Annotated in this window: 68 protein-coding genes; 40 read left to right on the plus strand and 28 right to left on the minus strand. The window is 62.4% G+C overall.

The window, feature by feature from the left end; all coding sequences use genetic code 11:
- Positions 1-509 precede the first annotated feature (509 nt).
- The 3 genes from Q0974_RS00540 to Q0974_RS00550 form a co-directional block, all read right to left on the minus strand.
- The gene (locus Q0974_RS00540; protein WP_299321377.1) at positions 510-1,019 is read right to left on the minus strand and encodes a hypothetical protein; all 510 of its coding nucleotides are present in this window, start codon (positions 1,017-1,019) and stop codon (positions 510-512) included.
- Between the two features lie 67 nt (positions 1,020-1,086).
- Positions 1,087-1,593 carry a hypothetical protein gene (locus Q0974_RS00545; protein ID WP_299321379.1) on the minus strand — a complete coding sequence of 169 codons (507 nt, stop codon included), beginning with the start codon at positions 1,591-1,593 and terminating at the stop codon, positions 1,087-1,089.
- Positions 1,590-2,246 carry a hypothetical protein gene (locus Q0974_RS00550; protein ID WP_299321381.1) on the minus strand — a complete coding sequence of 219 codons (657 nt, stop codon included), beginning with the start codon at positions 2,244-2,246 and terminating at the stop codon, positions 1,590-1,592. Before Q0974_RS00550 ends, Q0974_RS00545 begins: the two co-directional genes overlap by 4 nt.
- Before the next feature lie 338 nt (positions 2,247-2,584).
- Between Q0974_RS00550 and Q0974_RS00555 the strand changes: the two genes are divergently transcribed.
- Positions 2,585-2,791 carry a cold-shock protein gene (locus Q0974_RS00555; protein WP_299321382.1) on the plus strand — a complete coding sequence of 69 codons (207 nt, stop codon included), beginning with the start codon at positions 2,585-2,587 and terminating at the stop codon, positions 2,789-2,791.
- A gap of 245 nt (positions 2,792-3,036) precedes the next feature.
- Here the strand turns inward: Q0974_RS00555 and Q0974_RS00560 are convergent, their stop codons facing one another.
- From Q0974_RS00560 to uvrB, 5 genes are all read right to left on the minus strand, one after another.
- Positions 3,037-4,497: an amidohydrolase family protein gene (locus Q0974_RS00560; RefSeq protein ID WP_299321384.1), complete on the minus strand. Its 1,461-nt coding sequence runs from the start codon at positions 4,495-4,497 to the stop codon at positions 3,037-3,039.
- 86 nt (positions 4,498-4,583) lie between these two features.
- A complete protein-coding gene (locus Q0974_RS00565; RefSeq protein WP_299321386.1) occupies positions 4,584-5,315 on the minus strand; it encodes a hypothetical protein in 732 nt (243 codons plus the stop codon).
- Between the two features lie 119 nt (positions 5,316-5,434).
- On the minus strand, positions 5,435-6,955 hold the full coding sequence (locus Q0974_RS00570; RefSeq protein WP_299321387.1) for a peptidase S10: 1,521 nt from the start codon (positions 6,953-6,955) through the stop codon (positions 5,435-5,437).
- Positions 6,956-7,076: 121 nt separating this feature from the next.
- On the minus strand, positions 7,077-8,102 hold the full coding sequence (locus Q0974_RS00575) for a hypothetical protein (protein ID WP_299321389.1): 1,026 nt from the start codon (positions 8,100-8,102) through the stop codon (positions 7,077-7,079).
- A 24-nt stretch (positions 8,103-8,126) separates the two neighbouring features.
- Positions 8,127-10,316, minus strand: a complete 2,190-nt coding sequence (gene uvrB, locus Q0974_RS00580) for an excinuclease ABC subunit UvrB (RefSeq protein ID WP_299321390.1) — start codon at positions 10,314-10,316, stop codon at positions 8,127-8,129.
- Positions 10,317-10,474: 158 nt separating this feature from the next.
- On the opposite strand from uvrB, the gene Q0974_RS00585 reads away from it, so the two are divergent.
- From Q0974_RS00585 to Q0974_RS00625, 9 genes are all read left to right on the plus strand, one after another.
- On the plus strand, positions 10,475-10,948 hold the full coding sequence (locus Q0974_RS00585) for a DUF3617 family protein (RefSeq protein WP_299321392.1): 474 nt from the start codon (positions 10,475-10,477) through the stop codon (positions 10,946-10,948).
- A gap of 90 nt (positions 10,949-11,038) precedes the next feature.
- Complete coding sequence (locus Q0974_RS00590; protein WP_299321393.1) at positions 11,039-11,533, plus strand: DUF3617 domain-containing protein; 495 nt, start codon at positions 11,039-11,041, stop codon at positions 11,531-11,533.
- A 138-nt stretch (positions 11,534-11,671) separates the two neighbouring features.
- Complete coding sequence (locus Q0974_RS00595) at positions 11,672-12,244, plus strand: DUF3617 domain-containing protein (RefSeq protein WP_299321395.1); 573 nt, start codon at positions 11,672-11,674, stop codon at positions 12,242-12,244.
- Between the two features lie 82 nt (positions 12,245-12,326).
- Positions 12,327-13,466, plus strand: coding sequence for a TIR domain-containing protein (locus Q0974_RS00600; protein ID WP_299321396.1), 1,140 nt, complete (start codon positions 12,327-12,329; stop codon positions 13,464-13,466).
- Between the two features lie 113 nt (positions 13,467-13,579).
- Entirely contained in the window at positions 13,580-13,960 is a 381-nt protein-coding gene (locus Q0974_RS00605; protein WP_299321397.1) for a VOC family protein, read from the plus strand.
- 224 nt (positions 13,961-14,184) lie between these two features.
- Positions 14,185-15,417 (plus strand): serine hydrolase, encoded by a 1,233-nt coding sequence (locus tag Q0974_RS00610; protein WP_299321398.1) that lies wholly within the window; start codon positions 14,185-14,187, stop codon positions 15,415-15,417.
- Positions 15,410-15,754 carry a TraR/DksA family transcriptional regulator gene (locus Q0974_RS00615; protein WP_299321399.1) on the plus strand — a complete coding sequence of 115 codons (345 nt, stop codon included), beginning with the start codon at positions 15,410-15,412 and terminating at the stop codon, positions 15,752-15,754. The genes Q0974_RS00610 and Q0974_RS00615 overlap by 8 nt, the downstream gene beginning before the upstream one ends.
- Complete coding sequence (locus tag Q0974_RS00620) at positions 15,733-16,764, plus strand: DUF3616 domain-containing protein (protein WP_299321400.1); 1,032 nt, start codon at positions 15,733-15,735, stop codon at positions 16,762-16,764. Before Q0974_RS00615 ends, Q0974_RS00620 begins: the two co-directional genes overlap by 22 nt.
- A gap of 60 nt (positions 16,765-16,824) precedes the next feature.
- Complete coding sequence (locus Q0974_RS00625; RefSeq protein ID WP_299321402.1) at positions 16,825-18,507, plus strand: NAD(P)/FAD-dependent oxidoreductase; 1,683 nt, start codon at positions 16,825-16,827, stop codon at positions 18,505-18,507.
- A 128-nt stretch (positions 18,508-18,635) separates the two neighbouring features.
- Here the strand turns inward: Q0974_RS00625 and Q0974_RS00630 are convergent, their stop codons facing one another.
- From Q0974_RS00630 to Q0974_RS00645, 4 genes are all read right to left on the minus strand, one after another.
- The gene (locus Q0974_RS00630) at positions 18,636-18,902 is read right to left on the minus strand and encodes a hypothetical protein (protein WP_299321403.1); all 267 of its coding nucleotides are present in this window, start codon (positions 18,900-18,902) and stop codon (positions 18,636-18,638) included.
- Between the two features lie 6 nt (positions 18,903-18,908).
- Entirely contained in the window at positions 18,909-19,361 is a 453-nt protein-coding gene (locus Q0974_RS00635) for a hypothetical protein (protein WP_299321405.1), read from the minus strand.
- Between the two features lie 76 nt (positions 19,362-19,437).
- Entirely contained in the window at positions 19,438-19,926 is a 489-nt protein-coding gene (locus Q0974_RS00640; protein ID WP_299321407.1) for a MarR family transcriptional regulator, read from the minus strand.
- The gene (locus tag Q0974_RS00645; protein WP_299321409.1) at positions 19,926-21,077 is read right to left on the minus strand and encodes a nitroreductase family protein; all 1,152 of its coding nucleotides are present in this window, start codon (positions 21,075-21,077) and stop codon (positions 19,926-19,928) included. The genes Q0974_RS00640 and Q0974_RS00645 overlap by 1 nt, the downstream gene beginning before the upstream one ends.
- A 516-nt stretch (positions 21,078-21,593) precedes the next feature.
- Between Q0974_RS00645 and Q0974_RS00650 the strand changes: the two genes are divergently transcribed.
- Positions 21,594-22,199: a hypothetical protein gene (locus Q0974_RS00650; RefSeq protein ID WP_299321412.1), complete on the plus strand. Its 606-nt coding sequence runs from the start codon at positions 21,594-21,596 to the stop codon at positions 22,197-22,199.
- 296 nt (positions 22,200-22,495) lie between these two features.
- Here Q0974_RS00650 and Q0974_RS00655 read toward each other — a convergent pair whose 3' ends face one another.
- Positions 22,496-23,083: a hypothetical protein gene (locus Q0974_RS00655; protein WP_299321414.1), complete on the minus strand. Its 588-nt coding sequence runs from the start codon at positions 23,081-23,083 to the stop codon at positions 22,496-22,498.
- Between Q0974_RS00655 and Q0974_RS00660 the strand changes: the two genes are divergently transcribed.
- Positions 23,082-23,204 (plus strand): hypothetical protein, encoded by a 123-nt coding sequence (locus Q0974_RS00660; RefSeq protein WP_299321416.1) that lies wholly within the window; start codon positions 23,082-23,084, stop codon positions 23,202-23,204. The genes Q0974_RS00655 and Q0974_RS00660 overlap by 2 nt on opposite strands.
- Here Q0974_RS00660 and Q0974_RS00665 read toward each other — a convergent pair.
- Complete coding sequence (locus tag Q0974_RS00665) at positions 23,198-23,515, minus strand: hypothetical protein (RefSeq protein WP_299321417.1); 318 nt, start codon at positions 23,513-23,515, stop codon at positions 23,198-23,200. The two genes, Q0974_RS00660 and Q0974_RS00665, sit on opposite strands and share 7 nt — an antisense overlap.
- 56 nt (positions 23,516-23,571) lie before the next feature.
- Positions 23,572-24,492, minus strand: a complete 921-nt coding sequence (locus Q0974_RS00670; protein WP_299321419.1) for an IS1595 family transposase — start codon at positions 24,490-24,492, stop codon at positions 23,572-23,574.
- Positions 24,493-24,982: 490 nt separating this feature from the next.
- On the opposite strand from Q0974_RS00670, the gene Q0974_RS00675 reads away from it, so the two are divergent.
- The 5 genes from Q0974_RS00675 (at position 24,983) to Q0974_RS00695 (ending at position 29,429) form a co-directional block, all read left to right on the plus strand.
- Positions 24,983-26,848 (plus strand): ribonucleoside-diphosphate reductase subunit alpha, encoded by a 1,866-nt coding sequence (locus Q0974_RS00675; RefSeq protein WP_299321513.1) that lies wholly within the window; start codon positions 24,983-24,985, stop codon positions 26,846-26,848.
- A complete protein-coding gene (locus Q0974_RS00680; RefSeq protein WP_299321421.1) occupies positions 26,839-27,204 on the plus strand; it encodes a hypothetical protein in 366 nt (121 codons plus the stop codon). Before Q0974_RS00675 ends, Q0974_RS00680 begins: the two co-directional genes overlap by 10 nt.
- Positions 27,197-27,508: a hypothetical protein gene (locus tag Q0974_RS00685; protein WP_299321422.1), complete on the plus strand. Its 312-nt coding sequence runs from the start codon at positions 27,197-27,199 to the stop codon at positions 27,506-27,508. The genes Q0974_RS00680 and Q0974_RS00685 overlap by 8 nt, the downstream gene beginning before the upstream one ends.
- A gap of 88 nt (positions 27,509-27,596) precedes the next feature.
- Entirely contained in the window at positions 27,597-28,646 is a 1,050-nt protein-coding gene (locus Q0974_RS00690) for a ribonucleotide-diphosphate reductase subunit beta (protein WP_299321424.1), read from the plus strand.
- Between the two features lie 3 nt (positions 28,647-28,649).
- On the plus strand, positions 28,650-29,429 hold the full coding sequence (locus tag Q0974_RS00695; protein ID WP_299321426.1) for a hypothetical protein: 780 nt from the start codon (positions 28,650-28,652) through the stop codon (positions 29,427-29,429).
- Between the two features lie 261 nt (positions 29,430-29,690).
- On the opposite strand, the gene Q0974_RS00700 is transcribed toward Q0974_RS00695, so the two are convergent.
- Both Q0974_RS00700 and Q0974_RS00705 read right to left on the minus strand, forming a co-directional pair.
- Complete coding sequence (locus Q0974_RS00700; RefSeq protein ID WP_299321427.1) at positions 29,691-30,176, minus strand: hypothetical protein; 486 nt, start codon at positions 30,174-30,176, stop codon at positions 29,691-29,693.
- A gap of 196 nt (positions 30,177-30,372) precedes the next feature.
- A complete protein-coding gene (locus Q0974_RS00705) occupies positions 30,373-30,552 on the minus strand; it encodes an SEC-C metal-binding domain-containing protein (protein WP_299321429.1) in 180 nt (59 codons plus the stop codon).
- Positions 30,553-30,685: 133 nt separating this feature from the next.
- On the opposite strand from Q0974_RS00705, the gene Q0974_RS00710 reads away from it, so the two are divergent.
- Positions 30,686-31,033 (plus strand): hypothetical protein, encoded by a 348-nt coding sequence (locus Q0974_RS00710; RefSeq protein ID WP_299321431.1) that lies wholly within the window; start codon positions 30,686-30,688, stop codon positions 31,031-31,033.
- 393 nt (positions 31,034-31,426) lie between these two features.
- Here the strand turns inward: Q0974_RS00710 and Q0974_RS00715 are convergent, their stop codons facing one another.
- From Q0974_RS00715 to Q0974_RS00720, 3 genes are all read right to left on the minus strand, one after another.
- Positions 31,427-31,972, minus strand: coding sequence for a hypothetical protein (locus Q0974_RS00715; RefSeq protein WP_299321434.1), 546 nt, complete (start codon positions 31,970-31,972; stop codon positions 31,427-31,429).
- Positions 31,973-32,006: 34 nt separating this feature from the next.
- On the minus strand, positions 32,007-32,255 hold the full coding sequence (locus Q0974_RS16260) for an SEC-C metal-binding domain-containing protein (protein ID WP_366943550.1): 249 nt from the start codon (positions 32,253-32,255) through the stop codon (positions 32,007-32,009).
- 97 nt (positions 32,256-32,352) lie between these two features.
- Positions 32,353-32,859 (minus strand): thermonuclease family protein, encoded by a 507-nt coding sequence (locus Q0974_RS00720; protein ID WP_299321435.1) that lies wholly within the window; start codon positions 32,857-32,859, stop codon positions 32,353-32,355.
- Positions 32,860-33,093: 234 nt separating this feature from the next.
- Between Q0974_RS00720 and Q0974_RS00725 the strand changes: the two genes are divergently transcribed.
- The 3 genes from Q0974_RS00725 (at position 33,094) to Q0974_RS00735 (ending at position 34,495) form a co-directional block, all read left to right on the plus strand.
- Positions 33,094-33,432 (plus strand): TraR/DksA C4-type zinc finger protein, encoded by a 339-nt coding sequence (locus Q0974_RS00725; RefSeq protein ID WP_299321437.1) that lies wholly within the window; start codon positions 33,094-33,096, stop codon positions 33,430-33,432.
- A 9-nt stretch (positions 33,433-33,441) separates the two neighbouring features.
- Positions 33,442-33,993 (plus strand): hypothetical protein, encoded by a 552-nt coding sequence (locus tag Q0974_RS00730; protein WP_299321439.1) that lies wholly within the window; start codon positions 33,442-33,444, stop codon positions 33,991-33,993.
- 229 nt (positions 33,994-34,222) lie between these two features.
- Positions 34,223-34,495, plus strand: coding sequence for a YjhX family toxin (locus Q0974_RS00735; RefSeq protein ID WP_299321441.1), 273 nt, complete (start codon positions 34,223-34,225; stop codon positions 34,493-34,495).
- 36 nt (positions 34,496-34,531) lie between these two features.
- Here the strand turns inward: Q0974_RS00735 and Q0974_RS00740 are convergent, their stop codons facing one another.
- The gene (locus Q0974_RS00740; protein WP_299321444.1) at positions 34,532-35,455 is read right to left on the minus strand and encodes a toll/interleukin-1 receptor domain-containing protein; all 924 of its coding nucleotides are present in this window, start codon (positions 35,453-35,455) and stop codon (positions 34,532-34,534) included.
- Between the two features lie 268 nt (positions 35,456-35,723).
- On the opposite strand from Q0974_RS00740, the gene Q0974_RS00745 reads away from it, so the two are divergent.
- The 4 genes from Q0974_RS00745 to Q0974_RS00760 all read left to right on the plus strand — a co-directional run bounded on the left by Q0974_RS00745 (position 35,724) and on the right by Q0974_RS00760 (position 37,778).
- Positions 35,724-36,056 carry a hypothetical protein gene (locus Q0974_RS00745; RefSeq protein WP_299321445.1) on the plus strand — a complete coding sequence of 111 codons (333 nt, stop codon included), beginning with the start codon at positions 35,724-35,726 and terminating at the stop codon, positions 36,054-36,056.
- A gap of 182 nt (positions 36,057-36,238) precedes the next feature.
- Positions 36,239-36,787, plus strand: a complete 549-nt coding sequence (locus Q0974_RS00750) for a hypothetical protein (protein WP_299321448.1) — start codon at positions 36,239-36,241, stop codon at positions 36,785-36,787.
- Between the two features lie 140 nt (positions 36,788-36,927).
- Positions 36,928-37,272 carry a glycine zipper 2TM domain-containing protein gene (locus Q0974_RS00755; protein WP_299321450.1) on the plus strand — a complete coding sequence of 115 codons (345 nt, stop codon included), beginning with the start codon at positions 36,928-36,930 and terminating at the stop codon, positions 37,270-37,272.
- A gap of 68 nt (positions 37,273-37,340) precedes the next feature.
- Positions 37,341-37,778: a hypothetical protein gene (locus Q0974_RS00760; protein WP_299321453.1), complete on the plus strand. Its 438-nt coding sequence runs from the start codon at positions 37,341-37,343 to the stop codon at positions 37,776-37,778.
- On the opposite strand, the gene Q0974_RS00765 is transcribed toward Q0974_RS00760, so the two are convergent.
- Positions 37,775-38,365 (minus strand): heme-binding protein, encoded by a 591-nt coding sequence (locus tag Q0974_RS00765; RefSeq protein WP_299321455.1) that lies wholly within the window; start codon positions 38,363-38,365, stop codon positions 37,775-37,777. The two genes, Q0974_RS00760 and Q0974_RS00765, sit on opposite strands and share 4 nt — an antisense overlap.
- A gap of 103 nt (positions 38,366-38,468) precedes the next feature.
- Here Q0974_RS00765 and Q0974_RS00770 point away from each other — a divergent pair, with 103 nt between their 5' ends.
- Positions 38,469-38,906 (plus strand): DUF1330 domain-containing protein, encoded by a 438-nt coding sequence (locus Q0974_RS00770; RefSeq protein WP_299321457.1) that lies wholly within the window; start codon positions 38,469-38,471, stop codon positions 38,904-38,906.
- 16 nt (positions 38,907-38,922) lie between these two features.
- Here the strand turns inward: Q0974_RS00770 and Q0974_RS00775 are convergent, their stop codons facing one another.
- On the minus strand, positions 38,923-39,144 hold the full coding sequence (locus tag Q0974_RS00775) for a hypothetical protein (RefSeq protein WP_299321459.1): 222 nt from the start codon (positions 39,142-39,144) through the stop codon (positions 38,923-38,925).
- A gap of 85 nt (positions 39,145-39,229) precedes the next feature.
- Between Q0974_RS00775 and Q0974_RS00780 the strand changes: the two genes are divergently transcribed.
- The 8 genes from Q0974_RS00780 (at position 39,230) to Q0974_RS00815 (ending at position 44,990) form a co-directional block, all read left to right on the plus strand.
- Positions 39,230-39,763, plus strand: a complete 534-nt coding sequence (locus Q0974_RS00780; protein WP_299321460.1) for a hypothetical protein — start codon at positions 39,230-39,232, stop codon at positions 39,761-39,763.
- A gap of 69 nt (positions 39,764-39,832) precedes the next feature.
- Positions 39,833-40,564 carry a hypothetical protein gene (locus tag Q0974_RS00785; protein WP_299321462.1) on the plus strand — a complete coding sequence of 244 codons (732 nt, stop codon included), beginning with the start codon at positions 39,833-39,835 and terminating at the stop codon, positions 40,562-40,564.
- Positions 40,565-40,695: 131 nt separating this feature from the next.
- The gene (locus Q0974_RS00790) at positions 40,696-41,454 is read left to right on the plus strand and encodes a hypothetical protein (protein ID WP_299321464.1); all 759 of its coding nucleotides are present in this window, start codon (positions 40,696-40,698) and stop codon (positions 41,452-41,454) included.
- Positions 41,455-41,732: 278 nt separating this feature from the next.
- Positions 41,733-42,110, plus strand: a complete 378-nt coding sequence (crcB, locus tag Q0974_RS00795) for a fluoride efflux transporter CrcB (RefSeq protein ID WP_299321467.1) — start codon at positions 41,733-41,735, stop codon at positions 42,108-42,110.
- A complete protein-coding gene (locus tag Q0974_RS00800; RefSeq protein ID WP_299321469.1) occupies positions 42,107-43,198 on the plus strand; it encodes an RluA family pseudouridine synthase in 1,092 nt (363 codons plus the stop codon). The genes crcB and Q0974_RS00800 overlap by 4 nt, the downstream gene beginning before the upstream one ends.
- A gap of 172 nt (positions 43,199-43,370) precedes the next feature.
- Positions 43,371-44,033, plus strand: coding sequence for an HAD-IA family hydrolase (locus Q0974_RS00805; protein WP_299321472.1), 663 nt, complete (start codon positions 43,371-43,373; stop codon positions 44,031-44,033).
- On the plus strand, positions 44,030-44,263 hold the full coding sequence (locus Q0974_RS00810) for a hypothetical protein (RefSeq protein WP_299321473.1): 234 nt from the start codon (positions 44,030-44,032) through the stop codon (positions 44,261-44,263). Before Q0974_RS00805 ends, Q0974_RS00810 begins: the two co-directional genes overlap by 4 nt.
- A gap of 25 nt (positions 44,264-44,288) precedes the next feature.
- Entirely contained in the window at positions 44,289-44,990 is a 702-nt protein-coding gene (locus tag Q0974_RS00815; RefSeq protein WP_299321475.1) for an ATP12 family chaperone protein, read from the plus strand.
- A 132-nt stretch (positions 44,991-45,122) separates the two neighbouring features.
- On the opposite strand, the gene Q0974_RS00820 is transcribed toward Q0974_RS00815, so the two are convergent.
- Entirely contained in the window at positions 45,123-46,376 is a 1,254-nt protein-coding gene (locus tag Q0974_RS00820; protein ID WP_299321476.1) for a multidrug effflux MFS transporter, read from the minus strand.
- A 94-nt stretch (positions 46,377-46,470) separates the two neighbouring features.
- Positions 46,471-46,827 carry a DUF559 domain-containing protein gene (locus Q0974_RS00825; protein WP_299321478.1) on the minus strand — a complete coding sequence of 119 codons (357 nt, stop codon included), beginning with the start codon at positions 46,825-46,827 and terminating at the stop codon, positions 46,471-46,473.
- Between the two features lie 138 nt (positions 46,828-46,965).
- Between Q0974_RS00825 and Q0974_RS00830 the strand changes: the two genes are divergently transcribed.
- From Q0974_RS00830 to Q0974_RS00850, 5 genes are all read left to right on the plus strand, one after another.
- Positions 46,966-47,421: a DUF2721 domain-containing protein gene (locus Q0974_RS00830; RefSeq protein ID WP_299321479.1), complete on the plus strand. Its 456-nt coding sequence runs from the start codon at positions 46,966-46,968 to the stop codon at positions 47,419-47,421.
- Entirely contained in the window at positions 47,418-47,837 is a 420-nt protein-coding gene (locus Q0974_RS00835) for a DUF4345 domain-containing protein (RefSeq protein WP_299321481.1), read from the plus strand. The genes Q0974_RS00830 and Q0974_RS00835 overlap by 4 nt, the downstream gene beginning before the upstream one ends.
- Positions 47,834-48,583: a sterol desaturase family protein gene (locus Q0974_RS00840; protein WP_299321482.1), complete on the plus strand. Its 750-nt coding sequence runs from the start codon at positions 47,834-47,836 to the stop codon at positions 48,581-48,583. The genes Q0974_RS00835 and Q0974_RS00840 overlap by 4 nt, the downstream gene beginning before the upstream one ends.
- A 263-nt stretch (positions 48,584-48,846) precedes the next feature.
- Positions 48,847-49,125: an ETC complex I subunit gene (locus Q0974_RS00845; protein WP_299321485.1), complete on the plus strand. Its 279-nt coding sequence runs from the start codon at positions 48,847-48,849 to the stop codon at positions 49,123-49,125.
- Positions 49,126-49,143: 18 nt separating this feature from the next.
- Complete coding sequence (locus Q0974_RS00850) at positions 49,144-49,659, plus strand: hypothetical protein (protein ID WP_299321487.1); 516 nt, start codon at positions 49,144-49,146, stop codon at positions 49,657-49,659.
- A 26-nt stretch (positions 49,660-49,685) separates the two neighbouring features.
- On the opposite strand, the gene Q0974_RS00855 is transcribed toward Q0974_RS00850, so the two are convergent.
- On the minus strand, positions 49,686-50,366 hold the full coding sequence (locus Q0974_RS00855) for an alpha/beta hydrolase (protein ID WP_299321489.1): 681 nt from the start codon (positions 50,364-50,366) through the stop codon (positions 49,686-49,688).
- A gap of 214 nt (positions 50,367-50,580) precedes the next feature.
- Between Q0974_RS00855 and Q0974_RS00860 the strand changes: the two genes are divergently transcribed.
- The gene (locus Q0974_RS00860; RefSeq protein ID WP_299321491.1) at positions 50,581-50,940 is read left to right on the plus strand and encodes a UrcA family protein; all 360 of its coding nucleotides are present in this window, start codon (positions 50,581-50,583) and stop codon (positions 50,938-50,940) included.
- Positions 50,941-50,967: 27 nt separating this feature from the next.
- Here Q0974_RS00860 and Q0974_RS00865 read toward each other — a convergent pair whose 3' ends face one another.
- Together Q0974_RS00865 and Q0974_RS00870 are read right to left on the minus strand one after the other, a co-directional pair.
- A complete protein-coding gene (locus tag Q0974_RS00865; protein ID WP_299321493.1) occupies positions 50,968-51,507 on the minus strand; it encodes an NUDIX hydrolase in 540 nt (179 codons plus the stop codon).
- A gap of 73 nt (positions 51,508-51,580) precedes the next feature.
- The gene (locus Q0974_RS00870; RefSeq protein WP_299321495.1) at positions 51,581-52,078 is read right to left on the minus strand and encodes a TPM domain-containing protein; all 498 of its coding nucleotides are present in this window, start codon (positions 52,076-52,078) and stop codon (positions 51,581-51,583) included.
- Between the last annotated feature and the right edge of the window lie 9 nt (positions 52,079-52,087).

Below are 52,087 nucleotides of genomic sequence, written 5' to 3' on the forward strand. Positions count from 1 at the left end.
TTTCCTAGCGGAAAATCGCCGTACCCGGATTTGTTTGTCAGAAACTTCCTGTCGGAAGTTCGCGGCACCGGCCCACCCCCCCTCCCGACCTCCCATTGAGTGTACCCTAGTTGGGAGGTCGGGAGGGGGAGTGGGCCGGTGCCGCGAACTTCCGACAGGAAGTTTCTGACAAACAAATCCGGGTACGGCGATTTTCCGCTAGGAAAATTCTGACAAATAAAATCTCAAAAATGAAAAAAGGCTGCCGGGCGTGTCTGCCCGGCAACCCTTTGACATGGTCAGCGGCCGGAGTGCCGGCCGGAGAATCTACGCGAGACTTTTAACCCCGCACCCTCCGAAACGACTGAACCGACCTCACTACTGAACCATGAGACATCGGATCACCTCCTTTCGCATTGTTGAACTCATGTACCGGAATGAATCATTGCGACTCGTGGATCAACCCTTGTTTTTGAATTTTTTTTGAGCGATTCTCTTTTGCCCGCTGCGACCACCGGTTCGCGGCTTTTTTATTGCGCCTCGTCCGCCGGCGCTTCGCCGCCCGCCGCCGTCGCGCATTGCGCGAAATAATCCTGCAGAACTGCGTCCGTCTCCACCATCAGCGGCTCGGCCCCGTCGGCTTCGATCGTCAGCGGCGCCGGAAACTCGATGATCGTCGCGCTGATCGGTCCCGTTATCGGCATGGGCGCAATCCGCACCGGGCCGTTTGCGCCACTGCGGACCTCGACCGGATCGACGCCGTGCATGAAGTCGCCGGCTCGCATCAGCATGGCCGGGCGCGCGCCTTCGGCGAAGCCGCCTTCCATTTCAAGAACGATTTCGGCGGCTTCGGGATCGCAGCGGAAGGTGGCGAGAAGATTGCCGTCTTCATCGGCATAGCTCGCCTGATCGGCATTGGCGGCCCATGCGCCGGGCGTCAGTTCGAGTGCGCGCGGCTCGCCGGTATCCTCCCCGGCATCGCCCGAACAGGCGGCCAGCGCGACGGCAAGCGCGGCAACGCTGAAGAACTTCTTGGTCATGTCCTGTTACTCCAGATGGTCAAACGCGCCGCGCATGCCATGCCAATATTACAGATTTGCGGCAGTGCTAGCCCCGGCAATCCTCGAACACGCGCGTCATTTGCGGCCAGTTCGGCACGGTGACGACAGGCTGGCCAGTCACGGTGATCGCGATCCGGCCGCGGCTGAAGGCGATCTTGTCGAGATAGTCGTCTGAAGCGTTGGTCGCGGCAACGATATAGGGCTGCGCGCCTGAGCCATTTTGCGCCGCATAGCTGGTGTCGCCATGGGTCGCCTGAAACGCCATCGTTCCGGAGCCGCCGTTCATCGCGCCCGCCATGGAGAAATAGATCCGCCGGGTGCCCATATCGCAGCGCACGAGGAACACTGCGTCGGCATCGGGTTCGCCATACAGTGCCAGGGATCCGCGCTCGTCGTCGCGATAGACCCAGGTGCCAGGCGCGAGCGGGATATCGCGCCAGTCCGTCTCGGTGTCGGCTTGCGCTGGCGCGGGCGTCGGCGCGGCCGAACAGGCGCCGAGCGCGATCAGGATCGTGGCGGCGGCTGTCAGACCGTTGAAGCCGAACGCGCTCATTCCGCCGCCTCCCCATCTTCGATGGATGGCACCGCGGCGTCGAGTTCCGCAGCTTCCGCAGACGCATCGCGCCGGTCGCAGGCGCTGACGATGCTCGTGAGGACGTCATCGGCTGGGATCGTGACGCGCTGATCGCCGCCCAGACGGATCGAATAGGGCCCATTGCCGCCGATCAACCGCCCGATAAACGGATCGGCCGCGGGAACGGAGATATAGGCGGCCGCGACATCGCCGGTCGCTTCGGACGCGGTAAAGGTCGATCCGCCTTCGGGCGTACTGATATAGACGGTGCCTGACCCGCCCTGGGGCGGCATGCCGATCAGTCGGATATCGATCCCACCGCCGAGCTCGCAAGCAATGGTGACCATGGGCGATCCACCCTCTTCGCCGAACTGGGCGACCCGCTCGTCATCGACGGTCGCGACGCTCCAGACGCCGGGCGTCACATCGCCCGATCCGCTGGTGTCGATCTGGCCCGGCGAGGTGCCGGACAGCACCTCTTCCTCGCCGTTATTGGCGCGCGCTTCCGCTGCAAGCCGTTCATATTCTTCTTGCGCCGCTTGCGCAGCGGCCCGTGCCTCTTCAGGCGTTTCGGTTCGGGCGCAGGCGGATAAAGCCAGCGCGGGAAGGACGACATACAGGATCGAACGCACGGATTTCTCCCAAGGGAATCTCTTTCCCCATCAATGGGGAGGAAATGGCGGGATATCAAGCGAAGACGGGGCGGTGCAGCGAAGGCGATGGGCTGCGCTCCGACAGCATGACGGCGAGGCAGCAAATCACGCCCACAGGCGCTTTAATTTGCCCTTCATTCCCTGCGCCCCTATATACGCCTTTCTGCCGATGTCGCACGTGGCGACGGACTAAGGCGCCCGGCGCCCTCTATTCCCTCAATACCTCAGCATTCAGACGCAGGCCGCATCCGGTGTTCGGATGGGGCTCATTTCCGCTGCCCGCATGGCGGGGGCGGCCCAATATAGGGAATAAGAATATGCCGATTGGCACAGTGAAATTTTTCAACGAACAAAAGGGCTATGGCTTTATCGAGCCTGAAGAGGGCGGCAATGACGCCTTCGTTCACATGACGGCGGTCCAGGCTGCAGGGATGACCACGCTCAAGGAAAACCAGCGCGTATCCTATGAGCTTGAAGAGAGCCGCAACGGCAAGATGGCGGCGACGAACCTCGAAGACGCGTAAACGCCTAGATTTCGTTTGCCAAAAGGGCGGCGGGGCTTCGGTTTCGCCGCCCTTTTTTTGTCAGACCTCGGCTACGCCTCGGCGCGGCACCGGCCCGCTCCCCCTCCCGGCCTCCCATCGAGTGTACCCTGTGGGAGGTCGGGAGGGGGAGCGGGCCGGTGCCGCGAACTTCCGACAGGAAGTTTCTGACAAACAAATCCGGGGGCCGCGATTTCGCGCTAGCGAAATTCTGACAGATAAAGCCTCTATCCCGGCCGGCCGCCATGCGCCGTCCAGTTCGCCATGAACTCGCGGCGCGTTTTCGGGCCATAGGTGGCGAAGCTCGGATTGGGGTTCGCGCGATAATCGGCGCGGCGGTCGAGCAGCGTGTTGTCCGCCGCCACTTCCTCGAGATCGAGACCGTAAACGGTCGCGCCATTAAGGCCGAATATCTTGCGCTTCGCTTCTGCGGTCAGCGCCGGATAGCCGAAGCGTTCCTGATACTCCTCGCTGATTTCGAAGGCGCGGAAAGACTGGATCTGGTCCTGCGGGCTGCCATACCAGATCGAGTCCGTGCCCCACATGATCCGTTCCTCGCCGAAGGTCTGCAGGAGCTTGCCCATGACATGTGCAGCCTCGTCCGGCCGGCCCATGAAATACCGCCAGAGCGAGCCCATCTCCGCATAGAGATTGCCCTCGTTCGGCTGCAGCCCGGCATCGCGATGCGCCTTGATCAGCCGGTCGAGACCGCCGCCGTTGGGATCGTAGGCCCCCTCCGTCACGCCCGGCTGGAACCCCGAATGATAGACGAGGAAGGTGAGGTCGGGATTGTTGACGGCGGCATTCCCCATGTCGCGCGGGCTCGAATAGAGCGGATCCAGGCCGAACAGGGTGATGCCTTTGTGCACGGCGATGATCGTTTTGCCGAGCCGCCGGCAATTTTCGAAGGTCCGGTTCGCATAATCGCTTTCATCGAGGAAAAAGCCCTCGGCGTCCGGCCCCCATTGCGGATACATTTTCCAGGCATCGACACCATGGACTTCCGCTTTCTCGTCCATCGCTTCGAGTTCGCCCGGATCGTTGGGCAACACCCCGCCGTGAATGAGGCAGCGCGCCCCGTCGCCGCCGATCTGCTCGATAATGCCGCGCGCTTCGGCCGCGTACTCGATCGGCGTCGGGTTGCTGTCCGCCGTGCCCCAGAGCGCGGAGACCACGGCGACATCGGTATCGCTGTCGAGATAGACTTCGCGGGCCAGCGTCTGCGCCGAATAGCAGTCATAGCTGCCGTCCGTGCACTGGGTGGACTGGCCGAAGGCGCGCGAGAGCGCCTGCTCCCATATCTGCCCGTCGCGGCCTGTCGCCCAGGCAGCGGACGGGTCGACGCAATGGGTCTGCACATCGAAGATGAACTCGTCTCCGCCGACCGCCGCATCGGCCGCCGCTGTTTCAAAGGACGCTTCCTCGGATACCGCATAGGTTCCGCCCGAACCCGGATTGGCCCGGTTGCAGGCCGCCAGCGTCGCCGCCGCGCCCATTGAGGAGACGAGAAAGGCCCGCCGCCCCATGCCGAGTTTTCTTGCGTTTTCCGTCGCCGTCTCATGGGCGAGTCGATTGGCATGATGCTGGTTGACCGTCGGCGGGCGGGGGAAAAATTCCCCGTTCGACGTGCCGTCGAACTTGATGGGCAAGCGTTTGCCTTCGGGATCGAGATCGGTGCTGCGGGCCATGGGCGACTCTCCTATACGCGTTTAGGCACAGTCTAACCTGCTCGGCCGCAAAGCGAAAATGACTTCGATCAAATCGCCGGCACGGCCTACCGCTTTTCAGGCGTCACTGCCGCCGATGCGATCCACCAGAGCCAGACGCCGAGCGCGGCGCGGCTGATTGGCTGGAGGATCGGATAGACCGCTGAAATCAGGGGATCGAGGCCGCTCATTTCGAAATAACCGGACAGGATGATGACAAGCGTCAACGGCGCGGCGGCCAGCATCAGCCATGCGATGGCCAGCTGGAAACGGCCGGCGTCGGCGAGCAGCGCGATGCCCTGCAGCAACGTGCCGAACAAAAAGCCAATCAGGATAACAAAGAAAAGCGCGTTCCACACGGCCGTCAACGCCGTGATGTTCGCCGCCAATATCGCGGCGCTATCGGGTTCGGCCGCCAGATAGGCCGGCCGCAACGTGCCGTTCAGCGCGAAGATGTTGATCGCCACGCCCGCCATCTCGACGACACCCCAGATGACGAAGAAGACAAGCCCTCCGAGCGCCCAGCCGCGCGCTTGCGGAGATACGGCGCGTGTAATGCCGATATAGGCGAGCAGGGCGAGGGGAATGTGGAACAGGTTCACCCATTGGCGCGCCATGAACGGGCCGTTGGCGTGGAGCCGCGCAGCGTCGTCGAAGCTTTCGGCACCAGGCACCTGGCGCGCAAGGTACCAGAGGAAGAATGTCGTCACCGCCGAAAGCAGGGCCGCCCCGGCCGCCAGCCGGAGAAAGGCCTGCTCGAAATTGACCTGCGTGCCGATTGAAGCTTTCCAAGTGGCCATTAAACGATGGTAACGCCGCATATGCGGTCGCCAAAAACCACTTCGATCAAAGGTCGATAATATCCGTCAGGCGACGCGAGGGGCCGAGTTTGCCGTGTTCGCTACTTTGAAGCGTGCCCTCAGCGCGCGCGAATAAAGGCGCGGATATCCTCGGACAGGCGCTGCCGGTCCTCGTCGCGGACATACATCATGTGCCCGGCGCCATAATAGCGATACACGATCCGGTCCTGCGGGATGCCCATGCGGTTGAGCGAGAGTTCGGCGCCGAAAAAGGGCGTGGCGAAATCATACCAGCCCTGCGCCACGAAGGTCCTGAGCCCGCTATTCTCGCGCATCGCCCGCCCGATATAGGGCGCGACGTTCAGATAGGCGTTGCGCCCCTGCCCGGCGAGCGTCCAGTCCCAATGCCGTCCCGGCTCGCGACCGATCGACTGGTACTCGCGGTCCGTCTCGAAGCCGAGCGTCTCGCGCGACCAGCTGTTGATCGCGGCGGTATAGCCGGCGTCGATGCCGTAAAAGCTGGGATCATTGTCGGGCGTCTCGCCGGCATTGTCATAGTCGATGCCGGTATAGCGCGAATCCAGCCGGCCGATGGTCAGCCCCTGATCGCGCAGCAGTTCCTTGTAGAAGCGCTGCGACGTGACGCGCAGGTTCGCGCGATCGAGATAGGCCTCGGACAGTCCGGTCAAGCGGGACATTTCGGCGCGCACCCGGGTGCGCTCGGCATCGGGCAGGTCCGCGCCCTGCAACAGCGCGGTGATATAGGGGCCGATGGCGAAGCGGCGGGCCTCTTCGGCAATCGCCTCGACCGACGGCGCCTGGACGCGGCCATGATAATAGGCCGCGGTCGCCATGTTGGGCAGCGTGACGACATAGGCCATCTCGTTGCCCGGCGTCGGCTCGCGCGCGGCGAAATCGAGGATGGTCGAGATCAGGATCAGCCCGTTGAACGCTACGTCATTAAAGGTCGATCCCTCGAGCTGATCGATGACCGTGGCCGTGCGCGTTGTGCCATAGCTCTCGCCGCCGAGAAATTTGGGGCTGTTCCAGCGGCCATTCTCGTTGAGCCAGCGCCGGATAACGGCGGCCACGGCGACTGCATCCTGGGTCAGGCCGTAATAGCGGGCAGGATCGGTGCCTTCGAGCAGATAGCTGAAACCGGTGCCGGGCGGGTCGATGAAGACAAGGTCGGCGACGTCGAGCAGGCTGTCCGGATTGGGCAGGATCGGATAGGGCGGCCCGCCATCGTCGCGCGCATCGGGCGGGATCGCGACGCGCACCGGCCCGAAGGCACCCATCTGCAGCCAGACCGAGCCTGAACCCGGCCCGCCATTGAACATGAAAAAGACCGGGCGCGATGTATCGCGCGGCGTGCGGACGTAACTGGTCGTGACCACCATCGCCTCCGGCGTACCATCATCGGCGGAGAGCAGATTCTCGCGTATCGTAACCCGATAATTGATCCGCTGGCCGCCGAACGTGCCCGACATGTCGCGCGTGCGGACCTGCGGCTCGGGCGCGGCGGGGGTGGAGGAGGCGCTTTCGGTATCGGGGGCGCTATCTTGCGCGAGGGCGGCGGGTGCGGCGAGGGCGGCGAGGGCGCATGCTGCGAGCAGGGCGAATGGTCGAAAGATGGTCATGCAGCTACCCCTGATATTGCACGGGCAGCTAAGGGGCATGCGGGAAGCCGGTCAAGCGCGAAGAGGAAAAGCTACCGTATCTTTCGGGTCGGATGTGGGGCCCTAGCGCTGGGACACTCGCCTAGTTGCTTGCGAGAATTACCCCGCATCTTCGAGAGAACCGTAGCATCGTGTCGCCAGCCGGGGCCATTATGGAAAGATCGTCAACGGTGACGCCGGCCATTCCCGTTGACGTCGAGAGGATATCTAGCAGGTCATCGGAAATGTCGAGCGTTCCACGAAGGACCGGAGTTTCTTCGGGTTCGCCAAAACCAACTCGCTCCATGCTCTGCTCGAGATCGGTAAAGACATAGCTCTGCCCGCCGACCAAAAGTGCAACCCTTGTCGTTTCGTCTCCCAACAGTGTCATCATTTCGACGTTATTGTTGCCGAGCGAACAAGTTAAAGCGGCTCGGTTTTCGCCAGCCGTTACCGTTGCAACTATTCCTTCAGGATGGTCGATGACACGCCAATATTCAGGAGGCACGAAATCTCCATCGGAGTGAACATGATTCAGGTGACGATCCAAATCCAGCGCAATTGCATGCGACGCTACGTCAGCTTGCAGCATCAACTCCGATTGTCTTTGGCGGATGGCACGTTCGCGTTCCGAGGCCTCGTCAAATGAGATCAGGCCTAAGTACTCGTGGATCGCCTGAACCCAGATGTCGTCTTCTGACTCGACATCTTCGATCTCGCGGGCCCAGCTATTTCCTATCTGGCGCAAGCCTTCGGGTGTGTTGACGAACATTGCAACGACGAGCTGATTTTCAGGATAGAAGACTCGGACGCATGCCCCTAGGCCGACTGAGAAATGAGCCTCGCCCAAACTGCTCGGCAAGGGTGGGATCGGTTGGCCGTTCCAATCCGTCCTACCGAATACTCTCAACGGCTCCGAAGGCGGTGGGCCCTTGAGTATTTCGATCAGTTCTAACAGTACGAAATCATCAAGTCCCGGCTCCGAACCCTCTTCAGGACCAGAACCCGTTCGGCCCAGAACGATGAGGTCTGCTTCTTCGACAAGCTGGAGATTTGTTGGGATTCGATAGTCGTCCGGCATGCTGCAGGCCCAGACTGGCGCAGAAATGTAGAACAGAAGAAAGGTCAAGAGGACGCGAATTGCCATCTTGACCTACTGCATCTTCCGCTGCGTCTTGCCGTATCGCAGCTTGCGCGTGCCCGGCCGTCCCTCTTTTGCGCGGCCCTTCGGCTGCGCCACCTGCTCATCCGCAGGTAGCCCCAGCTCTTCCGCTTCCAGCCGCCGGATCTCGTCGCGGAGGCGACCGGCTTCTTCGAACTCCAGGTCCGCTGCCGCAGCGCGCATGCGTTTTTCGAGGTCTTCGATATAGGCGCGCAGATTATGGCCAACGAGATTGTTCGGCGCTTCGGCATCGTCCTCGTCGATCGGTACCGTCACCTGATCCTTCGACGCGGCATGGGCGACGATATCGGCGATATTCTTCTGGATCGTTGTCGGCGTGATGTCGTGTTCCGCGTTATACTCCAGCTGCTTGTCGCGGCGGCGGTCGGTTTCGGCCATCGCGCGTTCCATCGAGCCGGTGATGCGGTCGGCATAGAGGATCACGCGGCCTTCGACATTGCGCGCGGCGCGGCCGATGGTCTGGACGAGGCTGGTCTCGCTACGCAGGAAGCCCTCCTTGTCGGCATCCAAAATGCAGACCAGCCCGCATTCGGGAATGTCGAGGCCTTCGCGCAGCAGGTTGATGCCGACGAGCACATCATAGACGCCCATGCGGAGATCGCGGATCAGCTCGATGCGCTCGAGCGTTTCGACATCGCTATGCATATAGCGGACGCGCAGCCCAGCCTCGTGCATAAACTCGGTGAGGTCTTCGGCCATGCGCTTGGTCAGCGTGGTGACGAGGGTCCGATAGCCTTTCTTCGCGGTTTCGCGGCATTCGTTGATGCAATCGTCGACCTGCTCCTCGACCGGGCGGACGAGGACGGGCGGATCGGTGAGGCCGGTCGGCCGGATCACCTGTTCGGCGAAGACGCCGCCCGTCTGCTCCATCTCCCACGGCCCCGGCGTGGCACTAACGCAGACTGTCTGCGGTCGCATCGCATCCCATTCGTTGAAGCGCAGCGGTCGGTTGTCGATACAGCTCGGCAGGCGGAAACCATATTCGGCGAGCGTCAGCTTACGCCGATGGTCGCCGCGCGCCATCGCGCCGACCTGCGGGATCGTTTGATGCGATTCATCGACAAAGAGCAGAGCGTTGTCGGGCAGATATTCGAACAGTGTCGGTGGCGGTTCGCCGGGGAGGCGACCGGTCAGGAAGCGCGAATAATTTTCGATGCCCGCACAGCTGCCGGTCGCCGCGATCATTTCGAGATCGAAGTTGGTGCGCTGTTCGAGCCGTTGTGCTTCGAGGAGCATCCCGGCCTCCTGCAGCTCCTTCAGCCGCACCTCGAGCTCGCGTTTGATCGCCTCCATCGCCTGTTTCATCGTCGGGCCGGGCGTGACGTAATGCGAGTTGGCGAAGACGCGCACACGATCGAGCTTGGCGCCCTTTTTGCCGGTCAGCGGATCGAATTCGGCGATCTCCTCGATCTCGTCTCCGAACATCGAAATCCGCCACGCCATGTCTTCGTAGTGGCTCGGGAAGAGCTCCAGATTGTCGCCGCGCACCCGGAAATTGCCGCGCGCGAAAGCCGCGTCGTTGCGCTTGTACTGGAGCGAGACGAGTTTGCGGATCAGGTCGCGCTGATCGACCGTCTGGCCCTTTTTGATGTCGAAGGTCATCGCCGCATAGGTTTCGACCGAGCCGATGCCGTAGAGGCAGGAGACCGAGGCGACGATAAGCACATCGTCCCGCTCGAGCAGCGCGCGCGTCGCCGAGTGCCGCATCCGGTCGATCGCCTCGTTCACGCTCGACTCTTTCTCGATATAGGTGTCGGAGCGCGGGACATAGGCCTCGGGCTGATAATAGTCGTAATAGCTGACGAAATATTCGACCGCATTGTCCGGGAAGAACTGTTTGAACTCGCCATAGAGCTGCGCGGCGAGAATCTTGTTCGGCGCGAGCACAAGCGCGGGGCGCTGCAATGCTTCGACAACCTTGGCCATCGTAAAAGTCTTGCCCGATCCGGTGACGCCCAAGAGCACTTGGTCCTTCTCGCCCTCGTTCGCCGTTGCGACGAGCTCGGCGATGGCGGTCGGCTGATCACCCGAGGGTTCGTAATCGGACACCAGTTCGAACTTCTTGCCGCCCTCGGCCTTGTCGGGCCGTTCCGGCCGGTGCGGCCGAAAGCCGCTATCGGTTTCGGGTTCGTCGAGGCCGGTCCGGATCGCGATTGCCATGGGCGGGATATGGCGAGGCACCGGCAATTGCGCAACGGGGGAGAGCGACGATCACCGACTCTGCTGACAGCGCCGGGCCAATCTTGCTTTACGTCTGGCAAACGTGCAGCTTTCTGCAAGGTCGCGCGATTCGAGAATTCCAGACCGAGGGGGGAATAATGCGAAATTTAGCGATAGCGGCGCTGCCGGTACTGGCTCTTGCGGCCTGTTCTGGCGGCAGCGAGAGTCTGCAGCCCGGGCAGTGGGACATGACTTTTGCTGTCACCGATGTGAGCGGCGAAGGGGTGACCGAAGCCATGCGCGATGAGATCGCCGGCGAGCTCGACCGCGAGTTGGCGATGGAATCAACCTGTATCAGCGAAGCGCAGGCGGCCGCGCCGGACGAGAGCCTTGTGTTGAACAGCGAGGTCATAAGTGAGTGCAACATCGGCGAATCTGTTTTCGAAAACGGCACTATCGATATTGCAGGAACGTGCGGCGATGGCGGCGATGGCGGGGAGATCGCGGTGACGGGCACCTATTCGGCGACTGGCATCGACGCGGAAATGACGGCGACGATTCGGGACGGCGGCCAGGAATTCTCCTTTGCCGGTAACATTACGGGCGAGCGGACCGGCGATTGTCCCGGATAAAGACGCTTGCGTCTTGCGCTGGTCTCGGCCAATATTCGGCCAAGGGTCCGGCATTTTTCGTAATTTTTCGCAACCGAGGGGTAATTTAGCATGAAAAAATTCTTGATGGCGGCTGCGCCGATCGCGCTGCTGGGCGCATGTTCGGGCGGCGGCGGCAGTGAAGGACTGCAAGCCGGCGAATGGGAAATGACGACGACGATGACTGAAATCGAAATGCCCGGCATGCCCGAAGAAATGGTCGCGCAAATGCGCGAGCAGATGGGCGAGCAGACCGATACGAGCACGCGCTGTATCACCGAGGAAGAAGCCGCCGATCCCGGTGCGAGCCTGTTCGCGCCCGAAGACGCGAGCGAGGATTGCGACTTCACCAACTCGACCGTCGAAGGCGGTGTGATCAACGTGTCGGGCACCTGCGAGGCGCCGGGTGGCCAGGAAGGCAGCGCCACCATGTCGATCGAGGGCACGTACACGGCGACCACGATGGAAGCCGAGCTGAGTGTTGCCGTCGAAGGCGGCCCGATGGAAATGACCATGTCTGGCACGATGGAAGCCGAACGCACGGGCGATTGCCCCGCCGACGGCTGATCGCAGCACGAACCGGAATAACGCCGCCGCAGTCGATTGATTGCGGCGGCGTTTTTCTTTTGGGTCCGCGGGATTGATGCCCGGCGCAGCGCCGCCTATCACCCGGACGCGAACAGGAAGGATCTTGGAGGGAACATCATGCGAAAGACGGTTTTGAAGACTCTGGTCACGATGGCGGCGCCGATCGCCATGCTCGGCGCCTGCTCTTCGGGCGGCGACGCCGACGCCGATGGCGATGGCGAGATCAGCAGCGAGGAAGCCGCCGCCGAAATGGAAGCGGCGAATGTGTCGATCACGCCCGGCCAGTGGGAAGCGACCGTACAGCTCACCGAGTTCGACATTCCCGACATGCCCGAAGAGATGCGCGGCATGATGCAGGAGCAGATGGGCCAGGCCCAGACGAGCACGTCCTGCATCACCGAAGAAGAAGCGGCCAATCCGGAAGCGAACATGTTCGGTGACGAGAATGACGATTGTACCTATACCGATTTCAACATGTCAGGCGGCACGATTCTGATCGCCGGAACCTGCCAGTCCGAAGGCATGCCGGGCGCGATGACGATGCGGATGGAAGGCAGCTATACGCCGACCAGTTACGATATGACGATGAATATGGATATGGACACCGGGCCCATGGGACCGATGACCATGGCGGGTCAGGTATCGGGACGCTTTGTCGGACCGGATTGCGCGGTCGACGCGGACGGGTGATCGCGCCCTGCGACGCAGCGTTGATCGCGCTGGCCGGCCCGGTTAGGATTGCCGCCGGGCGCGCGGGCGATTGGGGGCTTTGATGGCGGAAGGCGGAGCGGATACGGGCGGATCGGGCCAGACGGGCCGGCGGCCGGTCGCCTTTATCAGCCATCACAGTTCGCAGGAAAAGACCGCGCGTCATCTCAAGGAAGTCCTGGAGCGCAATGGCGTGCAGGGATGGATGGCGCCCGACGATATCGATCCGGGCGTCGCTTTCGATCAGGCGATTATCGAACAGGTCGAGAAATCGGACCTCATCGTCCTCCTGTTCTGTTCGCAATCCGATCAGTCGCGCCATGTGAAGCGCGAGCTGATGATGGCGGAGGATCGCAAGAAGCTGATCTATCCGGTCCGGCTCGAGGATATCGACGCCAAGGGCCTCGCCTATTGGCTCAACGACTATCAGTGGATCGACTGGATCGACCGACGCGACGCGACCATCGAGCGGCTGATCGCGACTATCAAGCGCCAGGTCGATACGGGCGAAGCGCCCGCCGAGCCTGTGATAGAAACACCTGGCGCGCCGGAAGAGACGCCGGAACCGAACCCGCCGCCGGTTGCTGCAGCGCCTGCCGCCGCGGCGTCCGCCGATACCCGGCCGGTCGGGCTGATGAGCAGCGGCGGCGATAGCAGCGATCCCGACGCGCCGGCCAAATTTCTCGGCATCACGCTCAACCGCACCGGCTGGTATGTCATCGGCGGCGGCGCGGTGCTCGTCGCGATCCTGCTCGGCCTGTTGGTCAACAGTCTGAGCGGCTCCGGCGAATATGAACTGCGCGCGGGCGAATGGGAAACACGCTACGAGATAGACCGTATTCTCTCCGATGGCGGCCTGCCCCGGTCCGAAGTCGATTCCTTCCGGGCCGATTTTGACGCGGAAGTCGAAACGCAATGCATCACGGCGGAACAGGTGCGCACCCCGCTCGTCGATTTCTTCGATCCCGAAGGCGATGGGAATTGTTCGATGAGCAACCTCACCATGGAGGATGGGATATTCCGCGTCCGGCTCGATTGTCGGCCTGAGGATCTGGGTGGCGAAACGGTCCAGGTCTTCATGCGCGGCGACTATACCGAGACGGCGATCAACGCGGAGGCGGAATATGTTTTCTCGCTCGGCGGCGACAATGAGTTCCGCTTCGTGGCCAATCAGACGGGAACCTATGTCGGCGCCTGCGACTAGGCCGTTCGGGTCTGGGCGTGGCGACCCTTCGCTTTACCTGCCGGATAATTGACGGCGAGGCGTTGCGCAGCGCATTCTGTTCGCCAAATTCCCCCGAATCGAAAGGACGAACAATGATCGGCTATACGACACTCGGCACGAACGACCTGGAAAAGGCGCGCGGCTTTTACGATGCGCTGTTCGAAACGGTGGGCGCAAAACGCCTGATGCAGATGGAAGAGGGCTTTACCGGCTATGGCACGGAAATGGGTCAGCCAATGCTCTGCATTACGCCGCCCTATGATGGCGAAAAGGCGGTGCCCGGTAACGGCACGATGACGGCGCTGCAAGCCGACAGCCGCGAGCAGGTCGATGCGCTGCACGCCAAGGCGCTCGAGCTGGGCGCGGCAGACGAGGGCGCGCCGGGCATTCGGGAACCGGAAGAGATGGGTTTCTACGCCGCCTATTTCCGCGATCTCGACGGCAACAAGCTCTGCGCGTTCAAGGTGGGGTAGGAATTTATCTGTCAGAAACTTCCTGACGGAAGTTCGCGGCACCGGCCCGCTCCCCCTCCCGACCTCCCGAACAGGGTACACTCATGGGAGGTCGGGAGGGGGAGCGGGCCGGTGCCGCGCCTGAGCGAAGCGAGGGTCTGACAAAAAACTCCGCCAGCCAGGCAAGTCGCGTGTAGCGCAGCCGATGATGGCATCCGGCCACGCTTTGCCATAGGGGTACAGCGATGCCGTCGACCCTTTGCCTGATCGCCGCCTGCCTGTTGAGCGGCAGCCAGACTGCCGCCCCGCCCGCTGCCGATCCCGTCATCAGCTGGGCGCGGGTGGAGTTCAATGCGGATGGCATCACCAGCGCCGAGGCGGGCGGATATGCCGATCTGGAAACGGCACGCGCGCTGACGGTCGACGATCCGGTGCGGATCGCGAGCGTTTCGAAGCTTGTCATCGCGCTCGCGGCGGCGCGGCTCGTCGAAGACGGGGCGATCGACCTGCGCGATGATGTGTCGCTGCACCTCGGCTGGCGGCTGCGCAATCCGCATTTCCCGGACGAGATCATCACGCTGCGCGCGCTGCTCGACCATCGCGCCGGGATACGCGACGATGCCGGTTATGCGCTACCGCTCGATGCGGAGCTCGAGGCCTGGATGGCCCAGCCCGAGGCTTGGGACGCCGATCATCCGCCCGGCTATTTCACCTATGCCAATCTCAACTTCCCGATCATCGCCGCGGTGCTGGAAGGCGCGACCGGCGAGCGGTTCGACCGGCTGATGGCGCGCACCGTGTTCGAGCCGCTCGGTCTCGACGCCTGTTTTAACTGGACGACGTGCAGCGAGGATGCGCGAGAGCGGGCGGTTGTCCTCTACGATCCGGATGGTGCGGCGATCCGCGACACGCAATCCTTCATTGCTGAGGACTGCCCGGCGATACCCGCCAGCGACGGGAGTTGCGATCACGAAAATTACGTCCTCGCCCGCAACGGCGCGGCGTTTAGCCCGCAAGGGGGCTTGCGGATTTCCGCCCACGACTTGGCGCGGATCGGCATGCTGTTCCTGACGCGTGGAGAGGGGACGGAGTTCGCCTTTATGAACCGGCATTTTCGCGAGCTGGCGCTGATCCCGATGCTCTACAGTCGTCGGCGCGCGCCGATACCCGAGAATGGCGAGAGCGAGGACGGCTTCTATTGCCGCTACAATCATGGCGTGCACACGCTGAACCGCGATGGTGGCGCATGCGACGACGATCTGTTCGATGGCGATGCCGTTTACAGCGGCCATGCGGGGTCGGCCTATGGCCTGCGGTCCGGGCTTTGGATCAGCCATGAAGACGGGCGCGGCGTCGCCTATTTCGCGACCGGCTTGCCGGATGAACCGCGGCCCGCCGCGTCTGCTTTTTCCGCGGTCGAGGAGCGGCTGGCGCGTGGCGCAGCTATCGATACGCATATGCCCGGCACCGATGACTGAACTGTCGGAGCCGCAAATCGCTCAGTTTCGCGAGCAACTGATCGCCCTGCGCGCGCAGCTTGCCGGCGAGGACGCGGGCGCAGCGGAATGGCGCAAGCCGGTCGAGCTCGACCAGCAATCGGTCGGGCGGCTTTCGCGGATGGACGCGATGCAGCAACAGGCGATGGCCGATGCCGAAGCGCGGCGGCGGCAGACCGATATCGCGCGGATCGACGCCGCGCTGACGCGCATCGAAGAGGGCGATTATGGTTGGTGTCTGACCTGCGGCGAGGCGATCGCGCCAAAGCGGCTCGCCATCGATCCGATGGCGACGCGGTGCATATCCTGCGCAGCCTGATCCTCGCCGGCCCGGCGTTGCTCGCGGCTTGCGGGGAAGCGCGCGAGGAACCCGCGCCGCTGGAGGCCGGGATTACCGTCGCCGGCCATTTCGGCGCCTATGGCGCGCCTGCGGAAGATATGAGCGGGCTCGCCTGCGACTGGCAGCGGGAGGGCGCGGCGATGCGCTGCCTCGCGATCGACGATGAGGGGCGCGAGGCGCAATGGGCGCGCTTCGATGGCGCGATCCTGCAGGCGGGAGAGCGGTTCGATCTGCTCGGCGGCGGCGCGCCGCTCGGCACGCCGCCCGGCGATATCTGTCTGGAGAGCGATGCCGACAGCGACGAACTGGACGGTGAGGGGGCGGCCTATAGCGATGGCGCATTCTATGTCACCGGCTCGCATGGCTGTTCGCGCTATGGCGACGCCTATCGCGCGGCGAGCTTCATCGTCGCGCGGATCGCGCCCGACGATCCGGTCGGCGACATCCTGCCCGGCACCGTCGCGATCACGACCAGCCATCGCCTGTCCGGCATGGTGCGGCGCGATCCGGCGCTCGCGCCCTTTTTCGGCGCATCGCTGCTGGACGCTAACGGGCTGACCATCGAAGGGCTGGCTGTCGATGGCGAACGGATGGTGTTCGGCCTGCGCGCGCCCGTGATCGACGGTACGGCCTTCCTGTTCGAGACCAGCGGCACGGCACTCTTCTCGCCCGATATTGTCGGGCCGGGCCGCTCGATCCGAGTCGCGCTGGGCGCGGACACCGGCATTCGCGATCTCGCCTTCCTGTCTGATGACCGCCTGCTGATCCTCTCGGGTCCGGCACAGGATCAAGATGTGCCCTACCGCATCCATCTGCGTGCCGATGACGGTACGATCACGCAACTCGCGACCGTCGATACCTGGCCGGGCGGGGCGCCCGAGGCGATGGCGATTGTCGGGACAACGGACGCGGATGCGACGCTGCTGATCCTGTTCGACGGACTGGCCGACGGGTCGCCGCAGCAGATGGTGATCGATCTTCCGCAGTGATTCCCGGCTCGACTCGCTCCCGCGCCTGTCCCACTATGCGCGAAAAGCAGGAGTGGATGGATGAGCGACAAGCAGGTGGATGTGGCGATTGTCGGCGCGGGATTTTCGGGCCTCTACATGCTGCACAAGCTGCGCCAACAGGGGCGCGCGGCGATTGTCTTCGAGGTCGGGGACGATGTCGGCGGGACCTGGTACTGGAACCGCTATCCGGGCGCGCGCTGCGATATCGAGAGCATGGAATATAGCTATAGCTGGGACGAAGCGCTGGAGCAGGAATGGGAATGGTCCGAACGCTATTCGCCCCAGCCCGAAATCCTCGACTATATCAACCATGTCGCCGATCGCTTCGATCTGCGCCGCGATATCCGCTTTTCGACGCGCGTCGAAAGCTGCGTCTGGGACGAGGCAGCGAACCGCTGGACGGTGACGACCGATAGCGGGGAGACCGTCAGCGCACGGTTTGTCGTCATGGCGACGGGCTGCCTCTCCTCGCCCAACAAGCCGGAGTTCGAGGGCGAAGTGGATTTCGAGGGCGATACCTATCTCACCGGGCTCTGGCCGCATGAGGGCGTGGATTTCACGGGCCAGCGCGTCGGCGTTATCGGCACGGGGTCGAGCGCGATCCAGTCGATCCCGATCATCGCCAGGGAGGCCGCGTCGCTTACTGTGTTCCAACGGACGCCCAATTACGCGATCCCTGCGCACAACCATCCGCTCGATCCGGACTATGTGGCACAGACCAAGGCCGAGTATCGCGCGATTCGCGATCAGGCGCGCGAGGAAGCGGCCGGGTTCGTCGGGTCCAAGACCGAGCATGAAGAGCTGGCGACAGAGCTGCCGGCCGGCGAAGTGCGCGACGAGCTCGAAAAACGCTGGGCGCGCGGCGGGCTGACCTTTATGGCCAGCTATCCCGATATGGGCGTCAGCCTGAAGGCCAATGACATGGCCGCCGAGTTCATCCGGGACAAGATTCGTGATCGTGTCGAGGATCCCGAGACGGCCGAACTGCTCTGCCCGACAGACTATCCGGCCGGCGCGAAGCGAATGTGCGTCGATATCGATTATTATGAGACGTTCAATCAGGATCATGTCGATCTCGTCGATATCAATGCGACACCGATCGAGCGGATCACGGCGCGGGGCGTACAGACCAGCGATACCGAATATGCATTCGACTCGATTGTCTTCGCGACCGGCTTCGATGCGATGACGGGCACGCTGGCGAAGATCGATATTCGCGGGCGGGACGGGGCGCAGCTCAGCGAAAAATGGGACGCGGGTCCGCTCACCTATCTCGGCCTGATGAGCGCGGGCTTTCCCAACCTCTTTCTCGTCACCGGCCCGCAGAGCCCGTCGGTGATCTCCAACATGATCGTGTCGATCGAGCAGCATGTCGAGTGGATCGCGGACTGTATCGATGCGGTCCGCGACGGTGTGATCGAGCCGCTCGACCAGGCCGAGAGCGAATGGGTCGATCACACCAATCTGATCGCCAGCATGACCGTCTATCCCTATGCGAAAAGCTGGTATCTGGGCGACAATATCCCGGGCAAGCCGCGCATCTTCATGGCCTATCTTGGCGGCGTGCCGGAGTACCGCCGGATGTGCGATTGGGTGGCCGAGAACGGCTATGCGGGCTTCGCGATCGACGGCACGCCCGCCAATGCGAAGATCGACCCGATGGAGTTTCTCGAGGTCGACGAACGCCTGCTGCCGCTGATCGCCGAGCGGGAAGCGGCTTAGTTCAGTAGACCGTCATTGCGAGCGCAGCGAAGCAATCCAGAGCCGCACACGACATCGCTCGCCGCTCTGGATTGCTTCGTCGCTTCACTCCTCGCAATGACGTTTCGTTTTAGCCGGCAACACCTCTATTACTTATTCATCCGGCTCAGCACGACATAGGCGCCGATATTGAGCGCCGTGTACGCCCCGTAGAAGAACAATATCATCGACTGGCCTGCCCGCGCGAACCAGAGGGCGCCGACGAGGATGACGAACTCGACCGCATAGCTGCCCCAGCCGCCGCCGAATCGGTGCAGGGTCCGCGAGATTTCGGCGAAGACGGGTCCGCGCCCTTCCATCACGCTGCGATGGAAGAAGAAATTCGCGATGCCCATGACGAAGACGATCCAGATCATGACGGCCTACTCTGTGATCGCGAAGCCCGGCACGGTGGCCGTTTCGCGATAGCCGGAATGATACATGTCCATGAAGATCATCATAGTCTCCGGTGCTGAGTTTGGGCACGCGACTTCATATCCGTCGATGATCGATCCGAACGGGCCCGGTCCGAAATTGCCGGCCCGGTTATAGCGTGGCGGGAGACCGTTTTCGCAGCGCAGCCGGTCAAGATAGGCGCGCTGGCCCTGCGGCATATCAGCGCGCACCGGATTTTCGCGGCTGCCCAGCGGACGGGCGTCGGCATCCGCAATCAGCCGGTCGAGCGCTGCGCCTGAGGGGTGCGGTGGTTCGCCGAGGCTGCGCAGCAACTCGTCCATCTCTTCACGCGGCGTCTGTCCGCTATCGGGTTTTTGCGCGCCGGCCGGGGCCACCGCGAGCAGCGCCGAAACACATAAAGCTGCGATCAACCGGTTCATGCCATCCCTCCTCCTTTTCCGGACAGACATGCCGATCGTAGGTGACAGGAGCATGAACCGCAAAAGATCGGATGGATTAGCCCGGCCGCCGTTCGTCGAGCAATTCGCGCATTTTTGTCAGCGTCGGCAGGATCGCCTTCAGCTCTTTCTCGCCCATATGCTCCATCAGCTCGGCATAAAGCGGGCCGAGCGCGGCCAGCCCGGCCTGCCGCGTCGCCTTGCCCGCCGCGGTGATCGCCACGCGCCGGATGCGCCGGTCTTCGGGATCGGGCTTCAGCTCGACCAGCCCCTTGTCTTCGAGCTTGCGCACCGTGGACGACATGGTCGGCTGGCGCACTTGGAAGGAATTGGCGAGCTCGCCGATCGTCCGTTCCTGCTCCATGCGCAGCAGATGGTTGAGCACACCATATTGCGCACGCGTCATCCCGTCGGGCAGCACGCTTTCGAACAAAGTGCCGGAAAGCTGGGCGATGATGCCGATTTCGGTCATCACGAGATTGCCGAGCGGATCGCCCTTCAGGCCCGGGCCCTTGGGCTTGTGCTTCGGAGTCGCCCCTTTCGCCATCAGGCGCCGACGAGCCTACTGGTCAGCGGCCAGCGCGGCGAGGGCTGGATGGCGGGCGCATGGCCGATGCGGAACAGGCCCTGCACGCGGGCCGGCGCGGCGATGTCGAGATGATCGTGAAGGCGCGCGAACTGTTCGGCCATTTCGGGAAACTCCTGTAACGCCTGGCTCAGCGGCTGCATCGCCAGCCCTTCGTTTGTAGCGGCAAGTTGCACGCGAAGCCATGCCGCGCCTGTATTGAGCTGCGTCGTCCGGCTGTTGTCCGCCGTGTGCAGCCAGCACATGGACGGGCTCGCATCGATCAGCGCGGTATACATGGTGATGCCTTCGGAAAAGGCATAGCTGTCCGGATCGGCGAGCGTCTCGCGCGTCACCATGCCGAGATTGCTGGCGGCCTCTATCATCGGCCCATCGAGAATGATGCCGTCCGGATTGGCGATCGCCTCGTCCGCGCCGATCCGCATCACGTCGATACTCTCCTGTAGCGTATGCGGCGTAGTATATTCCACCAGCCAGGCGTCTGTCGCGATCTGCTTGAGCGGGGCGACGGTCTCGGCGCTGTTTGCCCAGTCGAGCGATACGCCCTCAGGCAGCGCCGCGCGCATGGCGGCGAACTGCCCGTCGGTCACGGCGCGCGGTTCATATTGTTCGCGATTCGTATGCCGCTCGAGCACGAGATCGAAGAGCGGGTCCTTCGCGATGCCGGGGTCGCGGACCAGCCGGATATCGGCGATCGGCCGTTCGTCGAGCACGGGCTGGGGTTCGCCCTCGGGGAAAGTGTCGATCTCCGCGCGATAGCCTTTCTCCGCCGCCGCCATGCGGAGCTGTTCGAGAAAGGCGCCGAAGCCGATCGTGATCTGGCGGCAGGGCGGATCGGTCTCGGGCAGCATGCGGTCAAGGTCCGGGAGGAGACGGATGCGATCATTGCCGATCAGCTCGATCAGCCAGGGCTGCTTGTTGTGCGGATTGGGCGCGAGGATCGCATAGGCGAGAATATCGAGCCGCGTATCGCCAAACCCTTCGGCTGCCTGCCGCCACGGCTCGCGCGCCTCGGACAGGCTCGGCGAAAAGATATCGTACGCGAACAGCCCGCCCCCGATAATGACGGCGCTGGCGGCGCCGGTGATAAGGACTTTGCGGCGGCTGGGCATGACGACTCTCCAATTGCTTATGCAGCTATATGATAGATATCTATGTTTATTGTCAAGTCGTCCGACCTTTCAGTGAGCTAACGAAGTCACGCGCTCGTAGTCAGCGCGTTGGCCGGCGCGCAAACAATCCACATTGATCTGTGGATAAACGACTCGACTCACGACTTTTTCCTAGGAATCTATCCTGTTGGGCGGACACCACCCTGCGGAGCTGGCTGAAACAAGAGGCAGCCAGCCACGAAAGGAGGTGATGCCGGCATGGCTACACGCCCAAAAAGGAGTGCGGGCCGCCGCAAATGCGGTGGCTGCAAAACTCCGCCTAGGGGCCGAAAGACGGTCACTGTGAAACGACACACCCGTCGTAAGCCCCGTAACTGCTAGTCTCGACGGCTAGTAGGTGGGCCGTCGGGGTTCTTAGAATCCCGGCGGTCCTTTTTGTCAAGTTTGTGCGGCTTGGGCGGAGTCTTTAGCATCTCCTATAGCGCCTTGCCCATTTTCTCTTGATCGGGATCAGTCATGGCTAAGAAACCCAAAGAAGATTGGTATTGGCCGCTTGGGGCACTAGGCTACGCGGAGGAAATCAGCGATTCCTTTCCTACCGAAACGGAGCTTATTGGCGTCATAACGATCCTCTGGAATCGGCATGAAATAGCGCTGCGCCGTATCTTCATCAGCCTGATGCGTACCAGATCGACGGCATATGCCGAAGCGATCTGGGAACGCCAGCCCACTCATCAAAGCCGTCGTGATCTGTTGAGCCTCGCACTAGGAACGGTCAAACTCACGAAGCGACAAAAAGCCATTTTGGAGTGGATTATCGACCGAACTAAAACCATGGCGGATCGCCGCAACGAACTCATTCACGCCGAATATGTAGTCCACGGCAGGACTGATGCGCTTCATGCCAAGGTGAAGCCGCCGCGATCAAACAAGCCGCCAAAACATCAGCGCGTCATGGAGAGCGATCTCAGGAAAGTCGCTAACGGCCTGTCGCATCTGGTAGCGGCAACGGAGGCCGCTGACATCGAGCTTATGTCTAGGAGGAAGCGCGCTCGCTTTGATGAGCTGGGGCAGCAACTAGATGAGCTTGCACAGTCTCGGAAAAATCAACGAACCGATTAGCCCCCCAGCCTCTCCGCCGAAAGCATCGTTTAAAACACGAACCCCCGCCTCAATCATCTCGGGCGTGATTTCAATATCCTGTGAGAGCTACGGATCGTCGCCTCCGACGGTGAGCACATTATCACGGAAAATTTGGCGATTATATACTTGACGTAGGAGGCTGTGATTCGTAGCGATCAGACCGACAGGCCGGTGCTTACTGATGCTGTGGTTTCTCTACGTCAGGCTGGGGAGTCCGACATAGTATCTGAAATTGCGGCTATGATTGAAGAATGGGATATGGAGCCGGGCGCTGGCTACGAGGAAATTGCCGAGCGTGTGGTTGAGAGGTGCGGAACATATCGCTCAGCCATCTGCCTTACGCCTCTGGACAGCTTGTCCACGTCTTTCACGCCCTGCTGAATCTCATCGTTTGAATATTCGCGGTTTTGCGGTGTCATCTTATTGCGCCGAATGTTTAGCCGTTGAGCGCTCCAAACGAGCTTGGATCGATCGCGCCGAACAAAAATGCCGTGAGCTAAGTCATGTCGGAACTCCGACAGTCTTTTGATTTCAAGGCGCAGCGAGCGGACGGTTTCTTTTTCGGCGTCAGAGAATCCGAAATCGTTTTCGACGCGGCGTTTGAGATAATTGAGTTTACGATTCAGGGCGCGAGGGTGTTCGCAATTTTCAGTGATGTGGGTTAACGCCATGTGCCAGTTGATGAATTCGTCAAGGTAGCGTTCCATTCCAGCCCAAAGGATCGTCATTAAGCCGACAAGCGCTAATGTGTTCTGCTCATATTGCCAACGATTGGCCCGCTCACGCAATTGCTCTGCGCGCTTAGCTACGGCCTTTCGATAGCGCAGCCGACGCTTTAGACTAAGGCGCTTGGAGATAGCCATGGCAGACCCTGATCAAGACAAGATGGATAAGGTGCTAGAGCGGATGCTGAAGACGCCGCCCAAGCCGCACAAGAAGAAAGGCGGTAACGGCGATGGGAAAGAGAAGCGACGGCCTCAATGAGGCTTGGAAACCGGAATCTCAATCTTGGGAGTATCTAGAACCACAAAACCGGTTGCTTCTTCGCTCGCGATTGTTCCGTCCAAAACGCCTCTGGGTATTGGCTGATTTACCAGATAGTCAGAGCCGTGCTGTTCGGGATCAAGCTCCTCATATTGAAGTCCGGTCATCCGAATTAGCCGGACTGGCCGTTTCACTGGCCTGGTTTTGTGTCCGAGCCAGCCTGTCACAATCCAGAGCGCGCCTTCATGCTCTATTACTGACAGGCCTGAAATCATGCTCGTTTCGGTCATCACGTTGACGAATTTTGACATTCTAGCCTCCCCTGTTGTGGTTCTTGCGCCAGCGAATGAACCGGCGAACGTGCTGACTAAGCGAGCGCGGCTTTGTCAGTCCGCCGATAGGTCAGACGCTTGCCACGGATGCCAGCAAGTACGCGGTCGGTGCGCTCGCCATCATTGACGCCCAGCGCTTCGCGATTGGAATAGCGAAAGTCGAACTCGGCAAGGTAGCGGTGCAGATGGGCCTTGTCGCAATGCTGGTAGATGCCCTTCATGCCGCGTTTGAAGATCGAGAAATAGCCTTCGATGGTGTTGGTGTGGACGATGCCGCGCCCATACTCGCCCTTGGAGTGATTGACGCTTTCGTGATTGGCGTACTGGAAACCGATGGCCTGATAGTGACTGGCTTCGTCGGTCATCAACTTGGCCTCGCGAGAGACGTTCTCGAACACGATAGGGGCAATATCGGGAGCCTTGAGGCTATCGACTACCATGGACTTTGAACGGCCTGTGTCGCGATCCACGAGGGACAGAACCTTCATCTTGTGGAAGTACCCGGATTTCGTCTTTTTGCCCGGCTCTTTGCCGATAAAGGTTTCGTCGGCTTCAACGGCACCACCGCCCGATCCCATGGGGGTTGTGTTGGTATCGCGCATGGCTTCGCGAATGCGATGGCACATGAACCACGCGGTTTTGTAGGTAACGCCCAACATACGTTCGATTTGCTTGGCGCTCATGCCTTTCTTGCTGGACGAAAGCAGATAGGTGGCAAGCAGCCATTTGTTCAAAGGCACCTTGGAGCGCTCGAACACAGTACCGACCGTGACGGTGAAATTCTTGGTGCAGGTGTTGCACTGGATCAGGCCGGGGCGATGCGACTTGCCCTTGAGGCGCGTGACGTTTTTTGTCTCGCCACAGTGAGGGCAGACAGGACCGTGGGGCCAGTTGATGGCCTCTAAATGCTCGCGTGCCTTTTCGGCATCTTTGAAGATTGGATTATCGAGTTTCACTGCCTGTCTCCCTGTGTGTGAACACACTAGGGAATCAGGGCTACTACGTCAAGTATATAATCGTCGAAAATTTTTGCGTTCCCGATCCGTTCCCTTGCATTTCCGCAAGGCCAGTTTCTTCCACGCGTCGCTGCACCTGCACATAGTTACGCCGGCGACGAAGCGAATCGTATATGCGACGAAACGAGTCACGCTTTTGTCGCAAACCCCCTTGTCTGGGACTCATGGTTAATACACTATGGATAGTGGTTCGGCCGGGGGGTCACGCTATAGCTAGTGGTCTAATCGCGCTAAGCGATAGTGGAAAACTCGCCCTTCCGAACAGGGTTATGTGGATATCGGGGACAAGATCGAATCTGTTCCCGCAAGGCCACAAAAGGGGTGTAGGAAGGTAATTTCCGACTCGAACGAAGTAGGAACATCCCTATATGGGGATGATGGATAAAGGGGTATTAGGCTGATGGATCTGGCGAATAACGGCGAAGTATCGATGGACGATGTTGTCGACACGAGCGAATCGGACAAGGAGGAGCTTTCGAGCAAGGCGATCAAGCCGCAGCTCCATCCGATCGAAAAAGACGAATCCCGCGATGCCCTGCTGACCGAATTCGGCAAGGAGACGCTGAAGGATCGCTACCTGCTGCCCGATGAGAGCTATCAGGATCTCTTCGTGCGCGTTGCATCGGCCTATGCCGACGATGCCGAGCATGCGCAGCGGCTCTATGATTATATCTCGCAGCTCTGGTTCATGCCGGCGACGCCTGTCCTTTCCAACGGCGGCACGGGCCGGGGCCTGCCCATCTCCTGCTATCTCAACAGCGTCGACGACAGCCTCAACGGCATCGTCAACACCTGGAACGAGAATGTCTGGCTCGCCAGCCGCGGCGGCGGCATCGGCACCTATTGGGGGAGCGTGCGCGGGATCGGCGAGCCGGTCGGCCTGAATGGCAAGACCAGCGGCATCATCCCCTTCGTCCGCGTGATGGACAGCCTCACGCTGGCGATCAGCCAGGGCTCGCTGCGGCGCGGGTCGGCGGCCTGCTATCTCGATATCTCGCATCCCGAGATCGAGGAGTTTCTCGAAATCCGCAAACCGTCGGGCGATTTCAACCGCAAGGCGCTGAACCTGCATCATGGCGTGCTCGTCACCGACGAGTTCATGGAAGCCGTGCGCGACGGGGCCGAGTTCGATCTCAAATCGCCCAAGGATGGCAGCGTCCGCGCGACCGTCGATGCGCGCAGTCTTTTCCAGAAGCTGGTCGAGACGCGGCTCGCGACAGGCGAGCCCTATATCGTCTTCAACGACACCGTGAACCGCATGATGCCCAAGCATCAGCGCGATGTGGGCTTGAAGGTTTCGACGTCCAATCTCTGCTCCGAAATTACGCTGCCGACCGGCATCGACCAGCATGGTAACGACCGCACGGCCGTCTGCTGCCTCTCCTCGCTCAATCTTGAGCGCTGGGACGAGTGGAGCGAAGACCCGATGTTCATCGAGGATGTCATGCGCTTCCTCGACAATGTGCTGCAGGACTATATCGACCGCGCGCCGGACGAGATGGCGCGCGCCAAATATTCCGCCGAGCAAGAGCGCTCGGTGGGCCTTGGCGTCATGGGTTTCCACAGCTTCCTGCAGGAACGCGGCCTCGGCTTCGAAAGCGCGCTGGCGAAAAGCTGGAACCTCAAAATCTTCAAACATATCCAGACCAAGGCGTCCGAAGCCTCGATGATGCTGGCGAACGAGCGCGGCCCCTGCCCCGATGCGGCGGATCAGGGCGTGATGGAGCGCTTTTCCTGCAAGATGGCGATCGCGCCGACCGCGTCGATCAGCATCATCTGCGGCGGCACCAGCGCCTGCATCGAGCCGATCCCGGCCAATATCTACACGCACAAGACGCTGTCCGGCAGCTTCATCGTGAAGAATAAGTATCTGGAGAAGCTGCTGCAGGAAAAATCGAAGGACAGCGCCAATGTCTGGAATTCGATCCTCGAAAAAGGCGGCAGCGTCCAGCATCTCGATTTCCTCAGCGCGGAGGAAAAGGAAAGCTTCAAGACCAGCTTCGAGATCGACCAGCGCTGGCTGCTCGAACTTGCCGCGGACCGCGCGCCCTATGTCGATCAGGCGCAGAGCCTCAACCTGTTCATCCCGGCCGATGTCGAGAAATGGGACCTCTTGATGCTCCACTTCCGCGCCTGGGAGCTCGGCATCAAGTCGCTCTATTATCTGCGCAGCAAGTCCGTGCAGCGCGCAGGCTTTGCCGGCGGCGTGGAAGCCGACAATACGCTCGACCCCAAACAGGTCGAACTCGCGACCGGCGAGAGCACCGATTATGACGAGTGTCTGGCGTGTCAGTAGCTCGTCTTCCCATCTCCGATGAGGTCCGCTGGCTCGATACTTGGGGCATTCCTTGTACGCGACATGATCATGGGGGACTCAATGTGCGCGTCGCCATGACATTGGCTTATGCTGTAGGTGCAGCTGTTGATGAGGCTTTCTTAGAGCATTTGGTCGAACTGCACGACCATAAAGGCCGTCTGGAAGTGCGTTGGAAATCGGAAGCCGCTTTGAACACATATAAGGGCCTTTTGAATCATGCTTGGGCTTCCACAACCAGCGAGCACGAAATCTCGCATTACGTGATAGGTGAGGATGAGGCAGAGATATACAATTCTCACCGGCCGGATCGCATATTCAGTATTCTAAATGGCTAAGGTGGCGCGCCTTGATTCCCGCCTTCTCGCCACCCTCGGCGTCGCCCTGCTGCTCACCGCCTGCGCGGCGCAGCAATCGGGCGGGGCGGTGGCGGAGACGGCGCCGGGCTTCTGGCTCGGCGTGTGGCACGGCTTTATCTTCCCGGTCGCCTGGATCGTCTCGCTGTTCGTCGACACGGTCGCGATCTACGCGGTGCCGAACAACGGCGGCTGGTACGATTTCGGCTATTTCGTCGGCATCGTGTTCCTCGGCGTCGGCGCGCGGAGTAGCAAGAAAGTCGTCGTGTACAGGAACCGGCGATGAACACCGGCTGGCCCGCCTTCCGCATCATTTCGGTCGATTTTATCGACCCGATCACCATATAGTTTTTTAGCTCAGGAGAGTAATCCAAATGTCCCTTCTCGAAGCCCGCAAGACCTACAAGCCCTTCGAATATCCCTGGGCCTATGATTTCTGGAAGCGCCAGCAGCAGATCCACTGGATGCCGGAAGAAGTGCCGCTGGGCGAGGACTGCCGGGACTGGGCGCAGAAGCTCACCGATCATGAGCGCGCGCTGCTCACGCAGATCTTCCGCTTCTTCACCCAGGCCGATGTCGAGGTGCAGGATTGCTATCACGACAAATATGGCCGCGTGTTCAAGCCGACCGAAGTGAAGATGATGCTGACCGCCTTCTCCAACATGGAGACGGTCCATATCGCCGCCTACTCCCACCTGCTCGATACGATCGGCATGCCGGAGAGCGAGTACAGCATGTTCCTCGAATATGAGGAGATGAAGGCGAAGCATGATTATCTCAACGAATTCGGCGTCGATAGCGACGAGGATATCGCCAAGACGCTCGCCATGTTCGGCGGCTTCACCGAGGGGCTCCAACTCTTCGCCTCCTTCGCCATGCTGATGAATTTTCCGAGATTCAACAAGATGAAGGGCATGGGGCAGATTGTGAGCTGGTCGGTGCGCGACGAGAGTCTGCACTGCGAAGGCATCATCAAGATGTTCCACACCTTTTGCGAGGAGCGGGACTGCCTGACCAAGCAGGTCAAGGAAGATATCATCGATTGCTGCCAGAAGACGGTGCGGCTCGAAGACGCGTTTATCGATCTGGCATTTTCGGAAGGCGCGGTGCCCGGCATGACGGCCAAGGAGATCAAACGCTATATCCGCTACATCGCGGACTGGCGCCTCGGCCAGCTCGGCCTCCCCGCCGTCTATATGATCGACGACCACCCGCTGCCCTGGCTCGCGCCTCTGCTGAATGGCGTCGAGCACGCGAACTTCTTCGAAACGCGTGCCACTGAGTATTCGAAGGGCGCGACCAGAGGCGACTGGAACCAGGTCTGGAACAGCTTCGACGAGCGCAAAAAAGGCAAGGCCAACGACGACGAGGGCGAAGAGGAAGGCGAAGACATGTTCGGCGAGAAGAGCGTCGCGGCGGAGTAGGGGATGCCGAGCGAAAAGGTAATTCGCATACATCTGCTGTGGGCGATTGCCGTATTGATAATGGTGATGAGCGCAATCTTGTGGCGCTTGCCAGATGGCGATTCCCTTGCTCGATTTATTGCTTTTGCAGCGTCAATTGCATCACTGATTCTTGCCGTTGTTGCGATATTTTATTCGATGATTTCCAATAATCAACTAACTTCAAATCTTCAGGGCATTGAGGGAGCTAGTGCATCACTAGAAGATTCATCTGAAGCAATCCAAATAACATCTGAAAACTTGTTGAAAAGAATTGAGGATTTATTTGAAGAAGTTGTTACAATTCATCCTGGAATTGAGGGAATTCGCGAGACTCTCGAAAGCAACCTAAAAAGTCTTATGGACAACGATGAATCTAAGTTCGCGGACAATCAAGATTACGGTGAAAACTTTCTGTCGAATAACACAACAACCGGCATGAATATGTCTGTATACTTGGTTGCTATGAGCGCCAAACATCAAAAGCGTATTGTTTTTGACGATTTAGATGTTCCGGACCCGTTGCGACAATACGCCTACGCTGCAATATCTGCTCTAGCCGCGATAACTTATCGCGGACTCATTTTGAGAATGGATCGTAATGGATTTGAGGTCGTTGAACGTGGTGACCTCAATCCAGAAAAGATCATAGCACGCGCCGAAGAGAGAGAAAGTAAAACCTGGATCAAAGTGAGAAAGGGTGTCAGCGCATATCTCCATGTCGCAGACAGTGCAGACGAGGATTCGGCTGAAAGCTCGGAATAAGGGATTGTAGTCACAGTGCACAAAACTCTTTCCGAATTCCTCCGCCTTCCCATCGTTCCGGACCCATCTCTATCTGCCCGCTGCACCCACATTGCCTATCCTCCCGCCTATGTCTGACAGCACACCCCAAACGCACATCCTGGAACGGCGTCGCCATTGCGCCGGGGCGGGTGGTCGAGTTGGCGCGGGAGGCGGGGGCGCATGGGCGCTCGGTCGGGCTGACGCGGAACGCTAGCGCCACCCGAGATGCGGTGGACGTTTTCACGCCCACCGCACCGGTGTGGCGGCCTCCGGCTTGGCGACAATCTGCCAGTCGTCGCGATAGAGGATCTGGCCGGGCTGCTCGGTGTGCAACCGGCCGATCGGAATGCCGAGATCGTCGAGCAGCGCCTTCAGGATAAAGGCGTGCCGAACCATGTCCCGTGCATCGTCGCGGAACCAGCAAATGCCGTCGTCATAATAGCGCCCGCGCGATTTCACACTGAACGAGCGCCATGAGGGGATGGGCAGGTTCGCATTGAACCAGTCCAGCTCCTCCCGGATCGCCAGCCTGTGCGCCTTGGGCGTCCGGGAATCGTACGAAAGGGACACCGCCGGCGCAAAGAGGCCATAATGCCCGCGCCGCCGATTGGCGGGCTCGGGCGTGACAAATCGTATATACATAAAGCCCTCGACGACGCGCGCAGCGGCGCGGACACGCCAGCGGCGCGCGCTTTCATGGTCGAAATGGAAAGGCCGGGCGCGCATACGCGCCGGCCGGCTCAGGAGCCTGTCGCCCCGATCAGTTCCAGGGCGAAGGCGTCGTCATCCAATATATCAACATGGGACACCTCATTCATCTATTGGGCCGGCAGGCACATGCGCCCGCCAGCACTGTTGGAAAACCCGAAAAGTCTCTAGCGCCAATAGTCGTTGCGCCGAGCACCATCGAAACCGGCCCGATTTAAGGCAGCATTTCTTGAAATCTCTTCCCCGATCCGCAGGGGCACAGATCATTGCGGCCGAGTTTCTCGAGCAGCTCTTTCTCGCCGCGCACCGTCCGTAGTCCGCGCTTCACCCGCGTTTCGGACGGATAGCCCTTACGCCGCTTGGCGATGACCTCGAAAGGACGGCAGATCGTCATGCTTATCGAATTTGGACATTTTCGCCTCCTATCGCTGTGCTCATGTGTTGGGGAGCGCCGGATAGCGTGTCCGCGCTGATCCGTAAAGCGGCACCCATTCCCTTCCGGCCTTACCCATCCTATCCTCCCGCCCATGTCCGACAGCATGCCCCCCAAACGCACGTCCTGGAACGGCGTCGCGATTGCGCCGGGGCGGATGGTCGAGCTGGCGCGGGAGGCGGGGAAGCATGGGCGCTCGGTCGGGCTGACGCTGCACAAGAACGGCAATCTCGCGATCGATAGCTATGATACTGGACCGGTCGTCGAAGCGGTGCATGGCGATGGCGATTATGAGCGCTTCTGCACGATTGCCGCCGAAGACGTCCCCCGCCTCGCCGCCGCCCTGCTCCACGCCGAATTCGAAGGCGACCTCAAAGCCGTCGACCGCCTCAAGGCGTTCTGCGACGCCTATGGCATCAAGGCGCGGATTACGAGCTGGTAGGTTTTCCTCATCCGTCATTCCAGCGAAAGCTGGAATCTCTGGCGGCTAGCGATCCGCCCAACGGCCTGAGATCCCAGCCTCCGCTGGGATGACGATGTCTTGTCCGTGGATGTCCATTTGCCCTGAGTTGACTCCACGCGCGAAGGCTTGTGTCGAAAAGCTGTCCTACAGTGTGCCAAATCGGTTATGATGAGCGCATATGTTGAACCAACCGATTTTCGCCGTCCGGTCTCGCGCATGCGGTACCCCATTCGGAAGGTCACACGGGTCGCGCGCATCCGTGCGCAAAGCTTCGCGCGATAATCCTGGATTTCCGCCAATGCGCGCCCGTCCAACACAGCGTGACGATGGCTCTGGCCTACCCCCGCCCTGTGTCAACCAGTGTCAACCGGATCAAAGCCGCAACTGATGCGCGAGCCGCGCGACATAGGCTTCCGCCTCCGCCGCTGGCAGTTTCAGCGCGCCGCGGACATGGCGGATGGCGCGGTCGTAGCGGTTTTGCAGGAGCAGCGCCTTTACCTCGCGCTCGGCATATTGATCGGCCGTGTAGCAGGCCTCGCTGAGCCGCGCCGTGCCCGCCGGCCCCTCGCGCCGCCAGACGGCCGTCGGGTCCGCCTCCGGCAGAGCGTCGGGCACGATCATGGGCGCCGGCGCGCTGACCGCCGCGACGAGTTCGGCCGGGCTTTGCGCGGGCTCGGGCTCGGGCAGCGGATCGGGCGCGGCAGGCGGTTTTGGCGCTACTGCCTTTGGTTCGGGACGCGGTGCGGGCCGCACGGGCGGCCTTTTGCCATATTCGCGCCGTCCGAAATGCCTCTGGCCGAATTCGGGCGGCGAAATCAGGTCGCGCCGGCTGCTGCGATGGCCGAGATAGAGGAACAGGCCAAGACAGCCCGCCAGCGCGCCGAGCCCGATCAGAGGATAGATGAGCGAAAACTCCACGCGCCGCGCATAGCGCGATGCGGTCAAGATCGGGTTAAGCCGGCCTACCGCCAGTAATCGTGCCGTTCCGAACCATCGAAAGCGGCCGGACTTGAGGCAGCATTTCTTGAAATCTTCTCCCCGACCCGCACGGGCACAGATCGTTGCGGCCGAGCTTTTCGAGAAGCTCCTTCTCGCCGCCGCGTACGGCGCGAAGCCCGCGCTTGACCTGCGTTTCGGACGGGAAGCCCTTACGGCGTTTGGCGATGACCTCGAAAGGACGGGAGGTCGTTATAGTCGCGATGGTTCGTCATCTTCGCCTCCTATATTGTGTGGAACGGTCGCGCTCGATAGCGCCGCGCCGCGCAAAAAGCAAAACCGGCGCGAAACCGCATACCCGCTCACCCGCACCAGCTGCGCCGCCCGCCGCCATAGGGCCGGGCGAGGCCCTCGGCGATCAGCATGTCGCCGACGGGTTGCCCGTCCACATGCACGCGGCGCAGGAGGCGGTCGTAGCGGTCCCGGTCGCGGCCGGCGCGTTCGAGCGTCACAGCGCCGCTGTTGAGCAGCGCGTGCAGCCGCGCCTTCGCCGCTTCGCCGAGCCGCTCCTCCTCCGCGCAGCGTGGCGGCGAGAGTTCAGGCGTGTCGATATCGAGGATGCGGATTTTCTCGCCGCGCATCCAGAATGTATCGCCATCGACCACGCAGTTCACGCGCGGCCCCGATCCGCAAATGGCGAAGCTTGGGCTCGCGGACGGCGCGGTGGTGAAAGGCTGGGCGGCGGTGTCGGCGGGCGCCACGCGCCGCTCTGCAAATTCCAGCGCCCACTTGCCGACAATCGCGACGATCAGCGCGATCATCAGCAGATAGGGCAGGGTGATATCGTTGCGCGGCCGCGGGCGTGCCATCCGCCGGCGACTCGCGCGGCTGTAGACCGCCGCTTCGCGATGGGCTCCGTGCCAGGACCGGCGATAGGGTCTTTTCGGACGCGCCATGCGAACCATCATGCCCGCGCGGGCGCAAAGATCGCGTTAAACCTGCTCCGCTTTCGCGCCGTTCCGGAGCCATTTGAGCCAGATCAAAGCCGTCTGTCCGCCCTGCCCCTAGAATCGCTGCAAACAATCAGCAGGAGGATATGTCCGATGACCGAAGCCACGCTCGATATCGATGCCGCTCAAACCCGACTCGATGCGCAGCTCGCCGAGCTGACCGCGCGCATGGCGCATCTCGAACGCGATCTCGACGAGCCGCTCAATGCGGATTCGTCCGAACAGGCGGTCGAGATGGAGGATGATCAATCGCTTGAGGCGCAGGCGCTGCTCGTGACCCGCGAGATCGCCTCGGTGAAGCGTGCGCTTGCGCGGATCGGGGATGGCGAATATGGGATTTGCGTGCGCTGCGGCAGCGCGATCAATCCCAAGCGGCTTGCGGTGCGGCCTGAGGCCGCGCTGTGCATTCACTGCGCGTCGAAGGAGGGCTAGACTGCGCCCATGATTCGCATTCCCCTGGCCCTCGCCCCGCTTGCCGTGCTGCCTTTGGCCGCGGCCTGTGGCGCGCCGGACGTCGCCGGGGAAGCGGACGCCAGCGTGGAAGACGCTGGCGAGACGGTCGCGCTGCCCGATGCCGGCATCGCACCTGAGGAGGCCGCCGCGCTCGAAGCCCAGGTTGCCGCGCTCTATGACGATCCTTTCGCTGTCGATACGCTAAACCCGCCGCTGCCGATGACCGAGGAGCTTGCCGCGCTGTTCGCCGCCGAGCGTGCCGCGGCCGAGGCGAATGAGGGGCTGGCGCCCAATCTCGATTTCGCCTGGCATGTCGATGGGCAGGATGCCGAGATCACCGAACTCGCGATCACCCATGAACAGATCGCGCCGGGGCTGGTCGCGGTGATCGCGCGGTTCGAGAATTTCGGCGAGCCGCGCACCGTCCGCTATGTCTGGGCGCAGCAGGGGGCTGACTGGCGGCTTGCCGATATCGTGATCGGCGAGGCGGAAGACGCGATGACGGTTACGCTATCGGAAAGCCTGAGCGTGGAGCGATAGCGGCGCGCGCTGGATAATGTCCTGTGAGGCTGCTATCGCCGCCGCCGCAACCTTTGCAGAGTGTTTATGAAAGAGATTGTAATCCGCTGAGTGACGGCCTGGGGCAGATACCCCCGGTGATCCGTCGGTTCGCAGCAGCCCGTCGCGTGCAGTAAGGCGCGGCGCGGATCGGCTGCGCCTGTCCACCTCAGCAAGGGGCCGGCGATACGGCCCCGGGGTTACGATTCCGATGAATATTTCGAAATATGAGCAGCGCACGCTGCACGTGCTCGCCCAGGGCGGGCATATCGCGCATGACCATGCGCCGACCATGGATGGCTCGCGCGGGCGGATCGTCAAGATCACCTGCTTCACGCGGGAGGGCCATGCGCTTTCCGATTGCACCATGGCCGTGTTCAAGAAGCTGAAGAAGCGCCGACTGATCATCAGCCGGGGCGGCGGGCCGTATCGTATCAGCCGCAAGGGGCTCGATGCGGTGCGGCCGCAGTGCGATAATCGCTGAGGCCCGATAACCGGCGGGGCACCGCCCTGCCGGTTATCATAGGCACATCACATCGAGCGCCTGGATGAAATGCAGCACATTATCGCTGCGCACATCCATCAGATAATAGCCGTCATCGGCCTCATAGCTGCCGGGCACGTCGAGCATCGTCAGCACCACATGGTCTTCGGGCGCCAGCGGGGCGAGAGTCTCGCGGCCAGAGCTGTTCTTGAAGGCGATGGCGAGGAGCAGCGTCTCGCTCGACCCGTTATAGACGTTGAAATTGCGACCCGGGCAGATCGCATGTTCATCGGGCCGTTCGCGCACCGTCTGGAAATTGGCGCGCCGGGCGATGTCGCGACCCGTGAGCACGATGACGGGCAGGCTCTGGTCCATCGGATTGGGTGCGGCCTCGGGCGGCGGTTCGGCCGGCGCTGCGGTGGTTTCACTATCGGCCGCGCCGGATTCGACCGGACTGCCTTCCTCTCCACCGAGCTGGTTCACGACGAGCAGGATCGCCGCGATCACGAGCGCCGCCGCGCCCAACGCCATGCCGATCGACAGCCGTCGCTTGCGCCTGCGAACGAATACCATCTCTTCCGCAAGATGCGTGACCTCGGAGACTGGATCGCCCTTGTAGCGATAGGCGGAAAGGCCTTTGATATAGCTTGGCAGGTCATCGAAGGTGACGTCCTCGATAAGCACGGGCAGCACCCGGCCTTCGGGGTTTGGCCATTGGCGCTGCGCCATTTCGAGTTCGGTCAGCGTGTAGCGGCCCTCGGTAAGGGATGCGCGCGAACAGAGAAACACCATGACATCGCTTTTCGCGATCCGGTTCCGGATCATCCGGTCATAGCCGTCGGAAGGCTTCAACGCGTCCTCGTCGAAGAACACGTCATGGCCGTGCTGGCGCAACCGCGCCTGAATATCCCGGGCCAGTTTCCGGTCGTCGCTTGCATAGGACAGAAAGATCTTGCCCATTACGTGCCTCCCCCCTGATCGCTTCGCCTAGCACGAAGGTGCGATGACGCGCTACAATGCGGATCGGATACAACGCAGATCTGGCCGCGCCCTCGGAGCGCGCGACGACCTTTATGAAAGCGATGAAGCGCGGGAACGGCTGAGCCAAGCATCACGCCGCTCGTCTTACGCATCGCTCCGCTGGCCGCGCGGCGGGAACCGGTTGGGGCGGCATGCGCGTTACGCTCCTGACCGGGTTCTATTGTCCGGTCTCCAGAGGAGATTTGTTATGCGTATCCCGTCGCTTGCCTTTGCGTCTGCCATTCTGATCGCCGCGCCCGCCGCCGCGCATGATCGCGGCTACCCGTCCGATGAAGAACCGCTGCGCGCGCCGATCGCCGGCGTCGAGAATGATTACTGGTTCGATTATCTCTCCGACGTCTTCGAGGCCGAACAGGAACTGCAGAGCGATCTCGCGCGCGCCACGGACCCTGAGGACCGCAACGACGCCTGGGCCGAATATCGAAACGAGCTTGCCGATGCGCGCAGCGACTATGCCGGCGAAATGGCCGAGCGCGGCTATCGCGAAGGGCTCGTGACTTTGGGCGAAGGCGACCGCTAGGCGCCTCTCGTCCGGTGCCGGGGCGGACGAACGCCGTTCGCCCCCCTCCCGCGATCCCGAACGGTCCCGCCCCGGCATTTCCCCTCCCGCCGCTATCCAATCCGGACAGCCCTTCATCGAAAAGCGCTGGGCATGGCCGCGCATCTTGCGCAATAAGGCGTCGCGTCTGAGGGAGATGAACGATGCGCCTGCTATTCCGGACCGCCGCCGCGCTCGCCATGGCCACGGCATCGCTGCCGCTGGCCGCGCAAAGCGCCGCGCCGCCGCCCGAGCCCGCCGAACAGGCGGTCGAACAGCTGCGCCATGTGGTCGGGCTATGGAATGTCGAGACCGACTTCATTGGCCCCGACGGCGCGGTGCAGCGCACCTTTGCCGGCCAGTACCGGTTCGGCTGGGTGGTGCGGGATCGCGTCGTTTCCGGCATGAGCACGATCCCCGAGCTCAACCAGTCGGCCGCGATCCTGTTCTTCGTGCGGCCGAACCGCAGCGAGATCGAGATGGCCTCGGTCGCGGCCGACGGGCATTTGTGGCGGATGATCGGCCCCGATACGAGCGAGACGCGGACGACGCCGAACACGCCGATGGCCGATGGCACGACGATGATGCTGCGTTTCACCCGCTATGCCGTCGAGCCGGACCGTTTCCAGTCGCGCATGGAAATATCGCGGGACGGCGGCACGACCTGGGAGCTCGGCAACGAGCAGCGCTTCGTGCGCGTCGATGAGGGTTGACCGTAACGCGCGGTGTTCGTCGCACGCGCCGCACGGCTCATCCAGCACGCGCAAGCCGTTGCCGCCGGTTCATCTCGCAATCGCTAATCATTGCTCGCGCGGGGTCGAATTGTCATAGGTTTCTTCGAAAGGAGTCTTCGATGCGTACCGAAATATTGGCTTCCGCCGCCCTTGCTGCCGCTGCCATTGCCACGCCGGCCGTCGCCGCGGATGGTTGGGCCGCGCCGCAACAGGGCCTGACCCAGATCGCCTATTATGATGACGACGATTATTATCGCGGCCGCGTCTGGCGCGATCGGGACGGCCGCTATCGCTGCCGCCGCGACGACGGAACGGTCGGCCTTCTGGTCGGCGGGGCCGCCGGCGCGTTGATCGGCCGCGAAATCGATGGCGGGCGCAACCGGGCCGCCGGCACGATCATCGGCGGTGTCGCCGGCGCGCTGATCGGCCGCGAAATCGACCGGAGCGACGCGCGCTGCGAATAGCCGCTTTCACGCTGCCCACTCTTTCCCTGCCGCGCGCGCCAGCCTAGACTGGCCGGCGGAGGGACGGAGTGGACGCACCGCCAACGCAATACAAGGTTATCGAGCGCGGCCGTAAGCTGATCGTGCTCGACACCGCGACCAATCTGCCGCCCAAACAGGCCTGCGACATGAACCCCAGCGCGGACATCGCGACGCGCGACGCCGTGCGGGAAGTCGAACAGCGGATGGCTGAGCCGGACACGGATATCACGCAAGCGGATCCGGGCGAGAATGAAGGGTCGTCCGGAATCGCGACACCCGACAATTTCGAAACGCGGATGGACGACCTGTTGCGCAGCGCGAGCGGCAAGGAGGGCCTCAATCCCGCCTCGATCGGTCTGGGCGCGTTCGGCTTCGCCATGATCCTTGCGGTCATGATCGGCGGCGTAACCGGTTTTCTGATGGCGGCCGCGGCGATCATCATCGCGGGCAACATCGCATTGAAGCGGTACGGCAAAAGCCGTTAGGCGACCGGGATCAGCACCTCGTTGCGGCGCAGCGGTCCGGGGATGAAGGGCGAATTGTAAAAGGCATATTCGGCGTCGCCGGCAGGCTCCAGGCTGTTCGCCGCCATCCATTCGCGCAGCGCCGCTTCATTTTCCGCGAGCATCGCATCGTCGGCGCTCCCGGAAAAGCGGATCGCGGCGATCTTGCGCGCGGGCTGCTCTTCGAGCGTCACGCCGGGCGCGGGGTCTGGCAGTTCGGTTTTGCGCAGCTTGCGCGGCATGACGAACCGGGTGCGCCAACCCTCGCCGTCGCGGGCGCGGTCGGACAGGACCGGAGAGGTCATGGCGATCTTCGGCCCCGGACGCGAGCGGGCGAAGATATAGTCGGCGAGTAGACGGAATCCGTTGCCGAGCGCGGTTTCGCGCTGGCCATCCTGTATCGTTTCGGCGACCATCATCGCCGGATAAGCGCGCAGCGCGAAACGGCCCTCCTCGACGAGCAGGTCATATTCGGGCTTCTCGCTATTGCGCTCGTTCAGATAATAGGCGGCGGCGGCGACCGCAGCAGTCCCGGCCGCCGCAGCGGCGATCCATCGTGCTTTTCCCATGGCCTTGGCTTGTGCCGCGAATTGCGGCGCGACGCAAGCAGACGGGGCGGCTCCTCACCGCTTTCGGCTTGACGCTGAGCGGGCATCGGGCGACGATTGGCGCATGACCGATGAAAGCTATGTCGACCCAAGCCGGACCAATTTCGAAGCCTTCAAGGCGCTCGACCGCGATCAGCCCGTGGCGATGCTGAACCTTGTCCGGTTTCGCGAAAAAGCCACCTATCCCGAAGATCATCCGCTGGCCGGAGCGGCGCTGAGCGGGGCCGAGGCCTATGCCAATTACGGGCGCGACAGCGGGCCGATCTTCGAGCGGGTCGGCGGCACCGTGCTGTGGTCGGGCGAGCCGCAATCGATCGTGATCGGTCCGGAAGATGAGCGTTGGGATACCGCCTTCGTCGCCCTCTATCCGAACGCCGGCGCGTTCCTCGAAATGGTGACCGATCCCGATTACCGGGTCGCAGTTGTCCACCGTCAGGCGGCGGTCGCAACGTCGCGCCTGATCCGCCACAAGCCGCGCGATGCCGGCAGCGGCTTCGCCTGATCGACAATTTCAGCCTTTAGATAATCCCGCCGCCGAGCATCAGGCGCAGTCCGCCGACGATGAGGATTATGATGTTGAGATTGCGGCCGAAATTGCTGTCGGACAGAAAGCCGAGGATCAGACCGACAAAGGCGATCGGCAGCATGAACCAATTGACCCATCCCAGGAGCGGGATCAGGCCGACAAAGGCGAGCACGGCCGCCACAAGTCCGGCCAGGATCGAGAGGATATTGAGCATCTGCGAGCACCTTCGGTTAGATAATCACTGTATTAGTGATATGGGTCACTAGGCCCCGTCATTCAAGGGCGCTATGCTACGAAGAATGCAAGACACTGACATGACGGGGAGGGATTTCATGCGGACAGGATATGCAATTGCGACGATCGGCTTGCTGGCTCTGGCCGCCTGTGGCGGATCGGACGAACAGGTCTATCGCGGCGCGGATGGCGAGGAAGTGCGGGTCGAGCGCAGTGGCGACGACACGGTCACATTTCGCAGCGAAGATGGCGAAGCGGTGATAACGACCGGCGATATCGGATCGGCTGCAGCCGGCGGGCTGCCGCCCTATCCGGGCGCGGCCGACAGCCAGGGGATGCAGATGAACGCAACCGGCCCGGACGGCGGCTCGGGGCAGTTCTGGAGCTTCCAGACTTCCGATACGCCGGCCGATGTTGTTGCCTTCTATCGCGAAGCCTTGCCGAGCGCCGGCTATGAAATCGGCGCGACGATGGACATGGGCGATGCGCAGACGATTATCGGCAATCGCGCCGATGGCAATGGCGGCGTCCAGATTACGGCGACGGCCGTGCCGGGCGAGGGCACAATGGTCACGGTGATCGGCGGCGAGGGCGGATAAGGCCGGACTTGCCATCGTTGCCCGCGCGCGATTAGATCGTTCAAATCACGGGGTAATCGGAGGGGGTTTATGAAAAAGACGATTGTTTTGCTGTGCGCCGCCGTGGCGCTCGGCGCTTGTGGCGGCGCGCCGGAGGGCGAGGCGCAGGATGAAACGGTGGAAACCGAAGGCGAAGAAAGCGCGGCCGAACCCGTTGCGCTTTTCGATAATGGCCTCCCCGAATATCCCGATTTCGATTCGGCGACGCTCGAAAGCGAAACCACCATCCTCGACCAAGCGCAGGTTGAGTTCGAAACCGGCGATTCGATCGGGGATGTCTATGATTATTACCTTGGATCGATCGAAGCGCAGGGATTGAGCGTCGAAAGCACGCAGATCGCGGCCACGCCGTCCGAGGGCTCCGGTGGCGCGACGATCGACGCGAATACGCGCTCGGCGGGGACCGAAGTCTCCGTGCTTGTTTACATGGGATCGACGAATAGCGACCCGGCGGCCAATTTCACTGATGGTACGCCCCGCTATCCCGGCGTCGCCGAAGCTGACATCGAAGCGGGCAAGGCCGGCGACGGTGAGCGCGATGTGTATCGCTTCACGACAAGTGACAGCCCCGCCGAGGTGCTCGCCTTCTACCGTGAGGCTTTTACGCAGAACGGCATGACGATCTCCGCCATGCTCGCGCGGTTGAGAAACGACGCATCGGAAACAGCATCGGTATATGCGCGTGAGCGGCTGGGCGGCGGCGCAACTTCGGTAACACTGGCCACGGAAGGCGATCGCTGGGCTGCGGCCGGCGGCGAGTAATCGCGCCCCAAGCCGTCCGAAAAGGTGGTTAACCGGCCGAAAACTTACCGGAACGTTACCGGTTAACCATTTTTTTCAATGCGTTGATAACCTTTTCGCGCGAAATCTGCACTTCCTGTTGGGAGAATTGCATGATGCGCGCGAACAGATTTGCGATTGGCGCGGCCGCCGCGCTGAGCCTGTCGCTGGCCGCCTGCGGCACGGGCGAAACGGAAACCGATACCGAAGCGATGGACGAGGCCCTGCTCGGCGAGGCCGACAATAGCGATCCGGCGCTCACCACGGCGCTCGAAGACCAGATCATGGTCGATCAGGATCTGGCCGGCCAGTCCAACACCAATGCGGCGCTGCCCGGCGATGCCGTCAGCGGCGCGCCGATCCCCGAAACGTTGCACACGGTCAGCGACGCGCAGGCGGCGATCGACGGTGGCCGTCTGCTCTCCGCGCCTGAACCGACCCAGGGCGAAGAACGGGTCGGCCGCAGTGCGGGCCAGGGCGAAACGACGCTTGGCGCGATGGCCGAAACCCAGGCCGCCGATGTCGATGTCTGCGATGGTACGGTTGAATATGGCATGGCCTGGGCTTCGTCCCTGCCGCCCGAATTCAATCCCTATCCGGGCTCCGAAGTCGCCGAAGCGGCGGGCTATGATGAAGCCGGATGCCGGATGCGCGTCGTCAGCTTCCGCTCCTCGGCGGAAATGGATCGCCTGATCGACTGGTATTATACGCGCGCGATCCGCGCCGGCTATTCGTCCGAACATCAGCTGCGCCATGGCAATAATGTGCTCGGCGGTTTCCGCGAACGCGATGAGGGCGCTTACTATATCGTCTTCGCCCCGCGCCGCGGCGGCGGCACGGCGGTGGATGTCGTGACCAGCGCTGGACGGTAGAGGCTTTTTGTCAGACCTTCGCTTCGCTCAGGCGCGGCAGAGTCTTTTGTCAGAATTTTCCTGACGGAAAATCGCGGCACCGGCCCGCTCCCCCTCCCGACCTCCCACTTGATGGTACCCTGTTGGGAGGTCGGGAGGGGGAGCGGGCCGGTGCCGCGACATTGCGATAGCAATGTTCTGACAGACAAATCCCGGTGCCGCGATTTTTCCGCTGAGGAAAAATTCTGACAATCAACCCCTCACTGGCGATACGCCGCCCACTCCGCTAACTCTCCGCCATGCCTCATCTCCTTCTCGTCATGGCGGGCGGCGCGATCGGTGCGGGACTGCGCTTTCTGTTGGGCCGCTGGACGCTGCACCAGTTCGGCCCGGCTTTTCCCTGGGGCACCTTAAGCGCGAATATCCTTGGCGGGCTGGCGATGGGTATCCTCGTCGGATTACTCGCGCGCTTCGGCACCGGGGGCGAGGGCTGGCGGCTGTTTCTCGGCGTCGGCATTCTGGGCGGCTTCACGACCTTTTCGGCCTTCAGCCTCGAAACCGTAAACATGATCGAGCGCGGCGCGATGGGGCTCGCCGCCGGTTATGCGCTGGTGTCGGTCGTCGCATCGGTCGCGGCCTTGTTCGCCGGGCTCTGGCTGGTCAGGATCGCGGCATGACGGAGACGTTTAGCGACGATGTGCGCCAGTTCACGGTGGACGCAGACGATGACGGCATCCGGCTCGATCGCTGGTTCAAGCGCAACCTGCCCGAAGCGACGTTCAATATCGTCTCTCGCTGGGCGCGCACGGGGCAGCTCAGGCTCGACGGCAAACGCGCCGCGCCGGGAGATCGGATCGAAACCGGGCAGGTGATCCGCGTGCCGCCGGCCGAACCGCCCAAGTCGCAAAAGCCGAAGAAAGAACGCCCGCCGCTGAGTCAGGACCAGATCGATTTCGCCCAGACGCTCGATTTCCATCGCGACAAAAGCGCGCTCGTTCTCAACAAGCCGGCGGGCCTCGCGACCCAGGGTGGCACGAAGACCAAGGATCATATCGACGGGCTGCTCGATGCGCTGCAATATGGCGCGGACGGGCGGCCCAAGCTCGTCCACCGGCTCGACAAGGATACGAGCGGCGTCCTGCTCGTCGCGCGGACGCCCAAGGCCGCCGCCTTGTTCTCCAAGACCTTTTCGACGCGCAAGGCGACCAAGATCTACTGGGCCATCGTGATCGGCGTGCCCGAGATTGTGGATGGTGTGATCGACCTGCCGCTCGCGAAGCAGCCGGGCACGGGCGGCGAGAAGATGCATGTGTTCGACGAGGGTCAGCCGTCGAAAACCCGCTATCAGGTGATCGAGCGCGCCGGGAACCGCGCGGCGTTCGTCGCGCTCCAGCCCTATACGGGCCGCACCCACCAGCTGCGCGTCCATATGGCGGCGATCGGTCATCCGATTGTCGGCGATGGCAAATATGGCGGCGCGGATGCCTTCCTGACCGGCGGGATCAGTCGCAAGCTGCACCTTCATGCGCGGCGGCTCTGCCTGCCACACCCGGACGGCAAGATGCTCGATGTGACGGCCGAGCTACCCGAGCATTTTGCGAACAGCCTCGCCGCGCTCGGTTTCTCGCCCGAACTCGGCGATGCCGCCTTTGCCGAACCGCCGCCCGAAGACCCGAAACAGGCGCAAAAGCGCGCGGCCAAGGCTCATGCGAAGGATCGCCGCAAGGCGCGAAGGGGCGAACGGCGTAATCGGGGGAAGAGATGACTTCAGGCGCTAATATAAAACCCTCCCCCTTGATGGGGGAGGGTTTGGGTGGGGGTGATCTACCAGCTAGCGATTCAGTTAGCGGAGATGTCACCCCACCCCCGGCCCCTCCCCATCAAGGGGAGGGGAGCAATATTGCAGTCGCAAGCATGCGCTGGGAGCGGGGCCGCCGATGAGCAACCGGCTCGCCATCTTCGATTGCGACGGCACGCTCGTCGACAGCCAGGCCAATATCTGTATGGCGATGGAGCAGGCGTTCGAGCTGCACGGGCTCGCCGCGCCGCCGCGCGAACATACGCGGCGCGTCGTGGGCCTCAGTCTCGTGGAGGCGATGCACCGGCTGCTGCCCGATGCCGATCCCGATCAGCACCGCGCGCTGGCCGAGGATTATAAGCGCGCCTTTTCCGGCCTACGCAGCGCGGGCGTCGTCCATGAGCCGCTCTATGACGGGATCGCCGAAACGCTCGATGCGCTGGAAAGCGCGGGGTGGCTGCTTGGCGTCGCGACCGGCAAATCGGATCGCGGCCTCGCCTTCGTGCTTGAGGCGCATGGCCTGACCGACCGGTTCGTCGCACTCCACACCGCGGACCGGCACCCGTCCAAGCCGAGCCCTGCCATGCTCGAAGCCTGTATGGCCGATGCCGGCGCGGAACCGGGCACCAGCGCGATGATCGGCGATACGACATTCGACATGGCGATGGCGCGTTCGGCGAACATGCTGGCCGTCGGCGTCGCCTGGGGCTATCATGACGCGCATGAGCTCGAAGCGGCCGGCGCCGATGTCGTGCTCGACACCCCCGCCCATATCGCCGCTATCCTGAAGGAGCATGGATGACCCCCGAAGACGAGGAACGGCTCGCCAAGTCGCGCTTTCAGATGCTGCAGCTGATGCGCTTTACCGGGATCGTCGTGATGATCCTCGGCATGTGGATCTGGGCCGGCGACATATTGCGCGAGGGCGGCTGGCCACTGCTCGGCATTCCGCTCTTCGCGCTCGGCCTGTTCGAGGCGCTCGTGCTGCCGGTGATCCTTGCCCGGCGATGGAAGAGCCCGCCACAGGAATGACACAAGCCTAGCGCACCATAAGGCAATGAAACGATTCTACGAGAAAACCGACGCGGTGCGGACCAGCGATGGCTGGGCGATTGCGCTCGATGAGCGGCCGGTAAAGACGCCGGGCCGCAAATCGCTCGCCGTGCCCGCGCGCAAGCTGGCTGACGCCATCGCCGCCGAATGGGCGGGGCAAGAGGGCGAAATCGACCCGGCATCCATGCCGCTGACGGGCCTTGCCAATGCCGCGATCGACCGGGTCGCGCCGCAGGCTCACGAGTTCGCCGCCGAGCTCGCCCAATATGGCGAGACGGACCTGCTTTGCTATCGCGCGGACAGCCCGGCCGAGCTTGTCGCCAACCAGTCCGAAGCCTGGGACCCGCTGCTCGAATGGGCGCAGAAACGGTTCGATATCGGTTTCGAAACCATCACCGGCATCGTCCATCGCCCGCAGCCGGAATCGACCGTGACGCGCCTGCGCGGCGCGACTGAAGCCTATGATCCCTTCCGCCTCGCGGGCCTCTCGCCGCTCGTGCGGATCGGCGGCTCGCTTGTCGCCGCGCTGGCGCTCGCGGAAAACGCCTTCGACGAAGATACGATCTGGGCCGCGACGCGCGTCGACGAGGACTGGCAGGCCAGCCAGTGGGGCGAGGACGAGGAAGCCATCGCCGAACGCGATTCCCGCCGCCGCGAGTTCAGCGCGGGGATGCGGTTTATCCGGCTGCTGGACGCGGGGGATTGAGTAAAAAAGAGCCCTCCCCCTTGATGGGGGAGGGTTTGGGTGGGGGTGATCTGTCGGTTGAGAGTTCACCCCACCCCTAGCCCCTCCCCCATCAAGGGGAGGGGAAATTCCATTACGAACCCGCCCAAACAATCACACCCGCGCAGATTCTTCCGCGGACTCCTCCTCCCGAAACAGCCGCCCACGTTCGGTCACGAACACACATCCCAGCGCCAGCACGCTGCACACCAGAAAGCCCAGCGATAGCGGCAGGGTCGTGCCGTCATACATCTGGCCGATGCTGCCGCCGATGATCGCGCCGACCAATATGCCGACTGCCCCTTGTACGGAGCTGGCCGTGCCGGCGATCCGACCCATTTCCTCCATCGCCATCGCGCTGAAATTGGCGCCGCACAGGCCGAACGCACCCATATTGGCCGAGAGCAGGATCAGGAACAGCCAGAGCGATTTGCTCTCCGTATAGGCCGTGACCGTCGAGGCGATGGCGAGCCCGATAAAGACCAGCAGCGCGCTGTGCGATACGAGCCGCGTACCGAGCCTCAGCACGATCCGTGAATTGAGTAGCGAGGCCGCCGACATCGCGCCTGCGATCAGCGCGAAGGCCGGCACCAGCATATCGGGCCGGTTAAACGTATCGTAAATGACCTGCTGGATCGAGTTGATAAAGCCGAACAGCGCGCCCGAGAGCAGCGCCGAAGCGAGCATATAGCCGAGCGATTTGCGGTCCGTGAGCGTCTGTTTCCAGCCTCGACCGACGCGCGCCGGCGTCAACGGCAGCCGGTCTTCGGGCTTCAGCGTTTCCGGGAGCCGCCAGCCGATCCAGAGGCCCACGCCCACGCCGATGCCTGCGAACATCCAGAAGATCCAGCGCCAGTTCGCGATCTGGATGATGATCTCGCCGAACAGCGGCGCGAGCACGGGCACCGCCATGAACACCATCATCGCGAACGACATGACCTGCGCCATCTTGCGCCCGACATAGAGATCCCGGACGATCGAAACGGCGAGCACCCGCGTCGCGGCGACGGCGATCCCCTGCGCGAAACGCGCGGCGAGCAGCAGCTCGAACGACTGGGCGAAGGCTGCGACGATGCTCGACAGCGTATAAAGGCCGAGGCCCCCGACGAGCAGCGGGCGGCGGCCGAACCGGTCCGACAGCGGGCCATGGACGATCTGCGCGAGGCCGAAGCCGAGCAGCAGCGCGCCGATCACCAGCTGCCGGTCATTATCCTCCGTCACGTTCAGCGCGTCGCCGATGGCCGGTAGCGCGGGCAGCATCGCGTCGATGGCGAGCGCCGTCATCGCCATCAGCGAGGCGACCATCGCGACGAATTCGCGAAAGCCCGGCGCCGCGCGGGCCGGATCGATGGGTGCGGCTTGTGCCATGCCCCGGCCATGCGCTTTTTTGCAGTGCAGCGAAACCCGGAAAATGGCCGCAAAGACGATTGCGGACTATTCCCCTCCCCTTGATGGGGAGGGGTTAGGGGTGGGGTGATCTCTCCTCCAGTAGAGAAGCTATCCTCTCAGCGACTCCCTCGGAATTCCCCAATATTTCCGTGTTCCAAAAGCGAATGACCCGATAGCCATCTGCCTCGATCGCGGCATCTCGTCGGATATCTTCTTTGCCGCCATGCTGGCCACCATCCGCCTCAATTACGAGACGATGTTTGTGACTGGCAAAGTCGCAGATGAACTGCCTGACCGGCACCTGCCGGCGAAAACGGGCATCGGGGAATTTTTCACGCAGGATGCGCCAGAGGCGCTTTTCCGCATCGGTAGGTTGATTGCGAAGTTTTCTCGCTCTGACAGTTGTTCCAGGAGGCGGATGCCGTTTCATCGATGCCGCGTTTACAGGAGAGATCACCCCCACCCAACCCTCCCCCATCAAGGGGGAGGGCTTTTGCTCGCTTCTCCGTACCGAACATCCTCACAGTCTCGCTTGACCGCGGTCGAGCCAGCCCCGAAAACCGTCGCCATGGACACCATGCCCGCCGATATCGCGCTGACCATCCAGCTGGCGCTGGCCCCGGCTTTCCTGCTGGTCGGGGTCGGGCAATTTCTGATCCTCGCCACCGGGCGGCTTGGCCGGGTTGTGGACCGGGCGCGGATCATTGCCGATATCCTGCCGCGCGATCCGGGGCCCGAGCATGACGATTGCCTGCGCGAGCTCAAAATGCTCGATCGGCGAATGACGGTCACAGGACTTTCCATCCTGTTCGGCACAATCTCGATGATCGCGGTGTGCCTTGTCGTTGCCGGGCTGTTCGCCAACCGATTGCTCGATATCGCTTTGAGCGGGCTGACGGCGGCCGCCTTTGTCTGGGCGATGGGCTTGCTGATCCTCGGGCTGATCGCCTTCCTGATCGAGGTCTATCTCGCGAACAAGTCGATCCATGTCCGTGCGGATTTGCTGGAGAAGCCGCGGCAATGAGTCCCGAGGCGGAGAAACGCGCCTTGCAGATCGCGGCGGGGATTGCCTGTCTCGTTCCCCTCTCCATCGGCGCGGCGAGCATCGTGATTGGCCCGTCCATCCTCTCGGGCGTAGACGATCCGCCCGTGCGCGATCTCGACAGCCATTTCCGCTATCTCTCGGGCATCTTCTTCATGCTGGGCATCGCCTTTGCGAGCTGCGTGCCCGGGATCGAGCGCAAGACGGCGCGCTTCCGCCTGCTCGGCGCGATGGTGGTGACGGGCGGGCTGGCGCGGGCCTGGTCGGCGACCGAATACGGGCTGGCCTCGGAAGGTCATCGCTTCGGGCTGGTCATGGAGCTCGGCGTCGTGCCGCTGCTGATGCTCTGGCAGACGCGTGTGGCCCGGCGGTTCGCCGGCGCGGAGACAAACGGATGAGCGATCCCTGGCTGGCGAGCGCGCTGGCGCTCTGGATCGCGCTGGTCCTTGCGCTGGAGCGGCTGGCCGTCGCGCAGACGCCGCCGGCCGACAATCTTCGCCGGATCCTGCGCAATGTCGGGCTCGGTTTGATCGCGCTGACCGCCGCGCCCTTGCTGTTGACGCTGACCGGGCGGATCGCGGGCGGGGTCGAACCGCTCGTGCCGCTGGATGTGCTCGGGCCGATTGGCGCGCTCGCAGTGCAGTTGTTGGTGCTCGATATCTGGACCTATGGGATGCACCGGGCGTACCACGAAGTGCCCTTTCTCTGGCGTTTCCACGCGCCGCACCATCTCGACGACCATCTCGATGCGAGCTCGGCCTTTCGCTTTCATTTCGGCGAGATTCTGATCTCGGCCGCTATGCGCCTGATTCCGGCTCTGGCCTTCGGCATCGATGTCGCGACGTTGCTGCTGTTCGAGGCGATACTGACGGCCAATGCCGTGTTCCACCATTCGAACATCCGGCTGCCGGAGCGGTTCGAAAAGCTGCTGTCGCTGGTCATCGTCACACCGTCGATCCACTGGATGCATCACCACAAGACGCGCGTGGATACCGACAGCAATTACACCGCGATCCTCTCGATCTGGGACCGGATCTTCGGCTCGCGCAACCCCAAGCCGCGCAGGATTGGGATGCCGATCGGTGTGGAAGGGGAGCGCGACCGGAGTTTCGGAAAGCTGCTGGTGTATCCGTTTGTGCGTTAGTTTGTCAGAATTTTCCTCGCGGAAAATCGCGGCACCAGCCCGCTCCCGCTCCCGACCTCCCATGAGTGTACCCTGGTTGGGAGGTCGGGAGCGGGAGCGGGCTGGTGCCGCGACATTGCGCAAGCAATGTTCTGACAAAAGAATCCTGGTGCGGCGCTCGACCGAAAGGTCGAGTCTGACAATAAAAGCGTCCAAAATCTCATTGACCTGGTGTCGTGCTTTGCGGCATTTCGCAGGCGATTACTTGCAAGAGGTCTCGCTTCATGCCCGCGCGTATCTATCAACGGATGAAGAATGCGATGCAGTCGGGCCGGCATCGGGTCGGCTTATGGACGCTCGAATTCGAACCGAGCGAGGCGCAGCGCGCCGATCCGCTAATGGGCTGGGCCGGGTCCTCCGACACGAACCGCCAAGTCCGCCTGACCTTCCCGACGCTCGACGCGGCGAAGGCCTATGCCGACAAGCAGGGCATCGGCTACACGATCGTGCCGGGCCCCGAGCGGAAGCTGAAAATCCAGCACTACGCCGATAATTTCAAATAGAGGCGGCGCGCCGGATCGATGGACGCCTATGTCACCGATCTCCGCCGCAGGATTGGGACTTTCGATGGGCGTGCCGTCAGCATATTGGGCGAGATCGAAGCGGCTGAGTCCGGACGGGACGGTTATATGACGGCCCTGATCGCGCTCACCGACGATGACAGCGGTAATATATCCTTCGGCGCCACTTGGTTGATCAAGTCCGCGCTGGAAGCCGGTATGGCGCTATCCGCGGATCAGGTGTCCACGCTTCTGGCGCGCATAGATGCTGTTACTGCATGGGATGCGCGGCTGCATATCTGCCAATCCGTCCGTCACATGGATGTGGCGGCGGACGATGCCGATGCGCTGATCCAATGGCTCGTCCCGCTGAGGCAGCACGACAAACCGTTTCTGCGCGCCTGGTCGCTCGACGCGATCTGCTATCTGGCCGCGCGTGACCCCCGGCACAGGGATTTCGCGCAGGCAAGTCTTGGCGAAGCCCTGGCCGACGATGCGGCGTCGGTCCGGGCGAGAGCGCGCCGATTGGCTGGCTGAACAAGACGGGAGTTACGGATATCCGGCTACAGCCCCATCGCCGCGCGGCATTGGAGGATCGCGTCCGCCGTTTCCTCCGGCTCGGCGAATGGATGGAGATGCGTGCCTTTGAGACGGATCACTGGCCAGCCAAGCGACCCTGCCCGGCGCGCCTCTTCGACGAAGGACAGAGAGGTCCGCAGGTAGGTCCGTTTCGCGCGCGACCAGTCCGGCATGGCGAAGCTGTCGTCGAACCAGTCTCGGCGTAGGGCTGGGATATCGGCGAGAAACGTCTCCTTCTCCGCGTCCGAAACGTCCCCGCCTTCGAAAATGTCGACCGTCCACCAGTCATTCCATGGGGGCAGGACGCCATCCTGCACCGGTAGCGTGTCGAGAAAGGCGCGGAAGGTCGGTTCGACGGGCAGCACGGTGCCGCTGTCCGGCGGGATCGCGGCGTCGAGGCAGATCATGCCGGATGCGTTGAGATCGGCCGCGAGCCGGGCGGCGAGCAATCCGCCCATACTGTGCCCGGCGATAACGGGCCGGTCCATTTCGGGCAGCGCCTCGGCGAGCCGATCGGGCCAGTCGCGCCACGGCGGAATCTCCGCGCCAGCCGCATAGGCGGTCGGCAGATGGCAGATATGGCCCGCGCGTTCGAGCGCTTTTTGCGTCGGCGCTAATGACGTCGGCCCGACGAGCGGGCTGTGGATCAGGACGATATCGGGCATCGCCGTCAATCTGCGCGATTCAGCGCTACTTGGCGAGGGCTGACCGGCGCGTTGCCCGCGAAACAGCCGAATATCGCGCCTTTGCGGCCGCTGATCGATTCCGGATGCGCATAGCCGATTTCGAAAATCGGGAGGCGGAGTGGCCGATTTCCGGTCACTTCGGGGCCGTCCTCGCATGCAGCGGAGACGCCCACAGTATCGATCAAGGAGAAGAATGATGTTTCGTACTTTTGTGAATACCAGCCTCGCCGGGCTGATCGCCCTGTCCGCGCTTGCGGCTGCAAGCCCGGCCAGTGCGCAAAGCCTCGAAATGGCCGTTTCGCCGCAGGAGCTCGGCAGCGAAGCCGGGGTCGCCGCGCTCTATTCGCGTATCCAGCGCCGGGCGCGCGCCGCCTGCGACACCATGTCCGGCCTCCAGCGGCTGTCGGACCGCAACGCCTGCCGCGCCGAGCTGGTCGACGGAATCGTCGCGGAGATCGGTCACCCGGCGCTGTCCGCGCTTGCCGATCGGTCCGCCATGCAAACGGCCATGGCCGATAGCCGGCCGTTCTTCGCGCGGCAGTGCGGGGAATAGCGGCGGATGGTGCCGCAGACCGACGGATTATGGCGCTGTGTCGAGCCAGCCCGCGCCGAGCAGCGCCATGATCCGCACATCGATCACCAAACCGGCTTCGCGCTGCGCCGCCACGAATTCCGCGATCCTGCCGAGCGGGACGCGGTGGACGGTGATATTCTCATGATGCGTGCCGCCGCCCGCACCGACCTTTTCGAGGCCGGTCGCGCGGAACAGGGTGAACGTCTCGCTCGTCATGCCGGGCGAGGAGCAGAAGCGGCCGAGATTGTCGATCCGCCCGGCGCGATAGCCGGTTTCTTCCTCCAGCTCCTTGGCCGCGGCTTCTTCCGGCGTTTCGCGCTCTGTATTGTCGCCGACCAGCCCCGCGGGCATTTCGATGCAGTTCGCCTTCAGCGCCATCCGATATTGTTCGACGAGGATGACATGATCGTCACCCTCGCCGCCCGTATCGATGGCGAGGATCACGGCCGCGCCGATGCCGCGCACCCGGCTCACATATTCCCACCGGCCTTCCTGATGGATGGCCAGATAGTTGCCCGCCCAATGGGTGATGCGGTCGTCCGCCAAACGCTGCGCCTTCCTGCCCGGTTACCGATACTCGTCCTGTGCGCCGCAAGAATGCGCAGATTAAGCCCCGAGCCTAGTTGCTCATTGCCGCGGCTGTGGCGTCGATGGCGTTCATGAACCCGCCGTCGAAATCCTCATTGTCGAACGCGTCGGCCATGTCGGCGGCGATTTGTTCGCCCTCCCCTGTATCGATGCCGGTGCCGACGACGCCGATCCGCTGGTCGCCGGCCGCAATGTAGATCATCGCGTTGGAGCCTGCGTCGCCCATCGCGGTGGTCGCGGCCTCGCCGATGTCGCCGCCTTCCGTCGTCTCGACGATCAGGATCTGCACATTATCGCCGGTTTCGGCAAAATGTTCGCCCAGCCGCGTGTTAACCGCAGCCATCGTATCGCCAAGCTCATCGCCGAGCTGGCCGGTCTGATCGATGATGAATTCCTCGGGCGCCTCGACCGCTTCTTCTTCGGCCGCTTCTTCCTCGGTCGCTTCGGCTACGTCTTCGCCGCCGCTACAGGCGGTCAGCGCCATGCTCAGGCCTGCCGCGCCGATCATCAGTTTTGCAGTCTTTTTCATATGCCCCTC

It is taken from the genome of Parasphingopyxis sp., assembly GCF_028279465.1.
In the GTDB taxonomy this organism is placed as follows: Bacteria; Pseudomonadota; Alphaproteobacteria; order Sphingomonadales; family Sphingomonadaceae; genus Parasphingopyxis.

Coding starts and splice junctions, on each gene's coding strand:
- Q0974_RS00540 (WP_299321377.1), bottom strand. CDS start 1,019: ATGACCAAGAAGTTCTTCAGCGTTGCCGCGCTTGCCGTCGCGCTGGCC.
- Q0974_RS00545 (WP_299321379.1), bottom strand. CDS start 1,593: ATGAGCGCGTTCGGCTTCAACGGTCTGACAGCCGCCGCCACGATCCTG.
- Q0974_RS00555 (WP_299321382.1), top strand. CDS start 2,585: ATGCCGATTGGCACAGTGAAATTTTTCAACGAACAAAAGGGCTATGGC.
- Q0974_RS00560 (WP_299321384.1), bottom strand. CDS start 4,497: ATGGCCCGCAGCACCGATCTCGATCCCGAAGGCAAACGCTTGCCCATC.
- Q0974_RS00565 (WP_299321386.1), bottom strand. CDS start 5,315: ATGGCCACTTGGAAAGCTTCAATCGGCACGCAGGTCAATTTCGAGCAG.
- Q0974_RS00570 (WP_299321387.1), bottom strand. CDS start 6,955: ATGACCATCTTTCGACCATTCGCCCTGCTCGCAGCATGCGCCCTCGCC.
- uvrB (WP_299321390.1), bottom strand. CDS start 10,316: ATGGCAATCGCGATCCGGACCGGCCTCGACGAACCCGAAACCGATAGC.
- Q0974_RS00585 (WP_299321392.1), top strand. CDS start 10,475: ATGCGAAATTTAGCGATAGCGGCGCTGCCGGTACTGGCTCTTGCGGCC.
- Q0974_RS00590 (WP_299321393.1), top strand. CDS start 11,039: ATGAAAAAATTCTTGATGGCGGCTGCGCCGATCGCGCTGCTGGGCGCA.
- Q0974_RS00595 (WP_299321395.1), top strand. CDS start 11,672: ATGCGAAAGACGGTTTTGAAGACTCTGGTCACGATGGCGGCGCCGATC.
- Q0974_RS00600 (WP_299321396.1), top strand. CDS start 12,327: ATGGCGGAAGGCGGAGCGGATACGGGCGGATCGGGCCAGACGGGCCGG.
- Q0974_RS00605 (WP_299321397.1), top strand. CDS start 13,580: ATGATCGGCTATACGACACTCGGCACGAACGACCTGGAAAAGGCGCGC.
- Q0974_RS00610 (WP_299321398.1), top strand. CDS start 14,185: ATGCCGTCGACCCTTTGCCTGATCGCCGCCTGCCTGTTGAGCGGCAGC.
- Q0974_RS00615 (WP_299321399.1), top strand. CDS start 15,410: ATGACTGAACTGTCGGAGCCGCAAATCGCTCAGTTTCGCGAGCAACTG.
- Q0974_RS00625 (WP_299321402.1), top strand. CDS start 16,825: ATGAGCGACAAGCAGGTGGATGTGGCGATTGTCGGCGCGGGATTTTCG.
- Q0974_RS00630 (WP_299321403.1), bottom strand. CDS start 18,902: ATGATCTGGATCGTCTTCGTCATGGGCATCGCGAATTTCTTCTTCCAT.
- Q0974_RS00635 (WP_299321405.1), bottom strand. CDS start 19,361: ATGAACCGGTTGATCGCAGCTTTATGTGTTTCGGCGCTGCTCGCGGTG.
- Q0974_RS00640 (WP_299321407.1), bottom strand. CDS start 19,926: ATGGCGAAAGGGGCGACTCCGAAGCACAAGCCCAAGGGCCCGGGCCTG.
- Q0974_RS00645 (WP_299321409.1), bottom strand. CDS start 21,077: ATGCCCAGCCGCCGCAAAGTCCTTATCACCGGCGCCGCCAGCGCCGTC.
- Q0974_RS00650 (WP_299321412.1), top strand. CDS start 21,594: ATGGCTAAGAAACCCAAAGAAGATTGGTATTGGCCGCTTGGGGCACTA.
- Q0974_RS00660 (WP_299321416.1), top strand. CDS start 23,082: ATGGCAGACCCTGATCAAGACAAGATGGATAAGGTGCTAGAGCGGATG.
- Q0974_RS00655 (WP_299321414.1), bottom strand. CDS start 23,083: ATGGCTATCTCCAAGCGCCTTAGTCTAAAGCGTCGGCTGCGCTATCGA.
- Q0974_RS00665 (WP_299321417.1), bottom strand. CDS start 23,515: ATGTCAAAATTCGTCAACGTGATGACCGAAACGAGCATGATTTCAGGC.
- Q0974_RS00675 (WP_299321513.1), top strand. CDS start 24,983: ATGGACGATGTTGTCGACACGAGCGAATCGGACAAGGAGGAGCTTTCG.
- Q0974_RS00685 (WP_299321422.1), top strand. CDS start 27,197: ATGGCTAAGGTGGCGCGCCTTGATTCCCGCCTTCTCGCCACCCTCGGC.
- Q0974_RS00690 (WP_299321424.1), top strand. CDS start 27,597: ATGTCCCTTCTCGAAGCCCGCAAGACCTACAAGCCCTTCGAATATCCC.
- Q0974_RS00695 (WP_299321426.1), top strand. CDS start 28,650: ATGCCGAGCGAAAAGGTAATTCGCATACATCTGCTGTGGGCGATTGCC.
- Q0974_RS00700 (WP_299321427.1), bottom strand. CDS start 30,176: ATGCGCGCCCGGCCTTTCCATTTCGACCATGAAAGCGCGCGCCGCTGG.
- Q0974_RS00705 (WP_299321429.1), bottom strand. CDS start 30,552: ATGACGATCTGCCGTCCTTTCGAGGTCATCGCCAAGCGGCGTAAGGGC.
- Q0974_RS00710 (WP_299321431.1), top strand. CDS start 30,686: ATGTCCGACAGCATGCCCCCCAAACGCACGTCCTGGAACGGCGTCGCG.
- Q0974_RS00720 (WP_299321435.1), bottom strand. CDS start 32,859: ATGGCACGCCCGCGGCCGCGCAACGATATCACCCTGCCCTATCTGCTG.
- Q0974_RS00725 (WP_299321437.1), top strand. CDS start 33,094: ATGACCGAAGCCACGCTCGATATCGATGCCGCTCAAACCCGACTCGAT.
- Q0974_RS00730 (WP_299321439.1), top strand. CDS start 33,442: ATGATTCGCATTCCCCTGGCCCTCGCCCCGCTTGCCGTGCTGCCTTTG.
- Q0974_RS00735 (WP_299321441.1), top strand. CDS start 34,223: ATGAATATTTCGAAATATGAGCAGCGCACGCTGCACGTGCTCGCCCAG.
- Q0974_RS00740 (WP_299321444.1), bottom strand. CDS start 35,455: ATGGGCAAGATCTTTCTGTCCTATGCAAGCGACGACCGGAAACTGGCC.
- Q0974_RS00745 (WP_299321445.1), top strand. CDS start 35,724: ATGCGTATCCCGTCGCTTGCCTTTGCGTCTGCCATTCTGATCGCCGCG.
- Q0974_RS00750 (WP_299321448.1), top strand. CDS start 36,239: ATGCGCCTGCTATTCCGGACCGCCGCCGCGCTCGCCATGGCCACGGCA.
- Q0974_RS00755 (WP_299321450.1), top strand. CDS start 36,928: ATGCGTACCGAAATATTGGCTTCCGCCGCCCTTGCTGCCGCTGCCATT.
- Q0974_RS00765 (WP_299321455.1), bottom strand. CDS start 38,365: ATGGGAAAAGCACGATGGATCGCCGCTGCGGCGGCCGGGACTGCTGCG.
- Q0974_RS00770 (WP_299321457.1), top strand. CDS start 38,469: ATGACCGATGAAAGCTATGTCGACCCAAGCCGGACCAATTTCGAAGCC.
- Q0974_RS00775 (WP_299321459.1), bottom strand. CDS start 39,144: ATGCTCAATATCCTCTCGATCCTGGCCGGACTTGTGGCGGCCGTGCTC.
- Q0974_RS00780 (WP_299321460.1), top strand. CDS start 39,230: ATGCAAGACACTGACATGACGGGGAGGGATTTCATGCGGACAGGATAT.
- Q0974_RS00785 (WP_299321462.1), top strand. CDS start 39,833: ATGAAAAAGACGATTGTTTTGCTGTGCGCCGCCGTGGCGCTCGGCGCT.
- Q0974_RS00790 (WP_299321464.1), top strand. CDS start 40,696: ATGATGCGCGCGAACAGATTTGCGATTGGCGCGGCCGCCGCGCTGAGC.
- crcB (WP_299321467.1), top strand. CDS start 41,733: ATGCCTCATCTCCTTCTCGTCATGGCGGGCGGCGCGATCGGTGCGGGA.
- Q0974_RS00800 (WP_299321469.1), top strand. CDS start 42,107: ATGACGGAGACGTTTAGCGACGATGTGCGCCAGTTCACGGTGGACGCA.
- Q0974_RS00805 (WP_299321472.1), top strand. CDS start 43,371: ATGAGCAACCGGCTCGCCATCTTCGATTGCGACGGCACGCTCGTCGAC.
- Q0974_RS00810 (WP_299321473.1), top strand. CDS start 44,030: ATGACCCCCGAAGACGAGGAACGGCTCGCCAAGTCGCGCTTTCAGATG.
- Q0974_RS00815 (WP_299321475.1), top strand. CDS start 44,289: ATGAAACGATTCTACGAGAAAACCGACGCGGTGCGGACCAGCGATGGC.
- Q0974_RS00820 (WP_299321476.1), bottom strand. CDS start 46,376: ATGGCACAAGCCGCACCCATCGATCCGGCCCGCGCGGCGCCGGGCTTT.
- Q0974_RS00825 (WP_299321478.1), bottom strand. CDS start 46,827: ATGAAACGGCATCCGCCTCCTGGAACAACTGTCAGAGCGAGAAAACTT.
- Q0974_RS00830 (WP_299321479.1), top strand. CDS start 46,966: ATGGACACCATGCCCGCCGATATCGCGCTGACCATCCAGCTGGCGCTG.
- Q0974_RS00835 (WP_299321481.1), top strand. CDS start 47,418: ATGAGTCCCGAGGCGGAGAAACGCGCCTTGCAGATCGCGGCGGGGATT.
- Q0974_RS00840 (WP_299321482.1), top strand. CDS start 47,834: ATGAGCGATCCCTGGCTGGCGAGCGCGCTGGCGCTCTGGATCGCGCTG.
- Q0974_RS00845 (WP_299321485.1), top strand. CDS start 48,847: ATGCCCGCGCGTATCTATCAACGGATGAAGAATGCGATGCAGTCGGGC.
- Q0974_RS00850 (WP_299321487.1), top strand. CDS start 49,144: ATGGACGCCTATGTCACCGATCTCCGCCGCAGGATTGGGACTTTCGAT.
- Q0974_RS00855 (WP_299321489.1), bottom strand. CDS start 50,366: ATGCCCGATATCGTCCTGATCCACAGCCCGCTCGTCGGGCCGACGTCA.
- Q0974_RS00860 (WP_299321491.1), top strand. CDS start 50,581: ATGATGTTTCGTACTTTTGTGAATACCAGCCTCGCCGGGCTGATCGCC.
- Q0974_RS00870 (WP_299321495.1), bottom strand. CDS start 52,078: ATGAAAAAGACTGCAAAACTGATGATCGGCGCGGCAGGCCTGAGCATG.